Here is a 57,421-nt window from a genome sequence, read left to right on the forward strand (position 1 = left end):
ACCCGCTATCGATACGTCGCAACCCCAGCAGGCCGCGCTCTCGCGAATTGCACGGCACGAGTTCTTCGTGGCGGCGGGCAATCCGAAGGCGATTCTGGTCTTCACCGCGTTCCTGCCGCAATTCGTCGACGTCGCGCAGCCGATCCTGCCGCAATTCGCCGTGCTCGGCGCGAGCTTTCTGTTGCTCGAATGGGTCGCGATTGCACTGTATTCGTGGGCCGGCATGTATCTCAGCAAATGGCTGATGCGCGCGAAGATCCGCCGCTGGTTCAATCGCTGCTGCGGCGGCTTTCTGGCGGCGATTGGCGTGAGCTTTCTGCTGGTTCGGCGCGGCTAAGGTAGCGCCGCTCCTGCGCAGCTGAAGTATTCGCGTCGTGACCTGTTCATAACGAATAGCGAATACATCGACGGAGAAACTTTAACTATCAGCATTCGTCGCTCCACCTTATGCTCGAACCGTGACCGGCCGCCAAGCACTGCAATGCGGCATTGGGCAAAGGGCTTTTTCATCGTCACGGAGCGACATCATGAAGATCTGCATCTTCGGAGCGGGAGCGATTGGCGGTTTAATGGGCGTGCAATTGGCGCGCGCCGGCGCGGACGTCAGTTTCATCGCGCGCGGTCCGCATCTGGCGGCCATGCGCGAACACGGCGCGCGCCTGATCATGGATGGCGAAACCTTCAGCGCGCCGGTGCGCTGCACGTCCGATCCGCGCGAACTCGGCGTCCAGGACTTCGTGATCGTCACGCTCAAGGCGCATTCGCTGCCTGGCGTGGTCGATACGATGCAGCCGCTGCTCGGCAAGCACACGGCCATCGTTACCGGCGTCAACGGCATTCCGTATTGGTACTTCTATCAACATGGCGGACGCTTTGCCGGCACTCGCCTCACGAGCGTCGACCCCGACGGTTCGCAATGGACGAAGCTCGGACCCGAGCGCGCAATCGGCTGCGTACTCTATCCGGCCGCGGAAATCGTCGAACCGGGAGTCATCAAGCACGTGTACGGCAAGAAGTTTCCCATTGGCGAACCGAGTGGCGAGCGTACTTCGCGCATTCAGCAATTGCACGAGATCATGCAGGCGGCCGGATTCGAAGCACCGATCCGCGACAATATCCGCGACGAGATCTGGCTCAAACTATGGGGCAATCTGTGCTTCAACCCGATTAGCGCGTTGACGCACGCAACGCTCGATGTCCTCACGAGCGACCCTGGCACACGCGCGGTTTCTCGCACGATGATGCTCGAGGCGAAGCGAATTGCGGATCAGTTCGGTGTGCACTTTCGCGTCGACGTGGAAAGGCGTATTGATGGCGCGGGTGCGGTCGGTGCGCACAAGACATCGACGCTCGTCGATCTCGAGAACCGTCGGCCGATGGAAATCGATCCTCTGTTGACCGTCGTGCAGGAAATGGGTCGACTCGTTGCGGAACCGACGCCGACCATCGACGTCGTGCTCGCACTAATCAAACTGCGCGAGAAGATGGCTTTACAGGGCAATTGACCGATACTCGATCATTCCTTTTCGTGTTGCAACACGACCCAAAGGATCGGATGCCATGCACCCGATCCTTTTTCGCATTGGACGCTACTGATCAATCGCCACCCACACCGCCTTCGGTTCCGTAAAGTTCTCGATCGCGACGTCGCCATGCTCGCGACCAAAGCCCGAATCGCCAGCACCACCCCATGGCAAACGCACGTCCGTGTAGCCGTAGGTGTTGATCCACACCGTGCCCGCCTTCAGGTCGCGCGCCACGCGATGCACGCGGCTCAGGTCCGCGCTCCACACACCGGCCGCGAGACTATATGAGGTGCCATTGGCGATTCGGATCGCGTCCGCTTCGTCGTTGAAACGGATCACGCTCGCCACCGGCCCGAAGATTTCTTCCTGCGAAATACGCATCTCGTGCTCGACATTCGCGAACACGGTCGGCTCGACGAAAAAGCCGCGATTGCCGACGCGCGCGCCGCCGGTCACGAGCGACGCGCCTTCCGAGCGCCCCGTCTCGACATAGCTCAATACGGTCTTCATCTGCGCAGCGGAAATCAGCGGTCCCATCGACGTTTCACGCAGCGACGGATCGCCGACCTTGATCGACTTCGCGCGCGTGGCCAGACGCTCGACCACTTCGTCATACACGTCACGATGCGCGAGTATCCGCGATCCAGCGGAGCACACTTGCCCCGTATTGAAGAACACGCCGGACGCCGCGGCTCGCACCGCATTGTCGAGATTCGCGTCGGCGAAGATCACGTTGGCCGACTTGCCGCCGAGCTCCAGCGTCACGCGTTTGAAATTGCCCGCCGCGCCCTGCAGGATGCCTCGTCCGACCGAGGGCGAACCGGTGAACGTGACCTTGTCGATACCGGGATGCGTGACCAGCGCGTCGCCCACCACGCTGCCCTTGCCGGTGACGATATTGAGTACGCCCGGCGGCACGCCTGCTTCGAGCGCCAGCTCGCCGATGCGCAACGCGGTGAGCGGCGTGATCTCGGCAGGCTTGACGATCAGCGTGCAACCGCATGCGAGCGCGGGCGCGATCTTCCACATGCCGATCATGAGCGGAAAATTCCAGGGCACGATTGCGGCGACCACGCCGACCGGTTCGCGCAACGTATAGGTCAATGCATCGGGACGCGTCGGCACGACCTGACCGTTGATCTTGTCGCACCATCCTGCGTAGTATTCGACGGTATCGATCGCGGCGGGCACGTCCTGACGCATCACCGCTGCAATCGGCTTGCCGCCGTCGACGCTTTCGAGCGCGGCGAGTTCTTCCATGTTCTCGCGCATCAGGCCCGCGAGCCGTTGCAGGATGCGGCCGCGTTCAGCGGCCCGAATCGAATTCCATACTTTCAATGCGCCGCGCGCGGCGCGCACCGCGGCATCGACGTCAGCGGCGCTGCCTTGCGCGACCAGCGCAATGGGCTCCTCGGTCGCGGGATTGATATCGACGGAATATTCGCCGGTGCCTGGCTGCACGCGCTTGCCGTCGATCAGCAGGTCATGTTGCCCGAGGTCGGTCTGGATTTCCATCATGAAGCTCCTTGAGTAGTCTAGGGTTCCTGCAACACGCTTCGCGCCACGGACGGCCTGAAAGTGTGGGTCGCGCCAACGATAGGCTCTGCTTCCGCGATCCGCGCATGCTCGGTCGTCGACGCGACGAACTGCGCCCACGCAGCAGCCGCATTGGGACGAAGCGAGCGATTCCTGCGGTGCACGAGTACCGTCGTCAATGTCGTTTCGGGCACCAACGGACGACTCACCAACGAAGCGCCCGGCGAAGACCAATGCGGATCGACAGGCAATATTCCGACACCAAGACCCAATTCGACCATGCGCTCTACCGCCGCGATGTGTCCCAGTTCCTGCAACGGCCGGCGTTTCAATTCGTTCGCGGCGAGTACCGGTCCGAGCGCGGCGCGCACCCCCGTATCGGCATTCAGCGTTATCAGCGGACATTCGCGCAACGCATGCCAGCCAATGCTGTCGTGGCGCGCCAGCGGATGAATGGATGGAAGCACCGCATGCAGTGGCGTAGTGAAAAGTACCTGAGCATGTAATAGAGGACTATCAACGGGCCCGGTCACGCAGACCGCGCCGAAATCCACTTCGCCCTGCTCGACACTGGCCAGCACGCCGCTTTGAGGTTGATCCCTGACCGACACGATCAGCTCGGGCAAGACCGACGCACACTGCGCCAAAGCCCGCGGCACCCAACCGGACGACAACACCGGACTACTCGCGAATACGACGACGCCCGTGTGTCCGTCGTAAGCAGCGCGCTCCTCCAGCAGCGTCAATTCGATTTCGTCGAGCAGCCGGCCAATTCTTCTCTCGAGACTCGCGCCCGCATTCGTCAGCTCGACATGGCGTGTCGTGCGATCGAACAGTTTCAATTCGACCGCATCTTCCAGTTCACGCACGCAACGGCTCACGGCCGACTGCGTCAGATCGAACTCGCGCGCCGCACGCGTGAAACTGCGCTCGCGCGCGACCGCGACGAATACCTTTAGCTGCTGCAGCGAAACGTTCATGACATCGGTTCCGGGCGCGCGACGCTTGTTACGTTATTCGCCGGTCTGTTCGGGCCAGTGACTCATTCGCGACGCGTTGCCATTGCCGGGAGCCGCGACGGCCAGCGCGCCCTGAGGTTGATTGTGCGATTCGATCCAGCGCGCACGCATCGGCTCGAGTATGAACTTCGCGGAAACGCCGGCTGCGATCGTGACGACGGCCGCGACGACGAAGACAAGGCTCCAGCCGCCTGTCGCCGCGAGCACCGACGCGATTGGCACCAGCAACGAAGCCGTGCCCTTTGCGGTGTACAAGGTGCCGGCATTGGCGGTCGCGTACTTGCTGCCGAACGTATCGGCGCAAATCGCGGGGAAGATCGAGAAGATCTCGCCCCAGAACAGGAAGATCAGCGCAGCGAAGACCATGAACGCATAGGGATTGCTGCCGAACTGCATCATGCCGAGCAACGCGAGCCCTTCGCCGATGAAGATCACGAACATCGTGTTTTCACGGCCGATCTTGTCGGATATGAAGCCGCATAGCGGACGCGTCAAGCCGTTGAAGATATTGTCGATCGACAGCGTGACGGTCAGCAGCGGCAACGTCATGCCGAGGAACGACATCGGAATGCGCGCGATGCCCCAGTCTTTCGCAATCGGGCCGATCTGTGCGGTCGCCATCAAACCGCCCGCCGCAACCGCAACGAACGACACATAGATCACCCAGAACACCGGCGTTCTGATCATCTGGCGCGCGGTGAAATCGACTTTCGATACCGCGAAGCGGCTCTTGCGTACGCCCTGCTGCCGCAAGATCGGCCGCGTCAACAGCATCGCGAGCAACAGGATGCTGACGCCTTGCAGGATGCCGAAAAACAGGAACGTCTCTTCATAGCCGCGGCGCGTAATCATGTTCGCAATCGGAATCACCGTCAGCGCCGCGCCCGCGCCAAAACCCGCGGCCGTCAGACCCGCGGCGAGACCGCGCCGATCGGGAAACCATTTGAGCGCATTGCCGACGCACGTTCCATAGACGCCGCCCGCGCCTATCCCGCCGATCACGGCGGCCAGGTACAACACGCCGAGCGTCGTCGCATGCGAATTGAGAATCCATGACAAACCCGCGCATACGGCGCCGGCTGCCACCACCGGGCGCGGCCCGAATCGATCGACGAGCCAGCCCTCGAACGGCACGAGCCAGGTCTCCGTCAGAATGAAGATCGAGAACGCGAGTTGGATCGACGCCTCGCTCCAGTGATGCCGCGCATGCATGGGGGCCACGAATAACGTCCACGCATATTGCAGATTCGCCACCAGCGCCATACACACCATGCCGATGACGAGTTGCCACCAACGGTTGCGCCAGGAATTGCGGGTCGTCGATTGCTGGGTGATATTGTCCATGAGCCTTGTCTCCACTATTTATTTAGTGCAGCCGGCTTACGCGCCGTGCTGGATGCGTCCCGCCTTATCGTTATGGCCCGAGAACTTCGCCATTCGGGAAAATGGAACTTGATGCTTCTGGTGCGTTTCCACGGAGCCCCCGAATTCGTCCTTCGATAAACTTCTTGCTTTATTCCGACCAGAACTATGCTTCACGCGGTAAGCATTGCAGCTTATTCACCACTCGTTTCGTCCGCCACACCGCATATCTATGCGTTAACCCGCGTATTGGTGCAGTGGCTATTCGGCTCCTTATACGATTCATGCTAGGGTCATTGCTGAATTACTCATAATTAAAGTTTGTTATTATGTTGATTCACGTTTCCTTATACATCGACCATGACGATGCGCAATGCAACTCTGCGGCAACTGAAGGTCTTTGAAACGGTGGCGCGCCATCTGAGTTTTTCGCGCGCCGCCGAGGAATTGCATCTGACTCAGCCGGCCGTCTCCACCCAGGTCCGGCAACTCGAGGAACATGCGGGGCTGCCTCTGTTCGAGCAACTCGGCAAAAAGATCTACCTGACGCCGGCCGGCACCGAAATGCTCCACTACAGCCGCGCGATCATGCAGCAGTTCCATGAAGTCGACGAAGCGATGAGTCAGTTGAAGGGCGTCTCCGGCGGCAAGCTGAATGTCGCGGTGATCAGCGCCGGCGACTATTTCTTTCCGCGGCTTCTCGCCGAATTCACGCGTCGCTATTCGGGCGTGGATCTGAACCTCGCCGTGCACAACCGCGAAGAATTGCTGCATCAACTGGCGACCAATCAGACCGACCTCGCGGTCATGGTGCGTCCTCCGCACGAAACCGACGCGACCAATGAACCGTTCGCGCCGCATCCCTACGTGATCGTCGCGGCGCCCAACCATCCGCTTGCGCACAAGCGCAATATCCGCTTCAGTCAACTCGCGAACGAAGCGTTCATCGTGCGCGAACGCGGCTCGGATACGTGGAATTCGATGGAAGAAGGTTTCGCCGGCCGTCTGTCCAATCTGAAGATTGCCATGGAGATCAAGAGCACCGAGACCATCAAGCAGGCCGTCATTGCCGGAATGGGCATCGCGTTTCTGTCTGCCCATACGATCAGCCTCGAATTGCAATTGGGACATCTGGTCGTGCTCGACGTCGAGAGCTTTCCGGTCATGCTGAATTGGTACGTCGTGCATAGGAAGAACAAACGTCTGCCGCCGGTTGCCGTCGCCTTCAAACGCTTCCTGATGGAGGAAGGCGCGGATCTGATCGAAAAGATCACGCGCGTGAAGGAATTGAGCGTGCATAAACCTTAGTCTATGGAAAGCCAATAAAACTTTAACTATTGCAAATCCATCGCGGCTTCTATGCTGCAAGCGAGTTGTTTCACTTGCAAGCCGAGGAGGCCGATCATGAACCACGCTCCGGTTGAATCCCGTATCGGTACACGCAACGCTCACGCAGCGGCGGCGGACCACGAAGACCATCCCGACGATGCGCACCTGAGCGCCTACAATGCCGCGTTCAGCGACCTTGGGCTGCGGTTCCGCTGGGACCGCGCGACACTCGACATGCTGAAAGAGTTCAACGGCGAGTTGGCGCGAATCACCGCTTATATCGAGCGCTATCACAGCCACCTGCATCGCGCGTACGATGCCGACTTTCTCGCGCAGCTGATTCTGCACAGGAAGACGCAGTACTACATCGAATTCGCGGTGGCAGTTGGCGAACAGAAGCATTGAAGAAGACTCCGGCGGCGGGTTCATCGTCCCGCCGTCTTCGCGATTGGCAATCAGGTCCATCCACACGGCACTCCCACAAGCTTGCGGCATGGGTGATCCTCCGTGATGCGATGTAACGGCAACAGCCGCACGGCTGCGCGGCCCGGCCCTCGTCAAACTATGTTCGCGGTATCGCCCAATCGCTGTGGCTCGTCGCGCTGCGCCGCGCTCAAGGTATTGGTCAGCGTGCCGATCCCATCGATCGTGATCGACACCGTTGCACCGTCCCTGATCGACCCCACGCCCACCGAGGTGCCACACGCGATCACGTCGCCGGGTTCGAGCGTCAGATCCTGCGAAATCAGACTCACCTGCTCGGCCGGGGAAAAGACCATATCGGCGAGCGGATAGTTCTGACGCTCGACACCATCGAGCGTCGTCAGCAGGCGCGCGGCCCGCCAGTCGAAACCGGTGACGATGGCCGGACCCACGCAGCAGAACGTATCGAAACCCTTCGCGCGACACCACTGCGGAAAATGCGGATTCTCGTTGAGCAGATCGGCGGCGGTGACGTCGTTGACGAGCGTATAGCCGAAGATCGCCGCCTCCGCCTGCTGCGCATCCACATCGCGACAACGCTTGCCGATCACGATGCCTAGCTCGCCTTCGTAGACGATCTTGCCCGCGTAGTGACGCGGCCGGCGGATCGGCTCGCCCGAGCCGATCACCGACGCCGCCGGCTTCAGCAGAAACAGCGGATGCGTAGGCACGGGCTTATCGAGCTTCGCCGCGAGCGCGTGATAGTTATTCCACAGCGCGACGATCTTGCCGGGCGCGCACGGCGCCAGTGGCGTCAATGCGCGCAGCGACAGTACCGCGCCGGTCGGCACCGGCTGCGCGAGACTTTCGTACTCGTGCAGATAGGCGCCTTCGACACAGCCGAACACGATGCCACCGTCGCCCGACATGAACCGCATCCACGTCTGCATGCCTCGCTCCTAGATCGCGCCAGCCGTTCGCAGCGCCATGATCTGCTCGGCCGAATAACCGAGCTCCGCCATCACTTCATCGGTATGTTCGCCAAGCAGCGGCGAGCGTTTGACGTCGGTCGGGCTGTCGGACAGCTTGATAGGATTGCCCACTGTCAGATACTTGCCGCGCTTCGGATGATCGACTTCGACGATCGTGCCGGTCTTGCGCAGCGAGGGCTCCTCGGCAATTTCCTTCATCGACAGGATCGGGCCGCACGGAATGTCGTATTTATTCAGGATCTGCATCGCCTCGAACTTGCTCTTCGTCATCGTCCAGCGTTCGATCTCGGCGAAGATCTCCTTCAGTCGCGGTAGGCGCGCGGGCGCCGTCGCATAGTCGGGGTCCGTGGCCCATTCCTCCTTGCCGATCACATTGCAGATCTTCGCCCACACGGGCGCCTGCGTGATGAAGTAGATATAGGCGTTAGGGTCCGTCTCCCACCCCTTGCACTTCAGAATCCAGCCAGGCTGCCCACCGCCCGACGCATTGCCCGCGCGCGGCACCGCCTCGCCGAACGTTCCGTTCGGGTATTGCGGATACTCTTTCATCACGCCGGTGCGCTCGAGCCGCTGCTGATCGCGCAGCTTGACCCGGCACAGATTGAGCACGCCGTCCTGCATGGCCGCGAGCACGCGTTGGCCGCGTCCGGTATGCGTGCGTTGATAGAGCGCGGTGACGATACCCAGCGCGAGATGCAGACCCGTGCCGCTATCGCCGATCTGAGCGCCGGTCACGACCGGCGGCCCGTCGTCGAAGCCGGTGGTCGACGCCGCGCCGCCCGCGCATTGCGCGACGTTTTCATACACTTTGCAGTCTTCGTAAGGTCCCGGGCCGAAACCCTTCACCGACGCGACGATCATGCGCGGATTCAATTCCTGAATCCGCTCCCAGCCGAACCCCATCCGGTCGAGCGCGCCCGGTGCGAAATTCTCGACCAGTACATCGCATTTCTGGATCAACGCTTCGAGCACCTGCTTGCCCTCCGGGTGCTTGGTATCGATCGTGACCGAGCGCTTGTTGTGATTGAGCATCGTGAAGTACAGGCTATCCACGTCGGGAATGTCGCGCAGCTGCTCGCGCGTGATGTCGCCCGCGCCTGCCCGTTCCACCTTGATCACGTCCGCGCCGAACCATGCGAGCAATTGCGTGCAGGTCGGCCCCGATTGCACATGCGTGAAATCGAGGATGCGCACACCGTCGAGTGCTTTGGCCATGTCGTATCTCCTGAACGATGAGGGTTATTTGTACATGGTCTGGTTTTTCGTGCCCGGCGCGTATTCACGCGGGTCGACCCAGATGTTGACCACCGCCGAGCGGCCGGTGCGATGAATCGCTTCGCGCGCACGCTGTAGCGCACTCGCGATCTGCGCGGGATCGCGCACTTCCTCGCCATAGCCGCCGAGCATTTCGGCAAATTTGCTGAACGGCACGTCGCCGAGCAGATTGCCGACGTTGCCGCGTTCTTCACCGTACTTGGCAAGCTGGCCGTAGCGGATCTGGTTCATCGCCGAGTTGTTGCCGATGACCGCGAGATAAGGTGCGCCGAAGCGGTTCGCGGTTTCCATGTCGAACGCGGTCATGCCGAATGAGCCGTCGCCGTAATAGCAGAGCACTTCCTTGTGCGGATGCGCGAGCTTCGCCGCGAGCGCGAAGCCGGTACCGACGCCGAGCGAGCCGAGCGCGCCGGGGTCCATCCACTGACCGGGGCGGCGCGGGCGCACCGCTTGCGCGGAGATCGTCACGACGTCGCCGCCGTCGCCGATATAGACGGTGTCGTCGGACAGGAATTCGTTGAGTTCGTACGCGACACGATAGGGATGAATCGGCGTGCTATTCGAGCGGAATAGCGGCATCAGTTTTTCGGTTGCGGTCGCTTCGGCGTCGCGCAACTGCGCCATCCATTTGCGACGCGCCTGACGCTTGTCGTCCTTGATACGACCGCTCGCGGCCTGCAGCACCGCGGCGAGGATCGCGCCCGGATCGCCGACGAGACCGAGGTCGATATCGCGATTCTTGCCGACCGTCCGATAGTCCATATCGATCTGGACGAGCGTCAATTCCTTGCTGATACGTCGGCCGTAACCCATGCGGAAATCGAACGGCGTGCCGACCACGATCAGCACGTCGGCATTCGCAAACGCCTGCGAACGCGTGCGATCGAAGTGATGTGGATCGCCCGGCGGCAGCAGCCCGCGGCTCGCGCCGTTGAAATAGCCGGGAATCTCGACGCCGCGCAGCAGCGCGATCGCTTCCTCGTGACCGCGCGCGGTCCACACCTGCTGACCGTACAGGATCGCGGGGCGCTCTGCATCGACGAGTAGGTCCGCGAGTTTCTCGATGTCGCGCGGATCGCCGATCGATTTCGTCGACGCGCGATAGTGGCCCGGCTGCGGCACGATCGCGCGCGCCGCGTCGACTTCGCGGTCGAGCACGTCGCGCGGAATTTCCAGGTAGGCGGGACCGGGCGCGCCGTTGAAGCACTCGCGCGCGGCCATCGAAATCATGTCCGCAACGCGCTCGGTGCTCGACACGCTCGCGGCGAACTTCGTGATCGGCGACATGATGTCGACGTGCGGCAGGTCCTGCAGCGAGCCCATTTTGTGCTGCGTGAGCGCACCCTGCCCGCCGATGTGCAGGATCGGGCTTTCCGAGCGGAACGCGGTGGCGATGCCGGTCACCGCGTTCGTGCACCCGGGACCGGCGGTCGTCACCACGCAGCCGAGCTTGCCGGTCTGGCGTGCGTAGCCGTCGGCCGCATGCGCGGCGACCTGCTCGTGGCGCACGTCGATGATGCGGATGCCTTCGTCGACGCAGCCGTCGTAGATATCGATGATGTGGCCGCCGCACAGCGTGAAGATCGTGTCGACCCCCTCGTTTTTCAGCGCCTTCGCGACCAGATGGCCGCCTGACACGACGCCCGCGTCGCGGGTCTTGTGCTTCAGCGTGTCGTCGGCGGTCGTGGTGGCCGTGGCCGGACTCAGGGATGAAACAACTGCGGACATGGTCGTCTCCTCAACAGTCAGGGGTGCAACGGATATCGACGGACGCGTCCGCTTCGGAATACGTCCGGCTGCACCGACGTCTCACGGCTTCGAACATACGGTATGTGATATATCACATTCATTCAAGGCCAATTTCGACAGTTAAACGGCGCGAAGTTTATGTTGCTCAAGCTTGGCCGACGCAGCTTTGCGCCGGATTTCCATGCATTGCGGCAATTGTTTCAAGGGAAAACACTGAGTCGCGGACAGCGGCGATGTCTGTTGATATATCACATACCATATTTTTCCGACCGTCAAGCGCGGTTTATCCCGCAGTGCGGCGATCGTCGCTTTTGTCTGCCACTCGCCGTCGCGGCTGCGATACGCCACATTTGCGTGCGGGCACGCAAAAAAGCCCGCGGTGCGTGCACACCGCGGGCTTTCCGAAAACGGCAAGGCAATCAGGCGTCTACGGCCCCCTCAATCGAGGAAATCGCAATTGGCTTCGACGAACGCCGCGAGATCGAGCGAATGCTGGCGCGTGAGCCGCTCGGCGAGTTCGGTATCGCGCTTTTCGAGCGCCTCGATGATGCGCAGATGATCGACGATCGAGCGCGCGGCCCGGTCGCTCTGCGAGATGGTCATGCGCCGGATCGCGCGCACGTGGATGAAGATGTTCTTGATCGTGTCGAGGATGATCTGCGACTTCGATAATTCGACGATCGCCTGATGAAACGCGATATTCGCGTCCGAATACTCGGCGATATGCTCGGCCGGCGTCGTATCGCGGAAATTGTCGAACATATGGCGCAAGCGGCCGATTTCCTCGTCGGTCGCGTGCAGCGTGGCGAGCCGCGCGGCCATGCTTTCGAGCGCCGCCCACATCTGGATCATCTCGACGATTTCGCGCTTGCTCTTGCGCACGATGTAGATGCCGCGCCGCGGCACCATGCGCAGGAAACCCTCCTGCTCCAGCAGCGTCATCGCCTCGCGCACCGGCGTGCGGCTCACGCCGAGCGATTCGCTGAGCACGCGCTCGTCGAGACGGATTTCGTCGCGACTCTGGTAGATATCCGCGTCGGCGATTGCCTGACGCAGCATCGCATACGCCTGATCGCGCAAGCTCACGCTCGCGCCAATAGGCTGCAACGACAGGGTCAACGGGGTGGCCACTGTTTCAGTTGGAAGTTCTGACGACATTCATCGCCTCTGCTTGAACACACGCGCGATTCGGCGCCGCTGCCTTGCCGCGCTGCTCGCTCAGACCCACGAAGCGGCCATGTTGCGATGCAAGCGCCGCGACCGATTCGGGAATCCAGTCGGTCAGCAGAACGGTGGCGGCACAACCCAACCCAACGACAGCAACGGCGAACAGCGCGAGAGGCACGAATTCCACGTGTAACTCCGGACGATTGAAAAATGGATTTCTCAATCATATGCTGCAATGCCGCATTTTTCCATAATTCTGTATGTAGTATATCAACGCCTGTTGTTTTAAGACTACTTTCACGGTAGCACGCCGCCGGCTCCGTGGGTTCGTCCATATCACCCGTCGCGATGAGGTGAGAAGTGCTCGGTGTAAACACGGAAAACGCGCGCTATGCGCGCATCCGCGTACGATGATCGCGCATTTTGCCGATCGCGCGGATTGTGAAATTCGCATCGTGTCATTAACCTTCCGGACATCCCGCTGCGGCTCGCTCGCGCCAAACGCCCTGCCGGCGCGGGCCGATCCGTTCGCGTACCCGCAAGACTGAGGAGACATGATGAGCACTACCCACCCGCAAGCCGCTGTGGCCACTCACCGCAATGCGCGCAGTCAGGCTCGCAAGGCCGCACTCGGCAGCTTTATCGGCGCCGTGGTCGACTGGTACGACTTCCTGCTGTACGGCATCGTCGCCGCGCTGGTGTTCAACGCCGAGTTCTTCCCCAACGTCGGCCCGGCGATGGGCACGCTCGCCGCGTTCGCGACCTTCGGCGTCGGCTTTCTATTCCGGCCGCTCGGCGGCTTCGTGTTCGGTCACTACGGCGACCGGCTCGGACGCAAGCGCATGCTTGTGCTCACGGTGATGATGATGGGTCTGTCGACGGCCGCGATCGGTCTGCTGCCGGCGTTTTCGACGATCGGCTGGTTGGCGCCGGTACTGCTCGTCACGCTGCGCGCGATCCAGGGCTTCGCGGTCGGCGGCGAATGGGGCGGCGCGGCGTTGATGGCCGTCGAAAGCGCGCCCGAGAAAAAGAAGGCCTTTTACAGCAGCGGCGTGCAGGTCGGCTACGGCGTCGGGCTCGTGCTGTCGACGGGACTCGTCGCGCTGATCAGCCGCTCGATGGACAACGCCGCGTTCCTCAACTGGGGCTGGCGTCTGCCGTTCCTGTTCAGCGTGGTGCTGGTGCTGATCGCGCTGTGGATCCGCTCGAGCATGGAGGAGTCGCAGGAGTTCGTCGAGAAAGTCGGCCAGCATGGCGAGCGCCGCGTGCGCCTGCCGATCGTCGAAGCGCTGCTGCGCCATCCGAAGGCCTTCCTGCTGATCATCGCGCTGCGGCTCGCCGAGCTGTTCACGATGTACATCGTGACCGCATTCGCGCTGAGCTACTCGACCACGAACCTGCACATGCCGCGCGAGTTTTTCCTGACGATCGGCTTCGTCGTCGGCGCGCTCAGCTGCGTGACGATTCCGTGCTTCGCGTGGCTCGCGGACCGCTTCGGTCGCCGTCGCATCTACATGATTGGCGCACTGGTCGGCGTGTTCAGCGCGGTGCCGTTCTTCGTCGCGCTCGAAGCGCGTTCGACCGTATGGATCGTCGTGTTCGCGGTGATGCTCGCCAACATCGCGCACGACATGGTCGTCAGCGTGCAGCAGCCGATGTTCACCGAGCTGTTCGGCACCGAGTACCGCTATAGCGGCGCGGGTGTCGGCTATCAGGTGGCGAGCGTGGTCGGCGGCGGCTTCACGCCCTTCATCGCGGTTGCGCTGGTCAGCTTCGCGGGCGGCTCGTGGCATCCGGTGGCCGCCTATCTGGCGATCGGCTGTCTGATTTCGGTACTCGTTGCAGCACGCATGAAGACCGGACGCAGCATCGATTGACACGTGCGCAATTCACCGTCGACACACGTCGGGCCGGCGCGGCGAAGAGTCCGCGCCGGCCCGTTGGCTTTTGCGCCGCATTTCTCCGCGCGGCTCGTTTTTTTGCTGGCTTGGCATAGCGCCTTGCGCTTTCATGTTCGCCCCAGCGTTTCCCCAGGATCGCACCTTATGACTGCGCACTTCATATTGCCGAGCCGTCATTCAGGTCCTATTGTCGAGCCAGGCGCGATATCCGGTGTGTGAACACGCGTCATATGAAATAAAAGTACATAGCATGACGAGACGGCCCGGGCGCGTTACACTGCGCCGCCTCATAAATATCCACGACGCGCCGTCGATAGAACGACGAGAAGGAGACCCACCTATGAGCAGTATCAGCGAACCGGGCGGCCAACGAGGCTCAGCCCCATTCTTTTCCAAACAGGCCACGATCGCACAGCCCGGCTTTTCGCGCTGGATGGTCCCGCCCGCCGCGCTCGCCGTGCATCTGTGCATCGGTCAGGCCTATGCGTTCTCGGTATTCAACGGACCGCTGACCAAAGTGATCGGCATCACGCAGTCCGCGCCCGATGACTGGTCGCTGACCGCGCTCGGCTGGATCTTTTCGCTTGCAATCGTGTTCCTCGGTTTATCGGCAGCCTTCGCGGGCAAGTGGCTCGAACACGTCGGTCCGCGCCGCACGATGTTCACGGCCGCGTGCTGTTTTGGCGGCGGCTTCCTCGTGTCCGCGCTCGGTGTGTATCTGCATCAGATCGTGCTGCTATACCTCGGCTACGGGGTGATCGGCGGCATCGGGCTGGGGCTCGGTTATGTGTCGCCGGTGTCGACGCTGATCCGCTGGTTTCCGGACCGCCGCGGCATGGCGACCGGCATGGCGATCATGGGCTTTGGCGGCGGCGCGATGATCGCCGCGCCGTTGTCGGTCGCGCTGATGAACCACTTTCATAGCGCGACTAGCGTGGGCGTCGCGGAGACTTTCGTCGTGCTCGGCATCGTCTACTTCATCGCGATGACGATCGGTGCACTCGCGATCCGCGTGCCGCCCGCCGACTGGAAGCCGGCCGGCTGGACGCCGCCCGCAGCAGCCCAGCACCGGCTGATCACGAGCAACCACGTGCATATCGATCAGGCGCTGAAGACGCCGCAGTTCTATCTGATCTGGCTGGTGCTGTTCCTGAACGTGACGGCTGGCATCGGCATTCTCGGCCAGGCCTCGGTGATGATCCAGGAGAGCTTCAAGAACACAGTGACGCCAGTGGCCGCGGCCGGCTTCGTCGGGCTGCTGTCGCTGTTCAACATGGGTGGGCGTTTCGTGTGGGCGTCGGCGTCGGACTGGGTCGGCCGCAAGAACACCTACTTCATCTTCTTCGTGCTCGGCGCGGTGCTCTACTACCTCGTGCCGAGCTTTGCCGCGAACGGACAGATCGCGCTGTTCGTGCTGACGTACTGCATCATCCTGTCGATGTACGGTGGCGGCTTCGCGACGGTGCCGGCCTATCTCGCCGACATGTTCGGCACGACGTTCGTCGGCGGCATTCATGGGCGTTTGTTGACGGCGTGGGCCGCCGCGGGCGTCGCGGGTCCGGTGCTCGTCAACTACATCCGCGCGTATGAAGTCGCGAACGGTGTCGCGAAAGCGGACGCGTACACGATGACCGTGCACATCATGGCCGTGCTGCTCGTGATCGGCTTTATCTGCAACCTGCTGGTCAAGCGCGTGGATGCGAAGCACCACATGACCGATGCACAAGTCGCCAAGGGCGCGTGAGGAGATCCGTATGTCGACCGTTCAAACCGTCCATCCGACCAACAAGGCGAAGCTCGCGGTGTTCTGGCTGTACGTGATGATTCCGCTTGCGTGGGGCGTGATCAATACGTTGACGCAGGCGATGAAGCTGTTCAAGTGATGCTCTGATGGCGTGCGCACTTCCGGCCTGGTTGACGGGCGGGGTGCGCTCAGGGTGCGAGCGGCGTGCCGCGCCGGCTAGCCACACCGCCCTTTCACTGCCCCAACCCACTGCGCGCGATCTGCTGCTCGACGAACTGCGCAAACAACGTATGCATATGCGTCGTCGGATGAAGATCATCGGCGAACATGTAGGTCTGATCCGCATTGGCAGTGACATAGGTCGCCGGCGAGCATAGCAGCGCGGTGTCATCGGGCGTTTTCCTGGCATCGCAGGCCTGGCCCGTATTCGACACGGCAAACCCGTTCGCCTGGAAGTTTCCGATGACCTGATTCGTCCAAGTGTACGAATCGACCTCGATCACTTTCGACTGCAACCCATCGGCTTGTAGCGCGGTATTCAATGTACCGTTGAAAAGCTGCGACAACTGCGTGAGGTTCGCGCCACCATCGGCCGAAGCGAGCCCCTTCGGCGACAGCCCGATATTCGGCAGATTGATCACCACCACATGCGCGCCGCCGTTCTGCACGATCTGCCCGACGAGCTGGGCGAGCGTCGTGGCCGCCGCCTGCACGATCGGCGCCGCGGCGGGCAGGTTGCCGGCGCGAAGCACATCGTTCGAGCCCGCCCACACGAGCACGAGCTGATTGGCGTTGAAGCTGCCGTGAGCGCTCAGATAGCTCGACAACTGCTGATTGACCGGCATTTCGATGTTGCCGATCACGTCGCTCAGGTATTCGTACTGGTTCGCCGGTGTCGCCACCGTCGAGCCGCCTTCCGCGTAACCGAGGCCGCTCTGCGCACTCAGTTTGTGCGTGAGATCGATCGTGAACGCCGCGCTGAGCGTATCGCCGTAGTACTGCGCGACGTCCTGAGCCCATACCTGACCGGGATTGGTCGTGAAACGCCCGCCGTTCACCGCGCTCGCGAGCGGTGCATAGGTCCCGACGTCCGACAGGCTGTCGCCGAACGACACCACCTGCAGCTTGACGCCGCCGGCCGGCCCGGCCGCCGTACTGCTGCCGCTACCGGTCCCGCCACCGCCGTTGCCGCCCCCGCCACAGGCCGAGAGCAATACGGTTGACATGGCAAAAACTACAGCGCATACCTTGTCACTTATTCCTCGCATTTGCTCCTCCTCGCCGGGCGGCGCCAGACGGTGTCGAGTGCCTCACGCGCGATCGGCGCCTGATCGGTACGCGACTCTTCGACCAGCATTGCCCATGCCCAGCAGGGAAATACCGACCGCTTAAAGCCTCTCGAACACCACCTGCTGCGCGCCGTCCCACAGCACCTTCGTGCCGAGCTCGCGCAACTTCTCCTTGCCTTCGACGATCGTCAGAAAATGATTGCCCGCGAGCTGCCCCAGCTTGCTCGCGAAGCAGCACGAGCCATACGCGAGGATGATCTCGGTCTCGCTATAGCCGCCCGGATAGAACAGGATGTCGCCGACCGACGGATGGCTCGTGTGATTCTCGAAGCCGACCGCGACGCCGTCGTTTTCGAGCTTGAACTCGCCGAGCGGCACCCAGCAGCCCTCGCCGCTCCAGCGCACGTGGATCAGCTTCTGCCGATACGGCAGCAGCTTCAGGAACGCGGCCACGGTGCGCGGCGCATCGGGATGGGTTTCGGCGATAAAGGTGTGGCCGCAGGCGGTCATTTTGAGTCGGGTCATCGCGGTTCTTCCGGTGTGTGAGGAGGTTCAAAGGCGATTCGATTCTGTCGTCCGATGCAAGGCTTCGACAGATACAGTTGCCCGTACTCCGGTCAGGCCAGTTAGACCGCGCCAGTCGCGGGCGGCCGGCCCAGCCGCCAGGGCTTGAGCGGCCAGCCATGCCAGCTTCCACGGCGCCGCCACGAAAGTTCGTAGTTTGCAAGCCGCGCAATGCAACGCACACTGCGCAAGTGCGTGATTCCGACTGGAAAAGCTCGCCGTCGCGGCGGGCGCAGGCAGGCTGCAGCCGGCATGCGTCCTAGCCGCGCAGTCGATAGGCGAGCGGCGTCACGCCATAGCCGCGCTTGAACCGCACCGAGAAATGACCGGCATTCTCGAAGCCCACTTCGAGCGCGATTTGCAGCACGGTTCGATCCGTCGCGCGCAGCAGCCTCGCCGCTTCGTCGAGCCGCAAGCGCGTGACGAACTGATGCGGCGTCTCCCCGGTTTCGCGGCGAAATACCCGAGCAAAATGAAAACTGCTTAGGCCGGCCTGCTCGGCCAGTTCGGCGATCGCCAGATCTTCGGCGAGATTGGCGCGGATGTAGTCGGTCACTCGCCGGATCCGGCGCGGCACCAGCCGTTCGGGTCGCGTCGCGCTGTCGCTTCGCGCGTCGTTGCCGCTCGAATAGTGCTGCAGCAGGTGCGCGGCGAGAGCGTGAACCAGCGTATCGACGTACAGACGCGAATCGGCCGGATCGCGGGCGGCGCGATGCAGCGCGGCAAGCATCGCGGCGATCAGCGGATCGTTGAAGCGCATCGCGTCGTCGAGCGACAGTTCGCGCGACGCGTCGAGGCCCATCTGTTGCGCGACGCTGTCGATCAAAGCGCGCTCGATGTGCACGTGCAACGTAGACAACGGCTCGTCGCTGATCGAATGCCAGCGCCACGAGATCGGCGTGGACGGCACGAACCACAGGTCGTTCACGCGCATCTCGGCGCTTTCCCAGCGTCCGCCGAGGTTGCGTTCGAGATGCTCGGCGCCGCTCGCGAGCGTCATCAGCGTAAAGTCGCGCAAACCGGGCGCTTCGAGCAGGTCTTGCCGCACCGGCTCGAGATACGAGCGCAGCACCAGATGCCGCCACTCGCGATCCACGCTCGACACGAGGCGCTGGCCGGCCATGTAGCGGTCGTAGGCGAGCGTCGTCGTGAGCTTGGGAATTCGTGCCATCAGATCCCTTCGAAGGAGGTGCCGTATGGAAGGAGAAGCGCCGCCGTACCCGTATTGCCGGTCCACTGTCAGCGCAAGATCACAAAAATGATAGCAAGGAACCGGCTACCGACATTTCACGAAATCGCTAATCATTGAGGTTGTCGTCTTTCACGCGTTTAGAACGCCGGAGCTACCGTTTCATGGAACATGAATGCGATACGCTGCCGCAATGGCTGACCGGCTCGCCGCAAGGCGAAGCCGGGCACGCGTCGGCAGCAAACCCGAGAGCGGCATCCGCCCAACCGGCTTACCCGGCCGGCGTGCGGCACGCCGCGAAATCAGCCCACGCGGCTGAAGCATCGAAGACGTCTCTGCGCGCCGCGAATGGTGCGACGCGCAGTGGCTTTCTGACTCTGTTCACCGAGGAGGAGATCGGCACGCCGTCGCCCGCGGCGTGCCGGGCCGCGCCGCTGATCAGTCCGCTGGGACGGTTCGGCAGCGCGCAGGACCGCATGGAGTTCGTGCGCCAGCGCATCAGGCAGTTGGGCTTCGACTCGTTCAGCTATACCGCCACGCGCACGTCGTCGCATCACAAGACGATGTTCGTGTTGACGAGCTACGAGTCGCAGGCGTGGCTCACGCGCTATTTCCGCGAACGCTATTTCGAACTCGACCCGCGTGTCTCGCTGGCGTCGCCGACCGGCATGCCGTTTCTGTGGAATACCGCGGATCTGCGCGCCGAGTTGCCGCGCGCGCAGTTGCGCAGCGAGCGGCTCGGCGCTCTGATCGATATGCTCGAAGCGACCGGCCGCAAGAGCGGCATTCTCACGCAGATGCCGCTGCCCGAGCCGGAGCTGAGCGCGAGCCTGTGCTTCAACTCGGAGATCGGCAACCCGCGCTGGATGACCGAATCGATCGTCGCGGAAACGCTGATGTTCGCGCACACGATTCACGAGTTCATCTGGACTCACGCGAAAAGCGTGATCGGCATCGCGCCCGCGCAGCAGCAGCGCGTCGCGCTGAGCAAGCTGCAGCATGCGGTGCTGAAGGCCGTCGTGCAGGGGCAACGTGACAAGGAAATCGCCTATTTCCTCGGGCTATCGCCGCATAACGTCGACTATCATCTGCGACGCTTGCGGCAGCTGTTCAACGTGCGCAACCGCGTGCAGCTGATCAATGTCGCGCAGGCGTATCTGTCGTAGTTGGCGTCGCCGAGTATCGATGAAGAGGGCGCGACAGCTTTTCGCTGTCGCGCCCTATGCTAATCGCGCGGTCTAATCAGCTTTTCAATCGATAGCCGGTCCTGAAGATCCAGCCGACGATCACGAGGAACACGGCGAGAAAAAGCAGTGTCATGCCGAGACTGAGGCCGACGTCGACGTCGCCCAGTTCATAGAAGCTCCAGCGAAAACCGCTGACCAGATAGACGATCGGATTGAACAGCGTGACGCCGTGCCAGAACGGCGGCAGCATGTCCACCGAGTAGAAGGCGCCGCCGAGGAACGTCAGCGGCGTGACGATCAGGAGCGGCACCAGTTGCAGCTTTTCGAAGCTGTCGGCCCAGATGCCGATGATGAAGCCGAGCAGACTGAACGTGACGGCCGTCAGCACGAGAAACAGCACCATCCAGAATGGATGCATGATCTGCAACGGCACGAACAACCCAGCGGTCGCCAGAATGATGAGCCCGAGCAGGATCGACTTGGTGGCCGCCGCGCCCACATAGCTGACGACGATCTCCAGATACGATACCGGCGCCGACAGCAGTTCGTAGATCGTGCCGGTGAAACGCGGAAAATAAATCCCGAACGATGCGTTCGCGATGCTTTGCGACAGCAGCGACAGCATGATCAGCCCCGGCACGATGAACGCGCCATAGCTGATACCCTCCACTTCCTTGATACGCGAGCCGATCGCCGAGCCGAACACGACGAAGTAAAGCGAAGTGGAAATCACCGGCGCGATGATGCTCTGCATCAGCGTGCGCCACGTGCGCGCCATTTCGAAGTTGTAGATCGCGCGCATTGCGTAGATGTTCATTGGTTTCCCCGCAGCAGGCTGACGAAAATGTCTTCGAGCGAACTCTGCGTGGTGTGCAGGTCCTTGAAGCGGATGCCGGTGTCGTCGAGCGATTTCAGCAGCGCGATGATGTCGGTGCGGCCGCCCTCGCCTTCATAGGTGTAGGTCAGTTCGTTGCCGCCGTTCACGACCGCGAGCCCGTAGCCGGCGAGCGAAGCCGGCAGCACGTCGAGTGGGCTCTCCAGTTGCAGCGTCAACTGCTTCTTGCCGAGCTTGCGCATCAGCTCGGTCTTCTCTTCGACCAGCATGATTTCGCCCGCATTGATCACGCCGATGCGCTCGGCCATCTCCTCGGCTTCGTCGATGTAATGCGTGGTCAGGATGATCGTCACGCCGCTCGCCGCGAGCGAGCGCACGAGCTTCCACATGTCGCGCCGCAACTCGACGTCGACGCCGGCGGTCGGTTCGTCGAGAAACAGCACGCGCGGCTCGTGCGACAGCGCCTTCGCGATCAGCACGCGCCGCTTCATGCCGCCCGACAGCGTGATGATCTTGTTGTCGCGCTTCTCCCATAGCGACAGGTCGCGCAGCACTTTCTCGATGTAAGCGGGGTTCTTCGGCTTGCCGAACAGGCCGCGGCTGAACGACACGGTGGCCCAGACGGTTTCGAACGCGTCGGTGGTCAGCTCCTGCGGCACGAGGCCGATCAGCGAGCGGGCCGCGCGGTAGTTGGCGCCGATGTCGTGGCCGTCCACCGTCACGCTGCCTTCGCTCGCGTTGACGATGCCGCAGACGATGCTGATCAGCGTGGTCTTGCCCGCGCCGTTCGGCCCGAGCAGCGCGAAGATCTCTCCACGGTTGATCGCCAGATTGATGTTCTTCAATGCCTGAAAACCGCCGGCATAGGTTTTCGACAGATTTGTGACCGAAACGATTGGCTGCATGGACTCGATGATGGCAGACACCGCTGTTAAATGATGGGAAACGGCGCGAACGGGCGCGCCGCATCCGCAATGTAATGGAAAGTGCGAAAGCGTGCAGCGCACGCAATGGCGCCGGGCGGCGATTTTACCTGGCGGCAATGGCGGCTGAGGTAACTATTGCTCTGCACATATGGGCTCAAGACGGGATTCAACGTTTGAGGCACACCCCTTGCGACATTCCGATCATGCGAGCGACCACGCGCTTGCGTGACATCAACCCTTTTCACGGAGGTAAATCATGAAACGCATGACCAGGACGATTTTTGCTTTCGCGCTCGTGATGGCCTTGTCGGGCGGCGGCGTCTACGCGCAGGCCGGTGGCGGCGCGGGTGCCGGTGCTGGCGGTAATGCCGGCGGCATGAGCGGCGATGGCGGGGGCCGGGGCGCCACCGGCGCCGGCGTCGGCGCCGGTGGCGGCACGACGGGCGGCGCGGGCGGCACGGCTACACCGGGCGTCGGCACCAACTCGGTCCGTACTCCGGACAACTCCGGCGCCGGCTACGGCTCGCCGGGTGTGACCGGCACAGGCGGCGGTATGGGCACCGGCACCGGCGCAACGCCGAATGGCGCGACGACCGATCGTTCGACGCGCGGCATGAGCAAAGGCATGAACAACGGCACCCGCAGCGGGACCGGCAACGGCATGAACAACGGCGCGATGGAGGACGGGCAGTAACGGCTGTTGAGCTTCGCCGGGCGACGCGGCATCAGGTTGCCGCGTCGCCGTTTTGATTGCGCGGTTCGCGCGTCCAAACAGGCGCTGCGACGACTCAAACCTTAAGGCTGCGCACAAACAAAGCTACTCGCCAGATTTACATTGCCTTTGCCGACATAGCGCGGGAAGCCGGGATAGCGGCACAGCGGCCGCGAGCGTCCATTCGTCGCCGCGGCGAGATCGGTGGCCGTCAACGTGTCGGGCGCGACGCCGCGCGTGACCCATGCGTCGAGCGCGCCGAGCAGATCGACCGATGGAATGAATACGCCGTTGCCATGCTGAAAACCCGGCACCATGTAGAGCCGCATGAAACCATCGACCTCGTCCTTTCCGAAGCGCGCGACCAGCGCGTCGTGATACGCGATCGTCTGATTCGGGCTGATCACTTCGTCGGCGAGACCTTGGAGTGTGATCAGCTTGCCGCCGTGCGCGATATAGCGTGACAGGTCCGGGTTCATCGAGCCGATCGCGCCCGACAGCGCGAATAGTTGCGCGCGATATTTGCCGGGCCGTTGCGGATCGAACGTCAACGAATCGAAGTGAACATCGCGCGCGACGAAGTAGCGCAGATAGCCGTCGCCTTGCGCGAACAGATAGCCGTTCGCATAGAAGGTCGGCACCGGTTGACGCCGCGGTTCATGCGCGAGCCCGAGCGCGCCCGTCAGTTGCGTGCCCTGGAACACGTTGTAGCCGCGATAGCCGCTCACGTCCCACGCGAGCCGATAGGGCAGCGATAGCCCGTCACGCATCACCAGCAAGGTGGCCAGTTGCGCATCGGTCAGACACGCATCGGGCGATGAAGCGTGCAGCGCGCAACGCAGCGAATCGATGATTTGCGATTCGTGCGCACGACACGCTTCGACGTCGCTGACGATGCCGTCCGCCGTGCCATCGAGCCGGTCGCACACCTCGAGCGTTCGTTGATAGACGCGCTCGAGCAGCGCCGGCGGCACGAAGCCGCCCGGCTTGCCGTATTCGGCCTGGCCGAGCTTCACGCCGATCAGTCGCACGCCGGAAAAATTCAGCGCGGGTAAATTGGCGATCACGCCGTCGTAGTCGTCGGGGAAGCGCTGCATCACCGTGTAGCCTTCGCGGCCGCCCGTCGAGCCGCCGGCAAAATACATGCGCTGCGGCGGCCTGCCGTACGCGCGCGCGATCAAGGCGAGCGCGACGTCGTGCGTCTTCTTCAGATGCGCGTAGCCGAAGTTCGTCACCGCCTCATCGACGAGACCAAACTCCGCGAGCGACGAATCGCCGACATGCCCCGAGTCGTCGCCGAACGTCGCATAGCCTCGCGCGAGCGGCGCGCGATCCGGCCAGAACGGCATCACGCCGGTGCCGCTGACGATCACGCCGTTGTACCCGCCGCCGCCGATCTGCAACGCTCGGCCGTTCCAGCGACGCGGCAGATTCAGATCGAAGCGGATGTCGGGCGTCGTCGGATTCAGTGCCTTGATGCGGCCCGTGATGCGGCAGTACTCGCCCCCTTGCTGATTGCCCGGCGCGGTCGCGCCGATCATCGCCGCGCTTTCGATCAACGCGCCGGCCGTCGGCATCTCGATCAGGTCGGGCGACAGCACCGCGCCAGCAATCTCCGCGCAGTGCATCGCAAACGACGTTTCTTTGGCCACCGCGGCCGTGCGATGCATCGCCAGCCACGCGAGCACGGCGACGCTCATCACGGTGGCGAGCCCAACGAACCTGCGCGTCGCGCGCATCGTGGTCGTGATGCGCGCGACGCGCTCGCGCCGCGTCATCCGTAACCCGCGCCATTCGCCTGCGCGCCCGATTGTTGCCCCCTCCGCCCGCTCCAGCCGCGTGCGATCATCAGCAGCGCGCCGATCGCGGCGAGGTCGCCGCCGAGCCCGAGCAGCACCCCGCGAAACCCGTGAAACGTGTGCGGAGTCGCCGTGTCGATGATCAGTGACACCAGCGTGCCGGTCACAAAGCATACGAGCCCGGCGCGCCCGACCGTCACCACGGCGGGCAACCGCCTTGCGAGCCACGCGATGCTGCCCCTCCGCACGAACCGGGCGGCGAGCCACGCGATGACGATGAAATTGATCACACGTTCCACGGAAAGATTCTGTTTGTGCGTGCCGGGCAAAGACTGCGTCAGCACGAAAAGTTTGACGATCGCGAACGCAAGCACCGCGATCACCGCGACGCGCGTGAACCACTGCGCGGCGTGGCTCGTATGAAAACACTCGCGCATCGGCCGCACGCGGCACACCATGCCGAGCACGAACATCAGTTGCCACGCAAACGGATTAAAAGCCCAGCCGGCAACATCGTCAATGCTGAATAACGCGGCGAGCGGCCGCGCGCCGGCCCACACCGTGAGGCTGACGGCGAGCGCGAGCGATGCCGAGCGGCGCGCGAGCGGCACCATCACGGGCACACCTAGCGCAAACAGCACGTACATCGGCAGCAACGCTGGACAGATACGGTTGCCGGCGAAACAACGCGATATCGAATGCGTCCCGCCACGGCTGCGATGCGAACGGCAGCCAGCCGCTCATTTCTACCATGGGCCGATTCAGATCGAGCCGCGCGAGAATCGCGCCGGACACCAGCGACAGCATCGCCGTCAACAAATACGCGCGATAAATCTCCCAGCAGCGTTTGACGAAGCGCAGTTTCGCCGCGTTTTCGCCGCGATGCGCAAGCACCGCCGTATACGCCGCCGCCGATGCATAGCCGCCGAGAAACACGAACACCTCGGCCGCATCGCACAACGCGTACGCGTGCAGCATCAGGTGCGATAGCGTGCTGCCGGGAATGTGATCGAGCACGATGACGATCAGCACGACACCGCGAAAGAAATCGACTTCGACGGATCGTCCACGACCACGGCTTGGGGTTTCCATTCGTCTTCTCGAAGAATGCGCGCCGACGGCACGCAAGGACGTCAATGGACACGCATCAGCGGCCCAATCTCGTGTGAACCACAACAGACCGGATCGTTCCCATGCCTTCGCAACGGCAATCTGAAATCGAAACGTTGGCGACTGGTAAGACTCCGTGCTTGTTTAACGATCGCGCGGAAAGTTTTGCGGCTTTTCATGCACGACACAGGGACGCCCGTACTGATGGACGCACGCGAGGCTCGAAAATAAATCATCGAGCACACGCTGCGATTTTTTTCGCTTTTTTTCCCCGTACGATGTTTTCGTGCTTTTCCGCCGCTTTGCGAATAGAGGTTTATGAAAAACAGAATTGCCGGATTCGATGGATTGCGCGCGATCGCCGTGATGATGGTGTTTCTGCAACATCGACTGTTCGGCGACATCGGCGAGATCGGGCATCTCGGCGTATGGATCTTCTTTGCGCTGAGCGGCTTTTTGATCATCGGCATCCTGTCGTCGCAGCGCGCCCGCATCGAATCGGGCGACAGCCGCTTCGGCGCCGAACTCGGGCGCTTTCTGTTTCGTCGCACGATGCGCATCTTTCCGATCTATTACCTGATGCTCGTCGTGATGTGCGTGCTGATGGCATTCGGCCTCGCGAATCCGGAACTCGCGAGCGGCATGCCGTTTCACTTCGTGTATCTGTCGAACTTCTGGATCGGCTCGGTGCTGCGCTACTGGCCGGGCCGCTATTCGCACTTGTGGAGCCTCGCGATCGAGGAGCAGTTCTATCTGGTGGTTGCGCCGCTGTTACTGCTGCTCGCGACGCGGCGACATCGAGCGGCATGTTGGGCGATCGTGGCGCTCGGCCTCGCTGCGTTGTTCGCGATGCGTGCCGCGCATTGGGACGAGATCACCCTCTATACGCACCCGTTGAGCAATGTCTGGTTGCTCGCGTTAGGCGGCGTCGGTGGTGGGATCATCTCGGACGATCGCGGCCGCGTGCGTGCCTGGCTCGGTCATGGCCTGACGCTGTTCACGCTGAGTCTCGTCGTGATCGGTTTATGCGCGGCGGAGCCGAGATGGAACATGCTCGACGATCCGTTGCTGTTTACCGCGATCAGTGCAACGTACGGAATCGGTATCGCGGCGCTGGTGACGTCGATCGCGTGTTGCCGCAATGCAGCCGTGATGGGCCTACTGCAGACACGTTGGCTCGCCGGTCTCGGGCGTATCAGTTACGGCTTTTATCTGTATCACAACCTGATCCCCGATCCGACGCATAACCGTCATGCCGAAGCGTTCTTTGGGGGCACCGTGCCGACGTGGGCACATGCGCTTGGTATCGTCGTGTCCTTTGCGATTTCGCTTGGCATTGCATTGCTGTCGTGGCGGTTGATCGAGGCACCGATTCTGCGGGCGAAGGCGCGAGGCGAATCGGCATTGAAAGCGGCGGAGAACGTGGCTTCCGAGGTCGCCTGAAAAGTCCCAGTGTTCCGTCAAGCCGCCGCGGGCTCGTGCACGATCTCCAGCGTGCTCTTGTGCTCGGCGATGAGCCGATAGACCGTTTCCCCCGGCACGGTCTCGTGCTCGAGCAACTGATCTGAAACGTCGCGCAGTACCGGCTGGTACGCGTGCAGTAACCCGTAGCAAAGTTCGTTGAGTTCCTTGAGCAGCACGTTCGCCTGCTCGATCGCGCTCCTCATTTGCAGGCCCGCGTACTGCGACGGCAGCGCCGCGAGACTGAACAGGTCACCGTCGCTGTTGAAACCGAACTTCGACACCATGTCGAGGCTGATACGTGAGGCCTCCTGCAAGTCCGACGCTGCGCCGCTCGATGCTTCGGAAAACATCAGAATCTCCGCGTTGCGTCCGCCGAGCAGCACCTGGATTTCGTTACGGATTTCCGTTTCGCGGTACAGGTGCTTGTCCTGCGCCTTCGTAATCAGCGCGACGCCCAGCGCGCCGCCACGCGGCAGGATCGTCACTTCCTCGAGCACGCCAGTACCGAGCAGCGCGGCGACCAGACCGTGCCCCGCCTCATGCACCGCGATGCGCTTGCGCTCGTCCTCGGTGAGCGCGCGCTCGGCGCCGCTCACGTCGCCGATGCGCGCGATCTTGATCGCTTCCATGAAGTGCTTCGCGGCGATTTCGTTATCGCCCGCCTTGCGCGCGATCAGTCCCGCCTGATTCACGACCATCGCGACGGTGGCCGGCGACAGTCCAGTCGTCAAACGCGCGAGCTGGTCGTAGTCGATATCCGCCGCTTTCGACTTGAGCCGCTGCGCGTAGAAACGGAAAATCCTGGCGCGGTCTTCGCGATCCGGCAGACGCACCTGCACCGTACGATCGAAACGGCCGGGGCGGCGCAATGCTTCGTCGAGATTGTCGGGATGGTTGGTCGCGGCCACGACGATCACGCCCTCGTTCGATTCGAAACCGTCCATCTCCGCGAGCAGCTGGTTGATGATCCGGTTGCTTTCGGCTTCGACCGGACCGCCGCCGGTGTCGGTGCGCTTCGCGAGACCGTCCGCTTCGTCGATGAAGATCACCGTCGGCGCGTTCTTGCGCGCGAGTTCGAACAGGTGCCGCACCTTCTGGATACCGACGCCGTAGTATTTCGCGCTGAAATAGCTGCCGGTGATCGAAATGAAGTTCGCCCCGCATTCGCCGGCCAGCGCCTGCGCGAGCCGGGTCTTGCCGACGCCGGGCGCGCCGACCATCAGGATGCCGCACGGCGCGCGCACGCCCAGCGACGAGAACTGCTTTGGATCGGACAGGTAACCGCGAATGTCGGCGAGCGCAGCCTTCGCTTCATTCGCGCCGATCACATCGTCGAAACGCAGCGTCGGCGTTTCGCTGAGCAGCTTCGCGCCGCCCTTCATCTCGCGCCTCATGAACCACGCCATGCCGCCGATCAGCGCGAGCGGCAGCAGCACGCTCAACGCGTCGCGCAACTGCCCGAACAGCAGAGTCCAACGCGCGCCGTCGCTGCGAATGTCGACGTCGGGCAGCCACACGAGCTGATACGCGGCGGCATCGGAGCGCTCGCCCAGCAGCAGCGCGTGCGAGAAGGTCGCGTTGTGATCGGTGACGAAGTACTTCGAACCGTCGCGCAGCGACACGAGAATCGCGTTGGGACTCACGCCGACCGCCGCGACGTTCGCTGCGTGAATGTCGCGCAGCATCGTCGAGGCGTCTTTCTCTTCGTGCGTCCACGCGGATGCATCGTGACGCATCTGGCTCGCGACGCCGCTCAGCGCGGACGTCTGCGGCTCGGCGCGATGCTGGAAATACCACACGCCCCAACCGACCAGCACCGCGATCAGCGCCGCCACAGCCGCCACCGCGATTTTGCGTGCGCGTCCTTTCACAAGCGATTTATTTCCCGGCTTCATGAGTCATTTCCAAAATGCGGGCTTGAACAAGCCCTTACTTAATCAAGCTGTCTGTCAAAAATACGTGTCGAAATCGGAAGTGGAGTCTGCGGAAAAATCGGCTGAGGCGAAGCGCCACATGGACGTGGCGTTGAGGACAATCCAGAAGGACGACAACACGTGCGTCCTGGTGATCCGCGTTGGCCGAAGGCAGTATACGGTAGGTACGCGTCTGTCGAATTCGCGGAAAAGGCCTACTCGTACCGCTATCCGGCCGTCGACACGCCGGAAGGGTAACGCGGCGAACGCGCGAAAGGCGTCGCCGCATTGGCTCCGGCGCACAGTTTATCAGCGTAAAAAGCAGTGCGTATTTTTAAATGTCTATATCTAACCGCACCCCAATTAAAATCAGTCAAAGTTACTGAGACAACGGCGAAATGCGGACCGCATAATGATCTGAAAATAGCCCGCCATTGAGTCAGGATGTCCGTGTCGTGGTTCCGATTCAGCGCGATGCCGTCGATCGCGCCGCTCGGGTTGGGCACCCATTTGAGGAGATTCGACTATGCAGCAGGCTGAAACCGCTTCGTTCGCGGCGTCGCTCGACACGGGTCTCAGCGGTGCAACGCGCGTGTATTTCATCGTCGGCGATCCGATTCCGCAGGTGCGCTCGCCGTCGGGCGTGACCGCCGCGTTGCGCGCGGCCGGCCGCGATGCGCTGGTGGTGCCCGCGCACGTCGCGCCCGCCGATCTGCCCGCGTTCTTCGCGGGCATCACGCCGATGCGCAACGTCGACGGCGCGATCATCACGGTGCCGCACAAATTCAGCGCCGCGAGCTATTGCGCGACGCTCGCCGAAGAAGCCGCGTTCCTCGGCGCGGTCAACACGCTGCGCCGCAACGCTGAAGGCGGCTGGCACGGCGGCATGTTCGACGGCACCGGCTTCGTCGCCGCGCTCGTCGCCGCGGGCTGCGAGCTACAGGGCAAACGCGCGCTGCTGGTCGGCGCGGGCTCGGCGATCGGCCATGCGCTGATTCTGCGCGGGGTCGGCTCGCTCGACGTGCGCGACAACGACGTGGCACGCACCGGCTCGCTGACCGCGCGGCTCAATGCGCTCGGCCGTGGCGCGGCGCGCGGCACGGGTACTGAACTCGGCTTGACGACATACGACGTGGTCGTCAACGCGTCACCGCTCGGCATGCGCGCGGGCGATCCGTTGCCGATCGATGTCGCTCGCTTGCCCGCCACGACTTTCGTCGGCGACGTCGTCACGAAACCGCCGCTCACGCCGCTGATCGAAGCGGCACGCGCGCGCGGCTGCCGTACCGTGACGGGCGCGCAAATGTTCGATCGCGTGTGCGAACGGATGGTGGAGTTTTTGCTGGAGCCGCCGGCGTCAGCGTAACGGCGCAAAAGAAGCCGGTGCGCGCTGCTACACTGCCGCGAAATGACCCGCATCAAATGCGGCGCGACGTTGCGCCGCGTTCAGATCGCCTTTTGCGCGCCAACCCATGCTTCGATTCGACAACCTCAGCAAGCGCTACAGCGACCGCGTCCTGTTCGAAGGACTGCATTTCGACGTGACGTCCGGATGCGTCGCGTTAAACGATGAATCCGGCAGCGGCAAGTCGACGTTGCTCGGCATCCTCGCCGGCGCGCTGGAAGCCGATACCGGCGACGTATGGCTCGGCGGCCATTCGCTGCGCGCCGCGCCGCATGCCGCGCAAGCACTGCTCACGTACGTGCCGGAAGACAGCATGAGCTGGCCCGAGCAAAGCGGCCGCGATTATCTGCGCGCGGTCGCGGCGGCGCGACACACCGCGCTCAGCGACGACGTGCTCGCGCTCGCCGAACGCTTCGGCCTCGCGCCGCATCTGGACAAACGCTTCGAGCAGATGTCGTATGGCAGCCGCAAAAAAATGTTTCTGACGGCTGCCGCGCTCGGCGAGACCCGCGTGCTGATCGCCGACGAACCGGCCGGCGGACTCGACGCGTCCGCGCGCGCGGTGCTCGCCGAGATGTTCAGAACGCTCGGCGCAACGCGCACGGTGTTTTTCACGAGTTACGACGAAGGGTTCACGCAGGCCTGCGAGGCGACCAGTGTCTGTTTCGCGGACCTTGCGAGGCGCGCCTGACCTGAAGCCGTCGCGCGCGCCATGCGAGGCGCACCGCGAATGTTCGGTGCTCAGATCGCCACGCTGATCTTGCCGAAATGCGCACCCGATGCCTCGTGCCGGAACGCATCGGCGAGTTTGTCCAGTTCGAACGTGCTGTCGATCACCGGCTTGATGCCGGTCGTCTCCAGCGCGCGCACCATATCGATCTGATCCTGCCGGCTGCCGACGATCAAGCCTTGCAGGCGCTGCTGCCGCGCCATCAGATGCGCGGTCGGCACCGGACCCTCGCGGCCGGTCAGCACGCCGATCAGCGCGATATGTCCGCCGATGCGGCATGCGGTGATCGACTGCGGCAGCGTGCCGGGCCCCCCCACCTCGATCACGTGATCGACGCCGCGCCCATTCGTCAGGTGACGCACCTGTTTGCCCCACTCGGGATTGTCACGATAGTTGATCGCATGATCGGCACCGAGTTCGCGCAGCTTCGCGAGCTTCGCATTCGACGACGACGTCGCGATCACCGACGCCCCCATCGCCTTGGCCATCTGCAAGCCGAAGATCGACACGCCGCCGGTGCCCAGCACGAGCACGCTGCTGCCCGCCTTCAACTGACCATCGACGACCAGCGCGCGCCACGCGGTCAACCCCGCCGTGGTCAGCGTCGCCGCTTCGGCGTGGCTGTAGCCGGCCGGCGCCTGCGTGAAGTAGTGGCTCGGCAGCACGACGACTTCGCGCGCATAACCGTCGATGCCGTCGCCGGGGGTGGTCGCAAAATCGCCGATCGCCGGCGAACCGTTTTCCCAGTGCGGGAAGAAGCACGACACCACGTGATCGCCGGCCTTGAAATCGCGCACGCCTGCGCCGACTGCTTCGACGACGCCCGCGCCATCGGCCATCGGAATGCGGCCCGCTTCGGCCGGCAGATTGCCGCAGACGACGCCGTAGTCGTGGTAGTTCAACGAACTCGCGCGAATGCGCACGCGAATCTGCCCAGCCTCGGGCTGACCAGGATCGGCGAGATCGACGACCTGCAGGCTATCGACGGTGGCGGGCGAACCAATTCTGACGGCTTTCATGTTTTCGTTCCTTGACGAGTGGCGCGCAAGCGCGAGTACCGCGCTACCTGACGGTCTGGATGACTTCGAAGCCTTCGAATTCCGGATGGCCGAGATACAGCACGCGGTTTTCGTTGCCGGCGCTGCGATGCGCGGCGCGAAACGCGTCGGACTTCGTCCATGCCTCGAACGACGCAAGGTCGCGCCAGATCGTATGGCTCGAATAGAGCACGTGATCGTCCTTGCGCGGTCCCTTCAGCAAATGGAATTCGACGAAGCCCGGCACCTCTTTCAGATGGGTGTCGCGCGTGGTCCACAGATGTTCGAAGGCGTCCTCGGAGCCGGGCGCCACTTTGAAGCGGTTCATCGCGATGTACATGCTGTCAGCCTCGTTGCGGTTGCATTTGATTATAGGCGGGCATTTCTTTGCCTTCACTTGACCTTACCACGGTAGAAAGCTCCACGATGTGCGACGTGCCCGCTAGAATCGCGCGGATCACTTCGCCACCCTCTTCATCAATGGAAAACCAATATGAAAAACCTTCGTGCGCTGCGCGCTCTCTGTGTGTCTGGCGGTCTGGCATTCGCGGCGGCGGCTTTGCCCGCTCACGCGCAACAACAGGGCATGCCCGGCATGGACATGCCGGATTCGGCGCATGCGGACGCGGGCGGATCGACACGAGCCTTCAAGGCGGCCGACGAGCGCATGATGCATGACATGAACGCCCCGGAATACACCGGCGACGCCGACAGGGATTTCGTCGCGCACATGATCCCGCATCATCAGGGTGCGATCGACATGGCGCAGGCGGAATTGAAATACGGCAAAGACCCGGAGATCAAGCGGCTCGCGCGCAATATCGTCAAGGCGCAGCGCGAGGAAATCGCGTTCATGCAGCGCTGGCAAAAAGAGCACGGCGGCAACTAACGCACCGCGAGCCTCACCAGCGTGGCTGCTTGCGCAACAGCGGCGTCATTGCGATCAGACCGATGATCGGCCCTGGCAGCAGCAGCCACGCGACGCGCTCATCGAGCGCATGAAATACGCTCGTCGACCACAGGATCGAGCACGCGGACAGGAAAAAGCCGAAGCTGTTCTGCAGCGTCAACGCGCCGCCGATCTTGTCGGCCGGACACGCCTTGACGGACAGCGCCGAAAACTGCGGCGAATCGGCGATCACGCTGATACCCCACACGAGAAGCAGTGCAAGCTGCGCGGCGGTGCCGAGCGCGCTGGTCAGCGGATAAATCGCGCACAGCGTGCCCGAGATCGTCAACGCGAGGGCGGCGGTACGCGCGCTGCCGACCGATTTGCTGAGCCTGCCGCCGAACAGGCAGCCGAGCGCACCGATCGCGATGATCAGGAACGACCACAACGCGACCGTGCCCGGCGCCGCCGGCGCGCCGCTCGCGAACGCGCGCTGCACGAGTAGCGGCGTCAGCGTCCAGAACGCGTACAACTCCCACATGTGACCGAAATAACCGAGCGCGGCCGCGCGAAACTCGCTGATGCGCACGACCTGCCCAACGCCCGCCGACAAACCGAAACGACGGTTGCCCGAGCGCCGCGCGTGCGGTCCCTCCCCGAGCGCGAGCACCAGCAGCGCGCCGATCACCGCGAGCACCGACGAAGTGAGCACCACGGTTTGCCACGGCACGCTCGACAGCAGCGCGCGAATCGCATGCACCGACGCCGTGCCGAGCGTCAGCATCGCGACCAGCAACGCGAGCGTCTGCGCGGCGCGGCGCGGGTCCCACGTGACGAGCAGCTTCATTCCGAGCGGGTAGATGCCCGCGAGCGCGACGCCCACGCCGAAGCGAAACACGAGCGCCGACGCGAGCCCGCTGCTGCACAGCGCGAACAGCGCATTCAAGGTTGCGCCGAGCACGCCGCAGACCGCGAACACTTTGCTCGCCGACACGCGATCCGCGAGTCCGGTGGTCGCCGACAGCAAGGTCCCGACGATAAAGCCGGCCTGCACCGCATTCGTCAGCCAGCCGAGATCCGACGCGCTCAGTTGCCAGGCGACCTGCAGATCGCGCATCGCGCCGTTTGCGCTGAACCACAACGACGTACCGAGCAATTGCGCAATTGCGATCACGAGCACCGCGCGTTTCGCGCGCGCGAGCTCGCGCGCCCCGTCGCCGGAATTCGTTGCGTCGGCGTCCAGCCCGTTCTGCATCGTGCCTCCTGCGCGTGGGTTTCGAGTCGGCCGCCAGTAGTGGTTATGGGGACAGCGCCTCAGCCCTGCTGCGGCACCCTGATCCACCCCTCCATCAACACGCGCGCGCTTCGGCTCATCATCGCCTTCGTGACGACCCACTCGCCGTCCTTCAGACTCGCCTGCGCGCCGACGCGCAACGTGCCCGACGGATGCCCGAAGCGCACCGACTCCCGCTCGCCGCCGCCCGCCGCCTGATTGACGAGCGTGCCGGCGATCGCCGCCGCGGTGCCGATCGCGACCGCGGCCGTGCCCATCATCGCGTGATGCAGCTTGCCCATCGACATCGCGCGCACCAGCAGATCGACGTCGCCCGCGCGCACCGGCTTGCCGCTCGACGCCACGTAATCGACCGGCTTCGCGACGAACGCGACCTTCGGCGTGTGCTGCCGCGTCGCGATCTCGTCGAGATGTTTGATGAGCCCCATGCGCAGCGCGCCGTGGGCGCGAATCGACTCGAACATCGCGAGCGCCTTCGCGTCGCCATTGATCGCGTCCTGCAACTCGGTACCCTTGTAGCCGACCGCTTCAGCGTCGACGAAGATCGTCGGGATACCCGCGTTGATCATCGTTGCCTTCAACGTGCCGACGCCGGGCACTTCAAGGTCGTCGACGAGGTTGCCGGTCGGGAACATCGCGCCGCCCGCGCCTTCTTCGTCGGCAGCCGGGGCCATGAATTCGAGCGGCACTTCGGCGGCCGGAAAGGTCACGCCGTCCAGTTCGAAGTCGCCGGATTCCTGCACCGCGCCATCGGTCATCGGCACGTGCGCGATGATCGACTTGCCGATATTGGCCTGCCAGATGCGCACGATCGCGACGCCGTCGCGCGGCACGCGGCTCGCATCGATCAGGCCCGTGCCGATCGCGAACGGTCCCACCGCCGCCGACAGATTGCCGCAATTGCCGCTCCAGTCGACGAACGCGTTATCGATCGACACCTGCCCGAACAGATAGTCGACGTCGTGATCTGGCCGGCTGCTGCGCGAAACGATCACGGTCTTGCTGGTGCTCGACGTCGCGCCGCCCATGCCGTCGATCTGCTTGCCGTACGGATCGGGACTGCCGATCACGCGCATCAGCAGCGCGTCGCGCGCGGCGCCCGGTCGTTGCGCGGCCTCGGGCAGATCCTGCAGACGGAAAAACACGCCCTTGCTGGTGCCGCCGCGCATATAGGTGGCCGGAATCTTGATCTGGGGAAGTTGGGCCATGAAAGTGTCCTGAGGTGACGTGTTCCTTGATGAAGGGCGATGCGGCGCGTCGAGCCGCATCGCCCTGCCTTGTTCAGGCCGCTGCCTTGGTCGATTCGAGAAAGTCCTGTGCGAAACGCTGCAGCACGCCGCCGGCTTCGTAGATCGACACTTCTTCGGCCGTATCGAGCCGGCAGGTCACCGGCACCTCGACCCGCTCGCCATTGCGGCGATGAATCACCAGCGTCAGATCGGCGCGCGGCTTGCGCCCGCCGATCACGTCGAACGTCTCGGTGCCGTCGATGCCGAGCGTCAGACGATTCACGCCGGGCTTGAATTCGAGCGGCAACACGCCCATGCCGACGAGGTTCGTGCGGTGAATCCGCTCGAAGCCTTCCGCGACGATCGCTTCGGTGCCCGCCAGCCGCACGCCCTTCGCGGCCCAGTCGCGCGACGAACCCTGGCCATAGTCGGCGCCCGCGATCACGATCAGCGGCTGCTTGCGCTGCATATACGTTTCGATTGCTTCCCACATGCGCGTGACCTTGCCCTCGGGCTCGATGCGGGCGAGCGAACCGGCCTTCACCTGGCCGTTTTCGAGCACCATCTCGTTCTTCAGCGTCGGGTTCGCGAAGGTCGCACGCTGCGCGGTCAAGTGATCGCCGCGGTGCGTCGCATACGAGTTGAAGTCTTCTTCGGGCAGACCCATTTTCGTCAGGTATTCGCCAGCCGCGCTGTCGGGCAGAATCGCGTTCGACGGCGACAGGTGGTCCGTCGTGATGTTGTCGCCGAGCACGGCCAACGCGCGCATGCCCTTCAGCGTGCGCGCGCCGGCGAGCGCGCCTTCCCAGTACGGCGGACGGCGAATATAAGTGCTTTGCTCGCGCCAGTCGTACAGCGGGTCGGCTTGCGCGCCAGTGTCGACGGAGACCGCGAACATCGGTTCATACACCTTGCGAAACTGCTCCGGCTTCACACTCGCCGCGACGATCGCATCGATCTCCGCATCCGACGGCCACAGGTCTTTCAGGGTGACCGCATGACCGTGCGCATCGACGCCGAGCACGTCCTTCTCGATGTCGAAGCGGATCGTGCCCGCAATCGCATAGGCGACCACGAGCGGCGGCGAGGCGAGAAACGCCTGCTTCGCGTACGGATGGATCCGGCCGTCGAAGTTGCGGTTGCCCGACAGCACGGCGGTCGCATACAGATCGCGCTCGATCACTTCTTTCTGGATCACCGGGTCCAACGCGCCGGACATGCCGTTGCACGACGTGCACGCATACGCGACCACGCCGAAGCCGAGCCGTTCGAGTTCGGGCAGCAGCCCCGCCTCTTCAAGATACAGCGTGACCGCTTTCGAGCCAGGCGCAAGTGAGCTCTTGACCCACGGCTTACGCACGAGTCCGCGCCGGTTCGCGTTGCGCGCCACCAGGCCCGCCGCGATCATGTTGCGCGGATTGTTCGTGTTGGTGCAGCTCGTGATCGCGGCGATGATCACCGCGCCGTCCGGCATCAGACCCGGCTCGTTGTCGACCTTGCCGCTGACACCGCGCGCGGCCAGTTCCGACACCGGCAAGCGGCGATGCGGATTCGACGGTCCCGCGAGCGTGCGCACCACGCTCGACAGATCGAACTCGAGCACGCGCTCGTATTCGGCATGCTTCAGCGTATCGGCCCACAAGCCGGTTTGCTTCGCATAGGTTTCGACCAGTGTGACGAGTTCGTCGTCGCGGCCGGTCAGCTTCAGATAGCGGATGGTCTGCTCGTCGATGTAGAACATCGCGGCAGTCGCGCCGAACTCCGGCGCCATGTTCGCGATCGTCGCGCGATCGCCCAAGGTCAGGTTCGCCGCGCCTTCGCCGTAAAACTCGAGGTACGCGCCGACCACCTTCTGGTTGCGCAAAAACTCGGTCAACGACAGAACCACGTCGGTCGCGGTGATGCCCTCGCCCGGCTTGCCGCTCAGCTTCACGCCGACGATATCGGGCAACCGCATGTACGACGCGCGGCCGAGCATCACGCTCTCAGCTTCGAGGCCGCCGACACCGACCGCGATCACGCCGAGCGCGTCGACCATCGGCGTATGCGAGTCGGTGCCGACTAGCGTATCGGGAAACGCGACGCCGTCCTTCACCTGCACGACCGGGCTCATGCGTTCGAGGTTGATCTGATGCAGGATGCCATTGCCCGGCGGAATCACGTCGACGTTGCGAAACGCGCGCTTGGTCCAGTTGATGAAATCGAAGCGGTCTTCGTTGCGGCGATCTTCGATCGCGCGATTCTTCGCGAACGCGTCCGGATCGAAACCGCCGCATTCAACGGCCAGCGAGTGATCGACGACGAGCTGCGTCGGCACCACCGGATTCACGAGCGCCGGATCGCCGCCTTGCGCGGCGATCGCATCGCGCAGACCCGCCAGATCGACGAGCGCGGTCTGGCCGAGAATGTCGTGACACACGACGCGCGCCGGGAACCACGGAAAATCGAGCTCGCGTTTGCGCTCGATGATCTGTTTCAGCGAAGCGGTCAGCGTTACCGGGTCGCAGCGGCGCACCAGGTTTTCGGCGAGCACGCGCGACGTGTACGGCAGCTTGTCGTAGGCGCCGGGCTCGATCGCATCGACCGCGGCACGCGTATCGAAGAAGTCGAGCTCGGTGCCCGGAAGGCGTTTGCGGTTGGCAGTATTCATGACGTAGGGACAGGACGGTTATCGGCCGCCGGACGGTATGCCGGCGGCGTCGGGCGGCGCTGCGCTCGCGCGCCGGCCAGACAGTGCGGGTAGTTTAGCTCGCGGCCTCAGCTCAAACGCGCTTCGCCAGCGGCACGAACGGCAGATCGTCCGGTCCGGTGTAATTCGCGCTCGGCCGAATGATCTTGTTGTCGACGCGCTGCTCGATGATGTGAGCGCTCCATCCTGCCGTGCGCGAGATCACGAACAGCGGCGTGAACATCGCGGTCGGCACGCCCATCATGTGATACGACACCGCGCTGAACCAGTCGAGGTTCGGGAACATGTTCTTCGCGTCCCACATTACCGATTCGAGCCGATCGGCGATCGAGAACAGCTTCAGGTTGCCGGCCTTGTTCGACAGGTTCTTCGCGACTTCCTTGATGACCTTGTGGCGCGGGTCCGAGATCGTGTACACCGGATGCCCGAAGCCGATCACGACTTCCTTGTTCTCGACACGGCGGCGGATGTCCGCTTCGGCTTCGTCGGGCGTCTGGTAGCGCGACTGGATTTCGAACGCGGCTTCATTGGCGCCGCCGTGTTTCGGGCCGCGCAGCGCGCCGATCGCGCCGGTGATCGCCGAGTAGATGTCCGAGCCCGTGCCCGCGATCACGCGTCCCGCAAACGTCGACGCGTTGAACTCGTGCTCCGCATACAGGTTCAGCGACACGTGCATCGCGTCGACCCACGCCTTGGACGGCGCGACGCCATGCAGCAGATGCAGGAAGTGGCCGCCGATCGAATCGTCGTCGGTTTCGACCTCGATGCGCTTGCCGTTGTGCGAGTAGTGATACCAGTACAGCAGCATCGAGCCGAGCGAGGCCATCAGCTTGTCGGCGATATCGCGCGCGCCGGGCAGGTTGTGATCGTCCTTCTCCGGCAGGACGGTGCCGAGCACCGACACGCCGGTGCGCATCACGTCCATCGGATGCGCGGCGGCCGGAATCCATTCGAGCGCGGCCTTCACGTTGGCGGGCAGGCCGCGCATCGACTTCAGCTTCGTCTTGTACGCGCTCAGCTCGGCCGGCGTCGGCAGCTTGCCGTGGACCAGCAGATAAGCGACTTCTTCGAATTCACATGCGCTGGCGATATCGAGAATGTCGTAGCCGCGATAGTGCAGATCGTTGCCGGTCTTGCCGACCGTGCACAGCGCGGTGTTGCCCGCGGTCACGCCGGACAGCGCGACGGATTTTTTCGGCTTGAATGCACCTGCGTTCGGCGTGCTGTTGTCTGCTTCGCTCATCGATTGTCTCCAGAAAGGGTGGGAATTTGGGTCACAGCTTCGATTGGGCCACCTTGTACGCAAGGAACGGGCCAGCCTGCGGACCGCCGGCTAAGTGCCTGATTTGACGCTAGTCTCGTCAAACGATCATGTGACGCGCCGCCTGCTCGATTTCATTAATGAAATTGCGAATTTCAAATCGGCAATGAATGCTCGCATAATGGAGATCCCAACCTACCCCGCCGCGAGCCGCCCACCTTGAGCACGCCTCTTTACGAACCGCCGCAGCGTCCGCGCGTCTGGGCGCTGAGCATCAGCCGCCTGCGCGATCTGTTCCTCGACATCGCCGGCGAATATGTGGAACACGCGGATGTTCGCATCGTGTCGCACGCCTTCGAAGACGCGGTGCGCGAAATCGAAGGCGCGGGCGCCGCGCGGCCTGACGTGGTGCTCGCGGGCGGCTCGAACGGCGCATATCTGAAAACGCGCGTGTCGGTGCCGGTCGTGCGGATCAGCCCGACCGGCTACGACGTGATGCATGCGCTCGCCCGCGCGCGTCGCGAAGGCGCGCGCGTCGCGCTCGTCACGCACGGCGACACGCCCGACGAAGTGCGCCGCTTCACCGCCGCGTACGCGCTCGACGTCACGCTCGCGTCGTATCAGTCGGCGCAGGACGCCGAAAGCGTCGTGCTCGATCTCAGCGATCGCGGCATCGACGTGGTGGTCGGCCCGGGCCTCGTCACCGACCTCGCCGCGAACGCGGGCATGGGCGCGGTATTTCTGTACTCGCGCGCGTCGGTGCGGGCTGGCTTCGACACCGCGCTGGAAGTCGCGCAGGCGACGCGCCGCGAAACCGTGCGACGTCAGCGGCTCGACACGCTGTTGCAGCATCTGCGCGACGGCGTGGTCGCGCTCGATGCGCAAGGCCGCGTCGAACTGATGAACCAGCGGCTCGCGGGCGTGCTCGGCATCGATGCGGCAAAGGCCGTCGGCCGCGCGCTGCTCGAACTCGCACCCGATCTCGCGGGCAGTCTGCCCGACGCGAACGGCGACAGCTTCTGCACGGTGCGCGGCGCGAGCTACGTCGTGCATCGCGGGCCGCTCGCGAGCAGCGGCGCGGCGCCGGGCACCGTGCTGACGTTCCAGGAATCGCGCGCGGTCGAGCGGCTCGATCGCACGCTGCGCGCGCGTCAACGCGTGCAGCAATTCACCGCGCGCTATCGGCTCGACGATATCGTCGGTGCGTCGGAATCGATAGAACGGGTGCGCGCGCAGGTCACGCGTTATGCGAGGTCGGACGCGACCGTGCTGATTCTCGGCGAGAGCGGCACTGGCAAGGAGATGGTCGCGCAGAGCATGCATCAACTGAGCGCGCGGCGCGACTTTGCGTTCGTCGCGATCAATTGCGGCGCGTTTCCGGAGGCGTTGCTCGAAAGCGAACTGTTCGGCTACGAGGAAGGTGCGTTCACCGGCGCGCGCAAGGGCGGCAAGGCGGGGCTGATCGAAGTCGCGCATCGCGGCACGCTGTTTCTCGACGAGATCGGCGAGATGCCATTGCCGTTGCAAAGCCGCCTGTTGCGCGTGTTGCAGGAGCGCGAGGTCGTGCGGCTCGGCTCGACGGAGCCGATGCGCGTCGATATTCGCGTCGTCGCGGCGACGCATCGCGCGCTGACTGACCGCATCGCGGCCGGCAGTTTCCGCGCCGATCTGTACTACCGGCTCAACATTCTCAGCATCGCGTTGCCGCCGCTGCGTGAACGACCGAACGACCTGCTGCCGCTCGCCGCCGAACTGTTGCGCCAGGCGGCCGTGCGCGAGCCGAGGCTGGCGGCGCGCGTGCCCGACGCGGATACCGCCGCGCGCATGCTCGAAGGTTTGGGCGCGGCGTTGCGGCGCTATGCGTGGCCGGGCAACGTCCGCGAGTTGCAGAACGTGATCGAGCGGATCGTGGTTGAACTCGCGGATAGCGATGCGGATATGGAGGCGAGCGCGGCGCTCGTTACGCGCGACATGCTGCGCGCGCTCGCGCCGGAAATCGTCGAACCCATTGCGCGCGCGAAGCCGGCGGCGCTGACGCTGCGCGAGCGGAGCCGTCATGTCGAGGCCGGTGAAATCCGCGCGGTGCTCGCGGCTCACGAAGGTGATCGCGATGCGGCTTGCGCCGCGTTGGGGATCAGCAAGACGACGTTGTGGCGCAAGTTGAATGCGGGGCGGTAGGTTGGGCGTGGTTTGAAATGCTACGCGGGAACGCTGTGCCGCGACGCTTTCGAATTCCCGGTCGAAAGCAGGAACCAGAGACCTAATGGCTTTATGTTCACCGGGATCGAGTTCATTGGCGTTGCGGGCTATGGTCAGTCGTGGTGGTGCCGGTTGCCTGCGTGATCGCCTTGGCATAGCCCCTTCGAAGCGGGGCCCTGTTCATGTGCTTACGCCCTTGAGCCCGAATCGCTGGAATCAAGGCCTAACGGCGAAAGGCCCGCTCGCCGGGCCTTTTCGCAGGAAAAAGCCCCGCTGAAGCGGGGGTAAAAAGCCGAACTCAGAGATCAACGAAACGCGGCAACAGGTCCTGATCGGCGAGGCGGATTTCGATATCGTTTGCCGCCTTGACGTGCTCCCGGTTATTCACATCAAAGACTTCATCCGTCACACTGACGATGATCGTGCCTTGCTGCTTGCCATCGCGCATGACAGGGATTAAGTCGCGCGCTTCGGGCACCTGGGCCACTGAGAGAGCATGCGGCAAGTAGAGCATCCAGCTTACGCCCGGGCGGTCTTCGAAGACCTGCATTTCGAAATACTTGCGGGGGCCGAACGTCACGTAGAACGGATCGTAGATCTCAACGACCTTCGCAATGACTTCGGCAACGGATCGACATCCGCCGAGCCGAGATGATGCCGGGTTTTTTTCATCCACAGCTAGTTCAAAAGATTGGGGCAAAAGCCTACCGCCATCGATTGAAATCGAGAATGCCGCCCCACCTTCATCTGTCTGGATGCCATTCCAAATTCCGATGGTCTTTGGCGCACCTTCACCTTTGCTCTTATAGCGGTCAGCAACTTCATTAATTGCTTCTTTTGTCGGCCGATCGTCTTGATAAACACGATACTTTAGCGCCTCCCTAAGATCGCCTCCTTTGAGATACCAGCTTTCAAGCAACCGGTCCTTCCGCGCCAGCAATTCAATAACCGGCGTGAGACGTTCGATATGAAAGAAAAAATCTCGGCCGGGAATGTTGTCAGGGTCTTGATGTTGCGAAAACAGGTTCATAGCCGACTCACGGTTGATAGATAGAGGAAACTCCGTTAGCTGCGAGCGTTCGCAGCATATAAGCGCGGGTCTTCGGCGTCTGAAAGTACCACATTAGTTTCGCAGGAAGATTGGCGCGCACAATCGCCCCCTGCGTCTTTATCTGATCCTGCATCGAATCGAAACCCGTGAAGAAGCGCAATACTTCCCCGTCCTCCCGTATGAACTGATCATAGTTTCCCTTCGCTTCCTGCAAAAGGCATTGCGAGTGCTGAAATCCATCAAAGTCTGTGGCAAACCATTCCCACTCCATATTCCAGCCCTTGCTGGTTTCGCGGCCTTTTCCGTCAGTCGTTATCCCGTATTCGTATCCGGTGATACGGGCCTGATAGCGACGCGGCTCAGGGTTCATGCTGTGGTTCCTTTCTACCTTTTTACCGCCTTTCTCGGGCGGGCACTTGCACGGCCTTTCGCGTTCGCGCGTCCGGTCACGCGGGAGCTCGCCCCATCCGCCGTCTGAATCCGCGCCAGTGCCGCTGCTACCCGCAGGACCAGCAGACGGTGCGGCGCTGGAAACCGGAACAGGCATAGGCATTGCCTGCGCCATTGCGTTTGCTGCGTTTCCGAGCGTCGCCGGGAATGGAATACCCATCAGCGTTTCTCCTTCATTTCCTGTTGTCTTTTACCCGTTGCCTGCATCAACATTTCGAATTGCTGGTCACCCGGAACGCCTGATTTGTGCAGCCATGCTGCGACCGCCGGAATCCTGTAAAACCCGGGCGTAGTTGCTTCCACATACAGGAAATCGACTATCGGCGCGTCATGCGTAAAGCGGAGTACCTTGGTTCGCGCGAAGGCCACGTTAAGCCGGTCGCGCAAGGTCGGATCATTGGCCAGTGCGGGATAATCGCGCACGATATGACCACGGATAAAGTCTACATAGTTGCGGTCTTCATAGGCTTTCAGAAGCGCCCATTGCCCTTCAGTAAATTCCATTGTCGTTGATGATGAATCGTTGTCTTTCGTTGAGGTATTGCCACGCGTCGGCAGCCCTGAAAAGCTCGCGCTCGCTCTTGCCGTGGCATACCGCATTGAGCGCATGCAACACCCTGGGGTCCCAGAAGCGCAGCAGGGCGGATCGTCCTTTCGGGATTCCGGTATCCAGGTGCGGGCGCAGCTTTGCGGCCTGCCTCTCCAGGCTCTCTGAGGTAATCAGCCAGATCACGCCAGGGCGGGCCTGTTCGAGTTCGCCCAGGTCCGCAAGATGCTCGCGCGCCGTCTTCGGATCAACCAGCCACGGCCCCGCGTGTGCGAGTGCCATGTCGTTCGTTGAATACGACTTCAGCGTATCGAACGGAAACCATTCGCCGGTTTCGGCGTTCAGCGCCATTGAGGACGGCATTGGCGGGAAGTTTGAGTAGATGGAATAGGTGATACGGCAAAGCAGGCATTCTTCCTTGCCTGCGGTTTCATCCTGTTTCTGTTGTCCCATTTGACCTCTTCTGATTTTCCAGAAAACGTCCGACGAATTAACCATCTAAAACGCGACACGGTCAACGACTTTAATTCGAGATAAAACCGTTTTGACAGATATTCACAATTGCCCTGCCTATCTCATTTTCAGTGCATCGGATCATGAGCCCCAGCAGGTTGTTCAGCTTCGCCACAGCCGACACCTGCGGCGCATCCGCCGGCTCCCGCCCGCCATCGCGTGGCTCGGGTATTCCCCCGTTGACCCGATCGATTTCATTCCTTACAGTGGCGCGCGTTCGCATAAAGAATCGTCGTTCCCTATACGAACAAAACTTCGTCGTCCGGCGCGGTTTCGTCAAGCCGATCCGTGCGGGTATGATTCATTGCCGAAGCACGGCCAGTTGACCCCGCGCAGGCATCGTGCGCCGCTGCCAGAGGCGTACAGTCTTAAAGAAGAATAGCTCGTCGTGTCGGGCCTTTCGCTGTCAGGAGACCATCATGAACCGCAGCCCCGCTGTGAACGTTCAAACCTTCATCAACGAGCATCCGTTTTCGCCGTTCCAGTGGCTGATTTTTTTCATGTGCTTCATCATCGTCCTGCTGGACGGTTTTGACACTGCTGCGATCGGCTTCATCGCGCCTTCGCTGATCACCGAATGGGGCATCGGCAAGCCCGCGCTCGCGCCGGTGCTGAGCGCCGCGCTGTTCGGGCTCGCGTGCGGCGCGCTCGGCTCGGGTCCGCTGTCCGACCGCCTCGGACGTCGCTCGATGCTGGTCGGCGCGGTGCTGCTGTTCGGCACCGCCTGCCTCGCGTCGGCGTTCTCGACCGGCATCGAGCAACTGACCGTGCTGCGCTTCGTCACCGGCGTCGGTCTCGGCGCCGCGATGCCGAACGCGGTCACGATGATGGGCGAGTACAGCCCGGACAACCGTCGTGCCACCGTGATCAACCTGATGTTCTGCGGCTTTCCGCTCGGCGCCGCGTTCGGCGGTTTCCTCGCCGCGTGGATCATTCCGCATCTGGGCTGGCGCAGCGTGCTGATCCTCGGCGGCGTCACGCCGTTGCTGCTGTTGCTGCTGGTGCTCGCCAGGATGCCGGAGTCGGTCCGCTACATGGTCGCGAATAACAAGCCGGCCGAACGGATTCGCGCGGCCCTCGCGCGCATTTCCGGCGACGCTGTGCAGGCCAGCGCGTTCACGATGACCGAAACCGCGCCGCAAACCGGCGGCAAGGGACTCGGCGTCGTGCTGTCGCGCTCGTACATCGTCGGTTCGGTGATGCTCTGGCTCGCGTACTTCATGGGCCTCGTGATCTTCTATGCGTCGATCAACTGGATGCCGATTCTGCTGAAGGACGCCGGTCTCACGCCGCAACGCGCGACGCTGATCTCCGCGCTGTTCCCGCTCGGCGGCGTCGGCGCAGTACTGGCCGGCGTGCTGATGGACCGCTTCAACGCGAACCGCGTCATCGCGGTGTGCTATGCGCTGACCGCCATCAGCGTGTACTTCATCGGGCAGGCCGCCGGCAACGTGGGCGCGCTCGTGCTGATCGTGTTCATCGCCGGCGTGCTGATGAACACGGCGCAGTCGTCGATGCCGGCGCTCGCCGCCGCGTTCTACCCGACCGCGGGCCGCGGCACGGGCGTCGCGTGGATGCTTGGCGTCGGCCGCTTCGGCGGCATTGCGGGTTCGTTCCTCGTAGCCGAGCTGGCGCGCCGGCACTTCTCGTTCGGCGGCATCTTCGCGACGATCGCGGTGGCGGGTCTGGTGTCGTGCGTCGCGCTGCTGATCAAGCAGGCGGCACGGCCGCAGGCGGCGGGAGTGGGCGCGTCGAAGACGGAGTCGTTCGGGCATTGAGCGTACGATGACGCATGCGCGCCAACGGACCGACAACGGTTCGATCGAGTGGTGATCGGAAGCCGCCCTGCGATTCGCAGGGCGGCTTTTTGTTTTGGTGGCTGCGGCATTGTGATCCACGGCAGCAAAATGCACCGCGCGCCGCTTCCCGATACACTACGCAGCTATTCACAGGCGCGCAGCCCGGCACCGCGGCCACCGCCGCTTCCGCGCCGCCGCCGTCTCATCTCAGGATTCCGGTAATGAAACGCGTAGTCGTACCCGCGCTCGTCGCGCTGTGCGTCGCGCTGCCGGCCGCTCAGGCCGTCGCGCAGAGCGTCAGCGATCAATGTTTCGCGCTCGGTGACATCGCCGGCCAGGTCGCGTCGTGGCGCGCCCACAAGAAGACCAAAGCTCAGGCGCTCGAGCAGGCCGCCCGCTATTACAAGGACCCGTCCGATCGCGCGGCCGTCGACGCGATCATCGAAAAGATCTACAGCCCCGACGCGCCGCACATGACGCCCGATCAGGCGAGCATGGCGATCACGTCGGAGTGCGTGAACCGGCACAAGGGGCAGGCTGCGCCGGCACAGTAACGCCGACGTGCGCTAGCGCCGGCGGAACGCATCCAGCGACGACAACGCATTGCCGTGGAAATCGAACAGCGTGTTGTTGTCCCACTGATCGCCGGCGCCGACTTTCCAGCCGACGTTCGGCGTCGGAATCCACTCGGGCTCCCACCAGAACACGCCCTTGCCGTGGCCGTCGGGGATCGCATTCACGATGTCGGTCACCGCGCCGAGAAACTGCGCCTGGCCGGCGGGCGTCTGCGGGTACGGCGAAGTGCCGACGTTGGTCATCGAGTCCGGTTCCGAATCGCCGTCGCTGGTCGTCCACGGATACGCGGTCTCGACGACGATCACATCCTTGTCGTAGCGTGTCGCAAGGTCGTTCACGTTGCCCTGCAGGTCGCTGAACGAGCCTTGCCATTGCGGGTAGTACGACAGGCCGATCACGTCGAACATGACGCCACGCTGCGTCATGCTGTCGAACCACCAGCGGCTCGTCGCGTTGTTGCCGCCGCTGTCGATATGCAGCATCACCTTGATGCGCCCGTCGACGGATTTGACCGCGTCGTGCCCTGCCTTCAACAGCGCCGCGAGGTTATCGAGCTGATCGTACTTGCCGAGCGGCCACAGCATGCCGCCGGTGATCTCGTTGCCGATCTGCACCCACTCGGGATGCACGCCGTCGCGCTCAAGCATCTGCAACACATTCGATGTATACGCCGACAGCAGCGCGCAGGTCTCGGTGATGTCCTTGCCGGCCCAGTCGTGCGGCGGGTACTGCTTGCCCGGATCGGCCCACCAGTCGCTGTAGTGGAAGTCGATCAGAATGCGCAGGCCGAGCGCGGCGGCGCGGCGCGCGAGCATGCGCACGTGCCCGGCATTGTTCCAGCCGGCCGCGGGACTCTGATTGGCCGGAAAGAAGTCAGGATTGCCGGGGTCATTCCACACCTTGATACGGATCGAATCGACGCCGTGACTCTTCAGAATCTGCAGGCAGTCGTGCGCCTCGCCATGCTCGTAGTACTTCGCGCCATTCGCTTCGAGTTCGAGCAACGTCGAGACATCCGCGCCCATCGCGAAGCGGCTCGCGCGCGCGGCGGCGTCCTGCGCCGTGGCGTTGCCGGGCGCCCCACCTTGCTCGGCCGCAACTGCGGGCGCGCCGAGCGTCGCACCGACCCCCGCCGCCGCAGCGGCGCCCGCCAGCCATCCCAGCATTTCTCTTCGGTTCATCCGTCATCCTCCATCGATTAAATGGCGGCTCTTTGCGGGCCGCCTGGTCCTGGTTTGATGCGTCCGTGTTGCAACCTACGGGTTTTGAACTGCGAGTTTTCAGGCTGCTGCTACCGCTTCCTCCCTGGTTGACTTCCTGACGTGACGTGACAACCACACCACGTCACGCGTCTTTCCACACGCAAACGTCGCCGGTATTCAGGCGCGGCTCGCCGAGCACGAACGTCGCATTGCGCGGCGCAGGCGCCTGCACCGGTTGCGCGCCGAAATTGAATGCGAAGGTCAGGCCGCCGCGGCGGCGAAGCCGCAGCCCGTCGGCCAGCACCAGCGTAGCGAGCCCGGCATCGTGCGCCGCCTGCCGCAACACCGCGCGATGCAGTTCATGCGACAGCCAGCCGGCCACATAGCGCACGTTGCCGTGCGTCAGCAACGCGGGCCACGCATCGTCGAAGCGAGCGGCGATGCGTGCCTCGCCATTGGCGCGCACATGCTCGCGCCAGTGCAGCGCGTGGCCCTCTGTGCCATCGATCGACAGCGCGGGCGCAAGCGTCGGCCGCAGCGTTTCGGCTTCGAGCACCTGGATCGGCAGCACGCGCTGCAACGCACCGGGCGGCAGATTGCCGGGAATCGCGAACGCGTCGGTTTTCGAGCCGCTGCGCGGGCCGAACACCCATTTCGCGTTCGAACGCGCGATCTGCTCGACGAGCGCGGCGTCGATCACCGCAAGACTCGGCACGACGACTAACTGGTAGCCCGACAGATCGGCGCGGCTCGACACGATATCGAGATCGAGTCCGAGTTCGCGCAGCGACTCGTAGTAGTCGAACGCGAGCGTCTGATAGTCGAAGCCCTTGCCGTGGCGCTGGATTTCGAACATCCACTGCGTGTCGTAGTCGAATACCAGCGCGGTAGCCGCGTGCGCGGGCGCGGCGAGCGTCGACAGGACCGTACTGCCCGCGATTTCACGCGCGGCCCGTTGTACCTCCAGCCCACCCGGCGACAGTTCGTTGTTGGGCAGATTGAGCCCGGAATGCATCTGCTCCTGCGCGTACGGGCACTGGCGCCACCGGAAATACGACACCAGCTCCGCGCCATGCGCGAACGCCTCGTATGCCCACAGCCGCACCATGCCCGGCGCGGGCACCGGATTCCACGGCGCCCAGTTCACCGGACCGGCCTGCTGCTCCATCACCCAGAAACGACCGCCGCCAACGCCCCGATAGCGGTCGTGATCGAACGCCGATACGTCGGGATGCCCGGTGCGCGCGAAGCGCGCCTTCTGCTCCTGCGGCAACGCGATCGATTCGGTGCGCGCGATCGGATAGCTGTCCCATGCGGCGACGTCGATCGCGTTGTCGGCGGCGAAACGATAGTGATCGAAGGTCGTGAAAAAGCCCATGAAGTTGTGCAACAGATCCGCGTTCGGCGCATGCTCGCGCAGCACGTCGATCTGCTCGCGATGGAAGCTCGCCACCTCGTCGGACATGAAGCGGCGGAACTCGAGCAGATGGATCGGATTCGCGTCGGTGGGTGTCAGCGTCGGCAGGCCGATCGCGTCGAACGACGGGTACTCCATGCTCCAGAACACGTTGCCCCACGCGTCGTTCAACGCGCCGATCGTTTCGTAGCGGCGCGCAAGCCACGCGTGAAAGCGCTGCAACGCCGCGGCCGAATAGCTCGGCACCGTGTCGTGGCAGCCGAGTTCGTTATCGGTCTGCCATGCGACGATCGACGGATGCCGTCCATAGCGCTTTGCCATCGCGGTGACGATGCGCACGCATTCGCGCCGGTACGTGTCGCTCGAAATGTCGTAGTGACGCCGGGAGCCGAAATTCCAGCGCGTGCCGTCCGAGCGCACCGGCAACGCGTCCGGATGCGCGTCGACGAGCCACTTCGGCGGCGACGCGGTCGGCGTGCCGAGCACGAGTTTGAGGCCCGCTTTCGCGAGCGTTTCGATCGCTTCGTCGAGCCATTGCCAGTCATATTCGCCGGCGCGCGGCTCCATGCGGCTCCACGCGAATTCGGCGATCCGCACATGCGTGATGCCGAGTTCGACCATACGTTGCGCGTCGTCGGCCCACATCGCGCGCGGCCATTGTTCCGGGTAGTAGCAGACACCAAGTTGCATGTGAAAGTCTCGTGGTGAGTTGACGTCGAGCCGTCGTTTCAATCGTGTTTCAAGCGGCGTTTATCCCTTGCTCGCCCCGAAAGTCAGTCCGGCGACGAAGTGCCTCTGCATCCCAAAGAACATCAGCACCGAAGGCAATGCGGCCAACACCGAGCCCGCCGCGACCAGGTTCCACGCGGTCGTCCATTGTCCTTTCAGCGCGGCGACGCCCACTGTGATCGGCGCGGCGTCGTCGCCTTGCGTGAGGCACAGCGCCCAGAAGTAGTCGTTCCACACGAACGTGAACACGAGGATCGCGAGCGCGGCGAGCGCGGGACGGATCAGCGGCAGCACGATACGCAAGTAGATCGTCCACTCGCTCGCGCCTTCGACGCGCGCGGCCTCGATCATCTCGAACGGCAGCTGCTTGATGAAGTTGCGTAAAAACAAGGTGCAAAAGCCAGTCTGGAACGACACATGAAAGATCACCAGCGCCCACACGGTGTTGAACAGGCCGAACTTCAGCGCCATGTCGCGCACCGGAATCATCAGGATCTGGATCGGCACGAAATTGCCGGCGACGAATGCGAACAGCACGGCCGTGTTGCCCGGAAAGCGGTACGTCGCCAACGCGAAGCCCGCCATCGACGCCAGCACGATCGCGCCGACTACAGACGGCACCGTGATCAGCACGCTATTGGCAAAGTAATGCAGCATCGGCGTTTGCGTGAGCGCGGTGCCGTAGTTTTCCAGTAGCGCGAAATGTTTCGGCCACGTCCAGTAGTCGCCCTGCGACAACTCGTCGGTCGAGCGGATCGACGTCAGCAGCACGGCGAGCATCGGCAGCAGCCAGATAAACAGCGCAAGCGGCAGCGAGGCCTTGTAAAGCGTGCGATTCAGCGGTTTCCAGCGTTCGACGGGAAGCGGATACATGACCTTGTACTCCTGAGGTTCAGGGAATCAGCGTTCCTCGCGCAGCATGCGGCGCAGATGGAACACGATATAGACGAGCATGATCGCGAACAGCACGACCGCAATCGCGGCGGAATAGCCTTCGCGGTAGTATTTGATCGCCTGGTCGTACATGAAATAGGCGAGCACGGTAGAGCTGTCGAACGGACCGCCGCCACTCATCACCGCGATCAGATCGAAGCTGCGCAGTGCGCCGATCACGGTCAGCACTACCGCCATGAAGGTGGCGGGCCGCAATTGCGGCAGTATCACGTGCCACAGCAGACGCAGCCCTTGCGCGCCTTCCATGCGCGCGGCCTCGACCACTTCGGGATTGATACCGGTAAGCCCGGTCAGATACAGCACCATGCAGAACGGCGTCTGCGGCCACAGCGCGGCGAAGATGATGCCGAACGTGACCGTGTGAGGATCGCCGAGCACCGGAATGCCACGGCCGACGATCAACCGCAGCAGCCCGAACGTCGGGTCGTAGAACCAGCTGAACACGAGACCCACCACGACGCCCGACAGCACGAACGGTGCGAAAAACAGCGACTTCACGACACGCATGCCGCGCACGTGCTGGTTCAGATACAGCGCGAACAGCAGACCCAGAGGCGGCGCGAGCAGAAACAGCGCAAGCCAGATCAGGTTGTTCTTTAGCGCCGTATAAAACGTGTCGGACTGAAACAGCTCGACGTAATTGGCGAGACCCGCGAAGGTCTTCGGCGTCATGCCGTCCCAGTTGTAGAAGCTCAGCGAAATGCTGCTGATGATCGGATAGATCACGCACAGCGTGAACAATGCGCAGCCCGGCAGCAGAAAGAAAAATGCGGCGCGATGCTGATGACGGCGCGTCGTCGAGACGCGACGGTGCCGCGCCGCGGGCAGGCGGCGCGCTGCGGTATGAGACATGGAACGGCCTCGTCGGAAATCGAAGGCGGAATCTGGGCGCTGAAGCCGGCCGCGATCACGCGACCGGCGCGGCGGGACTTACTTCTGGTAGATGCGCTTGCGCGTCGCTTCGAGATGAGCGAGCACGCCGTCGAGTTGCGACGGATCGCTGTAGAACTGCTGCATGCCCTTCATGCCTTCGTCGGCCATTTCCTTTTGCATATCGCGATCGTAGAACTGCGCGATGCCGCCCTTCGTGTTCGCGAGCGTCTGGAAGCCGACCTTCGAAATCGCATCTTCAGGCGGCGCCGCCTGGCTGTTCGACGGCAAGGTTCCCCAGCCCTTCGCAAGTTCGGCGTTGATCTTCGGCGTCTCCATGAACGCGAGCAGCTTGCGCGCGTCCGCCTTGTTCTTTGCCTTTGCCGGAACCAGCAGTACGTTGACGGGACCATCCTCGGCCATCGGTACATTTGCGTCGATCACCGGGAAGCGGAAAAAGCCGATCTGATCTTTAATCGACGGCGGGAAGCTCGCCGAAAAGAAGGTGCCCATCAGCATCATCGCGGCTTTGCCGTTGTTGAGGATCGGGCCGATCGAATCGACGTCGTACGACAGCGCGTTCTCGATGAAGTCGTGATTGTCGAGCAGGGTCTTCCACGTCGTGTAGACCTTCTTCACGCGCGGATCGGTGTATGGAATTTCGCCGGCCATCAGCTTCTGGTGGAATTCGTTGCCGTTGATGCGCAGATCGAGATAGTCGAACCAGGCGGCAAGCGTCCAGCTATCGCGCGCGGCCACCGCGATCGGCGCGACGCCGATTGCCTTCAGCTGCCTGTTGGCTTCGAGCAGTTCGTCCCATGTTTTCGGCTCGCTCTTGATGCCGGCCTTCTCGAACAGATCCTTGCGATAGAAGAAGCCGTACGCGTCATAGCCAAGCGGCGCCGCATACTGCTTGCCCTTGTACGTCGACGCTTCCTTGACCGACGCATACTGCTGCGACCAGCCGTTCTTCGCCCAGTCCGAGCTCAGGTCCTCGAGCAGACCGCGTTGCGCGTAATACGCCATCCGTTCGCCGTCGTGCCACGACACGACGTCGGGCGGATCGGTGGCGAGCCAGCCGCCCATCTGCACCTTGTACGCTTCCTCGGTCACGTAGGTGATTTTCAGGTCGATGTCGGGATTGGCTTTCTTGAACTGGTCGAATGCGTCCTGCCAGGTCGAGCGCTGATTACCACGGGCCGATACGTTGACGTTCAGCGTGGCCGCGTCGACTGCGGCGCCGCCGAGCGCGCCGGCCACCACGGCGGCGGCGATCGACACCTGTGCAAAACGGCGAAGGCGAAGAGCGATCATCTATGTCTCCTTGTCTACCTTGTTGACCGGCTACGCAACGTGGCCGGCGATGTAACCCGCTCTATGGCGGAATTCAGTCTGGCGAACCATCGATGCAGGTCCGCCGTCGTCGATCGATCAGGCGGCCGCGCGTTCCGGTTCGAACGTGCTACGCCGCAGCGCGAGTCCCTGTTCGTCGAACAGATGACAAGCAGCGGGCGGAACCCGCACGCGGATGCGCTCGCCCGCGCCGAGCGGCGTATCGCCGGGCGCCTTCGCGATCAGCGTGCCGCTCGCATGGTCCGCGTGAATATAGCTGTGCTCGCCGAGCCGTTCCGACAGAACGATCGAGCACGGAATAAACTGCTCGTCGCCGTCGAGCCGCAGATGCTCGGGACGCACGCCAAGCGTGACGCGCTGGCCGCGTTGCAGCCGTTCGCCATCGACGTGCGCGACCAGCTTTCCCACGCCCGCCGCAAACGACACCGTCACGCGCCCCGGCTCGATCGATTCGACCGTCGCCTCGATGAAGTTCATGCGCGGCGAGCCGATAAAGCCCGCGACGAAGCGCGACTTCGGGTGGTGATACAGTTCGAGCGGCGCACCGCTCTGCGCGATGCTGCCGAAGCACTCGGCATCCGCGCCCGCATGCAGCAGCACGATGCGATCGGCGAGCGTCATCGCTTCGACCTGGTCGTGCGTCACGTAGACGACGCTCGCGCTCGCGAAGCGCTGATGCAGACGCGCGATCTCGACGCGTGTCTGGCCGCGCAGCGCCGCATCGAGATTCGATAGCGGCTCGTCGAACAGAAACACGCCCGGCTCGCGAACGATCGCACGGCCGATCGCGACGCGCTGCCGCTGCCCGCCCGACAGCGCTTTCGGATGCCGCTCGAGCAGGCCCTCCAGTTGCAGAATCCGCGCGGCTTCGCGCACCTTGCGCTCGATCACGTCCTTCGGCTGTTTGGCGAGCTTCAATCCGAACGCCATGTTGTCGAATACGGTCATGTGCGGAAACAGCGCGTAGCTCTGGAACACCATCGCGACGCCGCGTTCCGCAGCCGGCACGTCGTTGACGAGTCGCCCGCCGATATGCAGTTCGCCTTCGCTGAGGTCTTCGAGACCGGCGATCATCCGTAGCAAGGTCGACTTGCCGCAGCCCGAGGGGCCCAGAAACACGCAGAACTCGTGCTGCGCAATTTCCAGATTCACGCGCCGGATCACCGGCGGATGGTCGCCGTAGGCTTTTTGCACATCGCTCAAATGAATCGTCGCCATGCTGTCTCCGCGTTGATTTAACCGCTTAAATTTTCGTCGAAATAAAATGCCGGGGCCTTGTGCCGACGGCATTTAATCGCTTAAATTCGAGTGCGACGGAAAAAGTCATGGCGGGTGTCTCCGTTGGGTTTTCGAGAAAGTTAGCAATGTCGCAGACCGTTTGCAACATTTGAAGTGTCCTCCCTAAATATGGGATAAGCCAACATGGTCACGCTGTCCGAAGTCGCGAAACGCGCGCAGGTTACCGCCGCCACCGTCTCCAACGTGCTTCGCAATCGCGAGAAAGTCCGCCCTGAAACGGCTGAGCGCGTATTGCAGGCCATCGCCGAGCTCGGCTATCGGCCGAACCTGAATGCGCGCGCGCTTGCCGAAGGGCGTTCGTCGACGCTCGCGCTCATGCTGTCGAACATCTCGAACCCGTTTTACCCGGAGTTCGTGCTCGCCGCCGAGCGCGCGGCGCGCAAGACCGGCCATTTCCTGATGGTCTGCAATACCGACGACGATGCCGAGATCGGCCGCGCGTATCTGAACCAGATTGCCGGCACGCTCGCCGACGGCGTGCTCGTGATGAACACGGACATCACGATCAACGACCTGTGCGCTTCGGCGACGCATAGCGCGCCGATTCTGCTCGCCATGTGGGAGCACCCCGAGTCGCCGCCCGCGCTACCGTGCATCGCGGTCGACTTCGCGCGCGCGGGCGAGCTTGCCGCGCGGCATCTACTCGGACTCGGCCATCGCGAGGTTGGCTTGCTGATCGGAGACGGCTGCGGCGGTTTGCAGGACGCGCGCTCGAACGGGTTTCGCGCCGCGATGCGCGCGTCCGGCATCGAAGCCGACGCGGCCGCGGTGCTGCAGATTCGCGATTCGATCGACGCCGGCTTCGCCGCCTGCATGGAGCTGATGGCGAACCGTCCGCAACTGAGCGCGATCTTCGCGACCAACGACCTGCTCGCGATCGGCGCGATACAGGCGTTGATCACGCTCGGCCGCTCGGTGCCCGACGACGTGTCGGTGATCGGCATCACCGACATTCAACTCGCGCATCAGGTGCATCCCGCGCTGACGACGGTAGCGATTCAAACCGCGGCTGTCGCGCAGTTGTCGATCGAGAGTCTGATCCGTTTGATCCAGACGCCGGAGCGGCAGCCGACGATGGTGCTCGGGCCGCCGCCCGAGCTCGTGGTGCGCGCATCGACGGGACCGCGCAAGAAACGATAAAGCGTTGGCTCATGCGCTGCGCCGCCATGCGCGTGACGATGTCGAACGCTTTCTGCGTCGCGCTGTCCGGCATCGAGCCAGCGCGCCTGCGCGGTCGGCTGATTCCGCGCAGGAACCGGCGCATCACCCCAGCGATGCAGCGGGTCATCGATTCGATTCGCGCGGCGTGAGGTTGTCGGCGAAGCGCAATTCGCCGCTCGCATTCGTGTCCGTATGAGCGCCGGCCGCGTCGAGCGGAATGTCAGGCCGCATGAAGAACGTCGCGACGATGCCGAGCGCGAGCAGGCCGAGCGAGCCCGCGAACGGCAGCGTCCAGCTGCCCGTGCGGTCCACGATCAGACCGAACACGATCGGCGTGAAAATCCCCGCGATGGCTGAACCCGCATTCACGAGCCCGCTCGCGACCCCGACGTGCCGCGGCGTAATGTCCATCGGCACGGCCCAGATCGGCCCGATCGTCATTTCGAGGAAGAAGAACGACAGGCTCATGCACGCGGTCATGACCGGCAGCGACTTCACGACCATCACCGGCGCGAGGAACACCAACGCGCCCAGAAACGCGCAGATGATCACGTTGCGGCGCGCCGCGACGACGTTGCGCGTGCGCTTGAGCACGCGGTCGCTCAGCACACCGCCCGCGGTATTGCCGACCACGCCGGACAGAAACACGCCCGCGGAGAACATCGCCGAGCTTTTCAGATCGAGGCCGCGGCCGTGCATGAAGAATGTGGGCAGCCATGTGAAGAACAGCCAGCCGGTCCAGCCGTAGCAGAAGTAGACGAGCATCGTCGGTGCGATGCGCTTCAGCAGACGCCGCCACGGCGTCGGCTCACGCGCCGATTCGACCGCGGATTGACGGACAGGTGGCAATGTCGATTCCTGCTCCGCGGTCATATGGCGATGCTTGCGCGGGTCGTCGGTGAAATACCACGCGTAGACCACGACCCACACGAAGGTCAGCGCGCCGACCGCGAGAAACGACACACGCCACGACGAATACGCGACCAGCAGCGCGATCAGCGGAGGCGTGATCGCATTGCCGAGCCGCGAGAACGAATGCGTGAGGCCTTGCACGAAGCCGCGCCGGTTCGAAGGGAACCAGTTGGTCAGTGCCCGCGCCTGCGCGGGCAGCGCCGCGCCTTCGCCGATGCCGAGCAGCAGCCGCGCGCCGAACAGCGACGCGAGCCCGCCCGCGAGACCGGTCGCGACCGTCGCGACGATCCAGATGCTCGCGCAGGTCACGAGCGTGAGTTTCGCGCCGAAGCGGTCGCTGACCCAGCCGCCAATCACCTGGCACAGCGCGTATGTGTACGCGAACGCGGCGAACACGAGGCCGACGTTGGTATTGCTCAGATGCAGATCGTCGCGGATCAGCCCGGCCGCCGCCGACAGGTTGACGCGATCGAGATACAAGATGAACGACATTGCGCACATGAGCGCGAGAACCGCCCGGCTGACCTTGGGTCGCAGCATCGTCTCCTCCGGATTGTCGCGTGAACCCGCGCCGATGCTCCGACGCTGGCGTCCGCTATGGCCTGTTTTGTGCGGACATTATCAGGAGCCGGGTGATAGTTGACTAATGAATTGTTTGGATACACCGATCACCGGGGGTTATCGGTTTCATCCTTCGCCCATAGCCAACCGTTGACTGTCAGGTGTAGCTTGGTGGCCCCGTTGTGGGTTTTCGGGAGTCGTACAAAGGCCATCAGCACCGACGCAGTACGGCGCAAATTAATCAACATCATTCGCTCACGCCATCTCGACCAATATGACATTC

Annotated in this window: 50 protein-coding genes and 1 pseudogene (2 of these 51 cut by a window edge); 18 read left to right on the forward strand and 33 right to left on the reverse strand. The window is 63.2% G+C overall.

Features of this window, described 5'->3' with window-relative positions; all coding sequences use genetic code 11:
- Together OKW43_RS02705 and OKW43_RS02710 are read left to right on the forward strand one after the other, a co-directional pair.
- Positions 1-337, forward strand: partial view of a LysE family translocator gene (locus tag OKW43_RS02705; RefSeq protein ID WP_429445069.1) — the 3' portion only. Its footprint begins 284 nt before the window's first position; 337 of the gene's 621 nt are visible here — the last part of the coding sequence; its start codon lies off the left edge, out of view; the stop codon is at positions 335-337.
- A 190-nt stretch (positions 338-527) separates the two neighbouring features.
- Complete coding sequence (locus tag OKW43_RS02710; protein WP_429445072.1) at positions 528-1,505, forward strand: 2-dehydropantoate 2-reductase; 978 nt, start codon at positions 528-530, stop codon at positions 1,503-1,505.
- A gap of 84 nt (positions 1,506-1,589) precedes the next feature.
- Here OKW43_RS02710 and OKW43_RS02715 read toward each other — a convergent pair whose 3' ends face one another.
- Genes OKW43_RS02715 through oxlT form a run of 3 tightly spaced genes read right to left on the reverse strand, consistent with a single transcriptional unit; the run spans position 1,590 to position 5,425 of the window.
- Positions 1,590-3,041: an aldehyde dehydrogenase family protein gene (locus tag OKW43_RS02715; protein ID WP_429445074.1), complete on the reverse strand. Its 1,452-nt coding sequence runs from the start codon at positions 3,039-3,041 to the stop codon at positions 1,590-1,592.
- Positions 3,042-3,061: 20 nt separating this feature from the next.
- Entirely contained in the window at positions 3,062-4,042 is a 981-nt protein-coding gene (locus tag OKW43_RS02720; protein WP_429445076.1) for a LysR family transcriptional regulator, read from the reverse strand.
- Positions 4,043-4,075: 33 nt separating this feature from the next.
- Positions 4,076-5,425, reverse strand: coding sequence for an oxalate/formate MFS antiporter (gene oxlT / locus OKW43_RS02725; protein WP_429445078.1), 1,350 nt, complete (start codon positions 5,423-5,425; stop codon positions 4,076-4,078).
- A 378-nt stretch (positions 5,426-5,803) separates the two neighbouring features.
- On the opposite strand from oxlT, the gene OKW43_RS02730 reads away from it, so the two are divergent.
- Both OKW43_RS02730 and OKW43_RS02735 read left to right on the forward strand, forming a co-directional pair.
- Complete coding sequence (locus OKW43_RS02730; RefSeq protein ID WP_187637023.1) at positions 5,804-6,751, forward strand: LysR family transcriptional regulator; 948 nt, start codon at positions 5,804-5,806, stop codon at positions 6,749-6,751.
- A gap of 96 nt (positions 6,752-6,847) precedes the next feature.
- Entirely contained in the window at positions 6,848-7,177 is a 330-nt protein-coding gene (locus OKW43_RS02735; RefSeq protein ID WP_429445080.1) for a hypothetical protein, read from the forward strand.
- Positions 7,178-7,329: 152 nt separating this feature from the next.
- On the opposite strand, the gene OKW43_RS02740 is transcribed toward OKW43_RS02735, so the two are convergent.
- The 5 genes from OKW43_RS02740 to OKW43_RS02760 form a co-directional block, all read right to left on the reverse strand.
- Positions 7,330-8,145, reverse strand: a complete 816-nt coding sequence (locus OKW43_RS02740) for a fumarylacetoacetate hydrolase family protein (protein WP_429445082.1) — start codon at positions 8,143-8,145, stop codon at positions 7,330-7,332.
- A gap of 9 nt (positions 8,146-8,154) precedes the next feature.
- Positions 8,155-9,402, reverse strand: a complete 1,248-nt coding sequence (gene frc / locus OKW43_RS02745) for a formyl-CoA transferase (RefSeq protein WP_429445084.1) — start codon at positions 9,400-9,402, stop codon at positions 8,155-8,157.
- Between the two features lie 24 nt (positions 9,403-9,426).
- The gene (locus OKW43_RS02750) at positions 9,427-11,190 is read right to left on the reverse strand and encodes a thiamine pyrophosphate-binding protein (RefSeq protein WP_429445087.1); all 1,764 of its coding nucleotides are present in this window, start codon (positions 11,188-11,190) and stop codon (positions 9,427-9,429) included.
- A 459-nt stretch (positions 11,191-11,649) separates the two neighbouring features.
- Positions 11,650-12,369, reverse strand: coding sequence for a GntR family transcriptional regulator (locus OKW43_RS02755; RefSeq protein WP_187637018.1), 720 nt, complete (start codon positions 12,367-12,369; stop codon positions 11,650-11,652).
- Positions 12,347-12,565 carry a hypothetical protein gene (locus tag OKW43_RS02760; protein ID WP_187637017.1) on the reverse strand — a complete coding sequence of 73 codons (219 nt, stop codon included), beginning with the start codon at positions 12,563-12,565 and terminating at the stop codon, positions 12,347-12,349. Before OKW43_RS02760 ends, OKW43_RS02755 begins: the two co-directional genes overlap by 23 nt.
- Positions 12,566-12,935: 370 nt before the next feature.
- Between OKW43_RS02760 and shiA the strand changes: the two genes are divergently transcribed.
- The 3 genes from shiA (at position 12,936) to OKW43_RS02775 (ending at position 16,162) form a co-directional block, all read left to right on the forward strand.
- Complete coding sequence (shiA, locus tag OKW43_RS02765; RefSeq protein ID WP_187637016.1) at positions 12,936-14,255, forward strand: shikimate transporter; 1,320 nt, start codon at positions 12,936-12,938, stop codon at positions 14,253-14,255.
- Positions 14,256-14,619: 364 nt separating this feature from the next.
- Entirely contained in the window at positions 14,620-16,023 is a 1,404-nt protein-coding gene (locus OKW43_RS02770) for an L-lactate MFS transporter (protein ID WP_429445090.1), read from the forward strand.
- Positions 16,024-16,033: 10 nt separating this feature from the next.
- Positions 16,034-16,162 (forward strand): MFS transporter small subunit, encoded by a 129-nt coding sequence (locus OKW43_RS02775; RefSeq protein ID WP_187637014.1) that lies wholly within the window; start codon positions 16,034-16,036, stop codon positions 16,160-16,162.
- 94 nt (positions 16,163-16,256) lie between these two features.
- Here OKW43_RS02775 and OKW43_RS02780 read toward each other — a convergent pair whose 3' ends face one another.
- The 3 genes from OKW43_RS02780 to OKW43_RS02790 form a co-directional block, all read right to left on the reverse strand.
- Positions 16,257-17,291 (reverse strand): SGNH/GDSL hydrolase family protein, encoded by a 1,035-nt coding sequence (locus OKW43_RS02780; protein WP_429445092.1) that lies wholly within the window; start codon positions 17,289-17,291, stop codon positions 16,257-16,259.
- Between the two features lie 120 nt (positions 17,292-17,411).
- A complete protein-coding gene (locus OKW43_RS02785) occupies positions 17,412-17,837 on the reverse strand; it encodes a DUF3830 family protein (RefSeq protein WP_187637012.1) in 426 nt (141 codons plus the stop codon).
- 298 nt (positions 17,838-18,135) lie between these two features.
- On the reverse strand, positions 18,136-19,047 hold the full coding sequence (locus tag OKW43_RS02790) for a helix-turn-helix domain-containing protein (RefSeq protein WP_429445095.1): 912 nt from the start codon (positions 19,045-19,047) through the stop codon (positions 18,136-18,138).
- A gap of 182 nt (positions 19,048-19,229) precedes the next feature.
- Between OKW43_RS02790 and OKW43_RS02795 the strand changes: the two genes are divergently transcribed.
- A complete protein-coding gene (locus OKW43_RS02795) occupies positions 19,230-20,231 on the forward strand; it encodes a helix-turn-helix transcriptional regulator (RefSeq protein ID WP_187637010.1) in 1,002 nt (333 codons plus the stop codon).
- A gap of 76 nt (positions 20,232-20,307) precedes the next feature.
- On the opposite strand, the gene OKW43_RS02800 is transcribed toward OKW43_RS02795, so the two are convergent.
- Together OKW43_RS02800 and OKW43_RS02805 are read right to left on the reverse strand one after the other, a co-directional pair.
- Entirely contained in the window at positions 20,308-21,069 is a 762-nt protein-coding gene (locus tag OKW43_RS02800) for an ABC transporter permease (RefSeq protein WP_187637009.1), read from the reverse strand.
- Positions 21,066-21,992 (reverse strand): ABC transporter ATP-binding protein, encoded by a 927-nt coding sequence (locus OKW43_RS02805; protein WP_429445097.1) that lies wholly within the window; start codon positions 21,990-21,992, stop codon positions 21,066-21,068. Before OKW43_RS02805 ends, OKW43_RS02800 begins: the two co-directional genes overlap by 4 nt.
- Before the next feature lie 277 nt (positions 21,993-22,269).
- On the opposite strand from OKW43_RS02805, the gene OKW43_RS02810 reads away from it, so the two are divergent.
- Entirely contained in the window at positions 22,270-22,707 is a 438-nt protein-coding gene (locus OKW43_RS02810; protein ID WP_429445099.1) for a hypothetical protein, read from the forward strand.
- A gap of 101 nt (positions 22,708-22,808) precedes the next feature.
- On the opposite strand, the gene OKW43_RS02815 is transcribed toward OKW43_RS02810, so the two are convergent.
- Positions 22,809-24,464, reverse strand: coding sequence for a tannase/feruloyl esterase family alpha/beta hydrolase (locus OKW43_RS02815; protein ID WP_429447306.1), 1,656 nt, complete (start codon positions 24,462-24,464; stop codon positions 22,809-22,811).
- 35 nt (positions 24,465-24,499) lie between these two features.
- Positions 24,500-25,616, reverse strand: a pseudogene (locus tag OKW43_RS02820) (OpgC domain-containing protein).
- A 336-nt stretch (positions 25,617-25,952) separates the two neighbouring features.
- Between OKW43_RS02820 and OKW43_RS02825 the strand changes: the two are divergent.
- On the forward strand, positions 25,953-27,077 hold the full coding sequence (locus tag OKW43_RS02825) for an acyltransferase family protein (protein WP_187637005.1): 1,125 nt from the start codon (positions 25,953-25,955) through the stop codon (positions 27,075-27,077).
- Between the two features lie 17 nt (positions 27,078-27,094).
- On the opposite strand, the gene OKW43_RS02830 is transcribed toward OKW43_RS02825, so the two are convergent.
- Positions 27,095-28,993: an ATP-dependent metallopeptidase FtsH/Yme1/Tma family protein gene (locus OKW43_RS02830; RefSeq protein ID WP_187637004.1), complete on the reverse strand. Its 1,899-nt coding sequence runs from the start codon at positions 28,991-28,993 to the stop codon at positions 27,095-27,097.
- A gap of 544 nt (positions 28,994-29,537) precedes the next feature.
- On the opposite strand from OKW43_RS02830, the gene OKW43_RS02835 reads away from it, so the two are divergent.
- Positions 29,538-30,377, forward strand: a complete 840-nt coding sequence (locus OKW43_RS02835; protein ID WP_429445102.1) for a shikimate dehydrogenase family protein — start codon at positions 29,538-29,540, stop codon at positions 30,375-30,377.
- A gap of 106 nt (positions 30,378-30,483) precedes the next feature.
- Positions 30,484-31,107 carry an ABC transporter ATP-binding protein gene (locus OKW43_RS02840; protein ID WP_429445104.1) on the forward strand — a complete coding sequence of 208 codons (624 nt, stop codon included), beginning with the start codon at positions 30,484-30,486 and terminating at the stop codon, positions 31,105-31,107.
- A 50-nt stretch (positions 31,108-31,157) separates the two neighbouring features.
- Here OKW43_RS02840 and OKW43_RS02845 read toward each other — a convergent pair whose 3' ends face one another.
- Together OKW43_RS02845 and OKW43_RS02850 are read right to left on the reverse strand one after the other, a co-directional pair.
- Positions 31,158-32,165, reverse strand: coding sequence for a zinc-dependent alcohol dehydrogenase family protein (locus tag OKW43_RS02845; RefSeq protein WP_429445106.1), 1,008 nt, complete (start codon positions 32,163-32,165; stop codon positions 31,158-31,160).
- 43 nt (positions 32,166-32,208) lie between these two features.
- The gene (locus OKW43_RS02850; RefSeq protein WP_187637000.1) at positions 32,209-32,523 is read right to left on the reverse strand and encodes an antibiotic biosynthesis monooxygenase family protein; all 315 of its coding nucleotides are present in this window, start codon (positions 32,521-32,523) and stop codon (positions 32,209-32,211) included.
- Between the two features lie 153 nt (positions 32,524-32,676).
- Here OKW43_RS02850 and copM point away from each other — a divergent pair, with 153 nt between their 5' ends.
- Positions 32,677-33,072, forward strand: coding sequence for a CopM family metallochaperone (gene copM / locus OKW43_RS02855; RefSeq protein ID WP_187636999.1), 396 nt, complete (start codon positions 32,677-32,679; stop codon positions 33,070-33,072).
- Positions 33,073-33,085: 13 nt separating this feature from the next.
- Here copM and OKW43_RS02860 read toward each other — a convergent pair whose 3' ends face one another.
- The 4 genes from OKW43_RS02860 to prpC all read right to left on the reverse strand — a co-directional run bounded on the left by OKW43_RS02860 (position 33,086) and on the right by prpC (position 39,527).
- Positions 33,086-34,327 (reverse strand): MFS transporter, encoded by a 1,242-nt coding sequence (locus OKW43_RS02860; RefSeq protein WP_187636998.1) that lies wholly within the window; start codon positions 34,325-34,327, stop codon positions 33,086-33,088.
- Positions 34,328-34,386: 59 nt separating this feature from the next.
- Positions 34,387-35,574, reverse strand: a complete 1,188-nt coding sequence (gene prpF / locus OKW43_RS02865; RefSeq protein ID WP_187636997.1) for a 2-methylaconitate cis-trans isomerase PrpF — start codon at positions 35,572-35,574, stop codon at positions 34,387-34,389.
- A gap of 73 nt (positions 35,575-35,647) precedes the next feature.
- Entirely contained in the window at positions 35,648-38,245 is a 2,598-nt protein-coding gene (acnD, locus tag OKW43_RS02870) for a Fe/S-dependent 2-methylisocitrate dehydratase AcnD (protein WP_429445110.1), read from the reverse strand.
- A 112-nt stretch (positions 38,246-38,357) separates the two neighbouring features.
- Positions 38,358-39,527: a bifunctional 2-methylcitrate synthase/citrate synthase gene (gene prpC, locus OKW43_RS02875; RefSeq protein ID WP_429445112.1), complete on the reverse strand. Its 1,170-nt coding sequence runs from the start codon at positions 39,525-39,527 to the stop codon at positions 38,358-38,360.
- A gap of 237 nt (positions 39,528-39,764) precedes the next feature.
- On the opposite strand from prpC, the gene prpR reads away from it, so the two are divergent.
- Positions 39,765-41,723: a propionate catabolism operon regulatory protein PrpR gene (gene prpR, locus OKW43_RS02880; RefSeq protein ID WP_429445114.1), complete on the forward strand. Its 1,959-nt coding sequence runs from the start codon at positions 39,765-39,767 to the stop codon at positions 41,721-41,723.
- Positions 41,724-42,042: 319 nt separating this feature from the next.
- Here the strand turns inward: prpR and OKW43_RS02885 are convergent, their stop codons facing one another.
- Genes OKW43_RS02885 through OKW43_RS02900 form a run of 4 tightly spaced genes read right to left on the reverse strand, consistent with a single transcriptional unit; the run spans position 42,043 to position 44,245 of the window.
- Complete coding sequence (locus OKW43_RS02885) at positions 42,043-42,774, reverse strand: immunity 52 family protein (protein WP_187633226.1); 732 nt, start codon at positions 42,772-42,774, stop codon at positions 42,043-42,045.
- A gap of 7 nt (positions 42,775-42,781) precedes the next feature.
- Positions 42,782-43,405 carry a restriction endonuclease fold toxin 5 domain-containing protein gene (locus OKW43_RS02890; protein ID WP_187633227.1) on the reverse strand — a complete coding sequence of 208 codons (624 nt, stop codon included), beginning with the start codon at positions 43,403-43,405 and terminating at the stop codon, positions 42,782-42,784.
- A complete protein-coding gene (locus OKW43_RS02895) occupies positions 43,405-43,749 on the reverse strand; it encodes a hypothetical protein (RefSeq protein ID WP_429445117.1) in 345 nt (114 codons plus the stop codon). The genes OKW43_RS02890 and OKW43_RS02895 overlap by 1 nt, the downstream gene beginning before the upstream one ends.
- Complete coding sequence (locus tag OKW43_RS02900; RefSeq protein ID WP_429445119.1) at positions 43,736-44,245, reverse strand: DUF4123 domain-containing protein; 510 nt, start codon at positions 44,243-44,245, stop codon at positions 43,736-43,738. Before OKW43_RS02900 ends, OKW43_RS02895 begins: the two co-directional genes overlap by 14 nt.
- 479 nt (positions 44,246-44,724) lie before the next feature.
- On the opposite strand from OKW43_RS02900, the gene OKW43_RS02905 reads away from it, so the two are divergent.
- A complete protein-coding gene (locus OKW43_RS02905; protein WP_429445121.1) occupies positions 44,725-46,083 on the forward strand; it encodes an MFS transporter in 1,359 nt (452 codons plus the stop codon).
- 242 nt (positions 46,084-46,325) lie between these two features.
- Positions 46,326-46,658 carry a hypothetical protein gene (locus OKW43_RS02910; RefSeq protein ID WP_187633231.1) on the forward strand — a complete coding sequence of 111 codons (333 nt, stop codon included), beginning with the start codon at positions 46,326-46,328 and terminating at the stop codon, positions 46,656-46,658.
- Between the two features lie 12 nt (positions 46,659-46,670).
- Here OKW43_RS02910 and OKW43_RS02915 read toward each other — a convergent pair whose 3' ends face one another.
- The 6 genes from OKW43_RS02915 to OKW43_RS02940 form a co-directional block, all read right to left on the reverse strand.
- On the reverse strand, positions 46,671-47,861 hold the full coding sequence (locus tag OKW43_RS02915) for a glycoside hydrolase family 53 protein (protein ID WP_429445124.1): 1,191 nt from the start codon (positions 47,859-47,861) through the stop codon (positions 46,671-46,673).
- A gap of 163 nt (positions 47,862-48,024) precedes the next feature.
- Positions 48,025-49,989, reverse strand: coding sequence for a beta-galactosidase (locus tag OKW43_RS02920; RefSeq protein WP_429445126.1), 1,965 nt, complete (start codon positions 49,987-49,989; stop codon positions 48,025-48,027).
- A gap of 60 nt (positions 49,990-50,049) precedes the next feature.
- The gene (locus OKW43_RS02925) at positions 50,050-50,901 is read right to left on the reverse strand and encodes a carbohydrate ABC transporter permease (protein WP_429445128.1); all 852 of its coding nucleotides are present in this window, start codon (positions 50,899-50,901) and stop codon (positions 50,050-50,052) included.
- Between the two features lie 27 nt (positions 50,902-50,928).
- Positions 50,929-51,834, reverse strand: a complete 906-nt coding sequence (locus tag OKW43_RS02930; protein ID WP_187633235.1) for a carbohydrate ABC transporter permease — start codon at positions 51,832-51,834, stop codon at positions 50,929-50,931.
- A gap of 78 nt (positions 51,835-51,912) precedes the next feature.
- The gene (locus OKW43_RS02935) at positions 51,913-53,166 is read right to left on the reverse strand and encodes an ABC transporter substrate-binding protein (RefSeq protein ID WP_429445130.1); all 1,254 of its coding nucleotides are present in this window, start codon (positions 53,164-53,166) and stop codon (positions 51,913-51,915) included.
- 117 nt (positions 53,167-53,283) lie between these two features.
- Complete coding sequence (locus tag OKW43_RS02940; protein ID WP_429445132.1) at positions 53,284-54,423, reverse strand: ABC transporter ATP-binding protein; 1,140 nt, start codon at positions 54,421-54,423, stop codon at positions 53,284-53,286.
- A 204-nt stretch (positions 54,424-54,627) separates the two neighbouring features.
- Between OKW43_RS02940 and OKW43_RS02945 the strand changes: the two genes are divergently transcribed.
- Entirely contained in the window at positions 54,628-55,644 is a 1,017-nt protein-coding gene (locus OKW43_RS02945; protein WP_187633238.1) for a LacI family DNA-binding transcriptional regulator, read from the forward strand.
- 144 nt (positions 55,645-55,788) lie between these two features.
- On the opposite strand, the gene OKW43_RS02950 is transcribed toward OKW43_RS02945, so the two are convergent.
- Positions 55,789-57,117, reverse strand: coding sequence for an MFS transporter (locus OKW43_RS02950; RefSeq protein WP_429445135.1), 1,329 nt, complete (start codon positions 57,115-57,117; stop codon positions 55,789-55,791).
- Positions 57,118-57,412: 295 nt separating this feature from the next.
- Here OKW43_RS02950 and OKW43_RS02955 point away from each other — a divergent pair, with 295 nt between their 5' ends.
- A protein-coding gene (locus tag OKW43_RS02955) for a hypothetical protein (protein WP_429445137.1) crosses the window boundary here: on the forward strand, positions 57,413-57,421 show its beginning. It continues 360 nt past the right edge of the window; 9 of the gene's 369 nt are visible here — the first part of the coding sequence; it begins with the start codon at positions 57,413-57,415; its stop codon lies off the right edge, out of view.

The sequence above is a fragment of the Paraburkholderia sp. WC7.3g genome (assembly GCF_050436345.1).
In the GTDB taxonomy this organism is placed as follows: Bacteria; Pseudomonadota; Gammaproteobacteria; order Burkholderiales; family Burkholderiaceae; genus Paraburkholderia; species Paraburkholderia podalyriae.

Bases quoted from the DNA above. Each gene is read 5' to 3' on its own strand.
- OKW43_RS02710 (WP_429445072.1), top strand. From the start codon at position 528: ATGAAGATCTGCATCTTCGGAGCGGGAGCGATTGGCGGTTTAATGGGC.
- OKW43_RS02715 (WP_429445074.1), bottom strand. From the start codon at position 3,041: ATGGAAATCCAGACCGACCTCGGGCAACATGACCTGCTGATCGACGGC.
- OKW43_RS02720 (WP_429445076.1), bottom strand. From the start codon at position 4,042: ATGAACGTTTCGCTGCAGCAGCTAAAGGTATTCGTCGCGGTCGCGCGC.
- oxlT (WP_429445078.1), bottom strand. From the start codon at position 5,425: ATGGACAATATCACCCAGCAATCGACGACCCGCAATTCCTGGCGCAAC.
- OKW43_RS02730 (WP_187637023.1), top strand. From the start codon at position 5,804: ATGACGATGCGCAATGCAACTCTGCGGCAACTGAAGGTCTTTGAAACG.
- OKW43_RS02735 (WP_429445080.1), top strand. From the start codon at position 6,848: ATGAACCACGCTCCGGTTGAATCCCGTATCGGTACACGCAACGCTCAC.
- OKW43_RS02740 (WP_429445082.1), bottom strand. From the start codon at position 8,145: ATGCAGACGTGGATGCGGTTCATGTCGGGCGACGGTGGCATCGTGTTC.
- frc (WP_429445084.1), bottom strand. From the start codon at position 9,402: ATGGCCAAAGCACTCGACGGTGTGCGCATCCTCGATTTCACGCATGTG.
- OKW43_RS02750 (WP_429445087.1), bottom strand. From the start codon at position 11,190: ATGTCCGCAGTTGTTTCATCCCTGAGTCCGGCCACGGCCACCACGACC.
- OKW43_RS02755 (WP_187637018.1), bottom strand. From the start codon at position 12,369: ATGTCGTCAGAACTTCCAACTGAAACAGTGGCCACCCCGTTGACCCTG.
- shiA (WP_187637016.1), top strand. From the start codon at position 12,936: ATGAGCACTACCCACCCGCAAGCCGCTGTGGCCACTCACCGCAATGCG.
- OKW43_RS02770 (WP_429445090.1), top strand. From the start codon at position 14,620: ATGAGCAGTATCAGCGAACCGGGCGGCCAACGAGGCTCAGCCCCATTC.
- OKW43_RS02775 (WP_187637014.1), top strand. From the start codon at position 16,034: ATGTCGACCGTTCAAACCGTCCATCCGACCAACAAGGCGAAGCTCGCG.
- OKW43_RS02780 (WP_429445092.1), bottom strand. From the start codon at position 17,291: ATGCGAGGAATAAGTGACAAGGTATGCGCTGTAGTTTTTGCCATGTCA.
- OKW43_RS02785 (WP_187637012.1), bottom strand. From the start codon at position 17,837: ATGACCCGACTCAAAATGACCGCCTGCGGCCACACCTTTATCGCCGAA.
- OKW43_RS02790 (WP_429445095.1), bottom strand. From the start codon at position 19,047: ATGGCACGAATTCCCAAGCTCACGACGACGCTCGCCTACGACCGCTAC.
- OKW43_RS02795 (WP_187637010.1), top strand. From the start codon at position 19,230: ATGGAACATGAATGCGATACGCTGCCGCAATGGCTGACCGGCTCGCCG.
- OKW43_RS02800 (WP_187637009.1), bottom strand. From the start codon at position 21,069: ATGAACATCTACGCAATGCGCGCGATCTACAACTTCGAAATGGCGCGC.
- OKW43_RS02805 (WP_429445097.1), bottom strand. From the start codon at position 21,992: ATGCAGCCAATCGTTTCGGTCACAAATCTGTCGAAAACCTATGCCGGC.
- OKW43_RS02810 (WP_429445099.1), top strand. From the start codon at position 22,270: ATGAAACGCATGACCAGGACGATTTTTGCTTTCGCGCTCGTGATGGCC.
- OKW43_RS02815 (WP_429447306.1), bottom strand. From the start codon at position 24,464: ATGCGCGCGACGCGCAGGTTCGTTGGGCTCGCCACCGTGATGAGCGTC.
- OKW43_RS02825 (WP_187637005.1), top strand. From the start codon at position 25,953: ATGAAAAACAGAATTGCCGGATTCGATGGATTGCGCGCGATCGCCGTG.
- OKW43_RS02830 (WP_187637004.1), bottom strand. From the start codon at position 28,993: ATGAAGCCGGGAAATAAATCGCTTGTGAAAGGACGCGCACGCAAAATC.
- OKW43_RS02835 (WP_429445102.1), top strand. From the start codon at position 29,538: ATGCAGCAGGCTGAAACCGCTTCGTTCGCGGCGTCGCTCGACACGGGT.
- OKW43_RS02840 (WP_429445104.1), top strand. From the start codon at position 30,484: ATGCTTCGATTCGACAACCTCAGCAAGCGCTACAGCGACCGCGTCCTG.
- OKW43_RS02845 (WP_429445106.1), bottom strand. From the start codon at position 32,165: ATGAAAGCCGTCAGAATTGGTTCGCCCGCCACCGTCGATAGCCTGCAG.
- OKW43_RS02850 (WP_187637000.1), bottom strand. From the start codon at position 32,523: ATGTACATCGCGATGAACCGCTTCAAAGTGGCGCCCGGCTCCGAGGAC.
- copM (WP_187636999.1), top strand. From the start codon at position 32,677: ATGAAAAACCTTCGTGCGCTGCGCGCTCTCTGTGTGTCTGGCGGTCTG.
- OKW43_RS02860 (WP_187636998.1), bottom strand. From the start codon at position 34,327: ATGCAGAACGGGCTGGACGCCGACGCAACGAATTCCGGCGACGGGGCG.
- prpF (WP_187636997.1), bottom strand. From the start codon at position 35,574: ATGGCCCAACTTCCCCAGATCAAGATTCCGGCCACCTATATGCGCGGC.
- acnD (WP_429445110.1), bottom strand. From the start codon at position 38,245: ATGAATACTGCCAACCGCAAACGCCTTCCGGGCACCGAGCTCGACTTC.
- prpC (WP_429445112.1), bottom strand. From the start codon at position 39,527: ATGAGCGAAGCAGACAACAGCACGCCGAACGCAGGTGCATTCAAGCCG.
- OKW43_RS02885 (WP_187633226.1), bottom strand. From the start codon at position 42,774: ATGAACCTGTTTTCGCAACATCAAGACCCTGACAACATTCCCGGCCGA.
- OKW43_RS02890 (WP_187633227.1), bottom strand. From the start codon at position 43,405: ATGGGTATTCCATTCCCGGCGACGCTCGGAAACGCAGCAAACGCAATG.
- OKW43_RS02895 (WP_429445117.1), bottom strand. From the start codon at position 43,749: ATGGAATTTACTGAAGGGCAATGGGCGCTTCTGAAAGCCTATGAAGAC.
- OKW43_RS02900 (WP_429445119.1), bottom strand. From the start codon at position 44,245: ATGGGACAACAGAAACAGGATGAAACCGCAGGCAAGGAAGAATGCCTG.
- OKW43_RS02905 (WP_429445121.1), top strand. From the start codon at position 44,725: ATGAACCGCAGCCCCGCTGTGAACGTTCAAACCTTCATCAACGAGCAT.
- OKW43_RS02910 (WP_187633231.1), top strand. From the start codon at position 46,326: ATGAAACGCGTAGTCGTACCCGCGCTCGTCGCGCTGTGCGTCGCGCTG.
- OKW43_RS02915 (WP_429445124.1), bottom strand. From the start codon at position 47,861: ATGAACCGAAGAGAAATGCTGGGATGGCTGGCGGGCGCCGCTGCGGCG.
- OKW43_RS02920 (WP_429445126.1), bottom strand. From the start codon at position 49,989: ATGCAACTTGGTGTCTGCTACTACCCGGAACAATGGCCGCGCGCGATG.
- OKW43_RS02925 (WP_429445128.1), bottom strand. From the start codon at position 50,901: ATGTATCCGCTTCCCGTCGAACGCTGGAAACCGCTGAATCGCACGCTT.
- OKW43_RS02930 (WP_187633235.1), bottom strand. From the start codon at position 51,834: ATGTCTCATACCGCAGCGCGCCGCCTGCCCGCGGCGCGGCACCGTCGC.
- OKW43_RS02935 (WP_429445130.1), bottom strand. From the start codon at position 53,166: ATGATCGCTCTTCGCCTTCGCCGTTTTGCACAGGTGTCGATCGCCGCC.
- OKW43_RS02940 (WP_429445132.1), bottom strand. From the start codon at position 54,423: ATGGCGACGATTCATTTGAGCGATGTGCAAAAAGCCTACGGCGACCAT.
- OKW43_RS02945 (WP_187633238.1), top strand. From the start codon at position 54,628: ATGGTCACGCTGTCCGAAGTCGCGAAACGCGCGCAGGTTACCGCCGCC.
- OKW43_RS02950 (WP_429445135.1), bottom strand. From the start codon at position 57,117: ATGCTGCGACCCAAGGTCAGCCGGGCGGTTCTCGCGCTCATGTGCGCA.